The sequence below is a fragment of the Pseudomonas sp. Eth.TT006 genome (assembly GCF_054456575.1).
Genome location: NZ_JBTJEN010000015.1, coordinates 56185 through 111128, shown reverse-complemented (window position 1 = coordinate 111128; position 54944 = coordinate 56185). Strand labels below are relative to the sequence as shown.

Here is a 54944-nt window from a genome sequence, read left to right as displayed (position 1 = left end):
CCGCTCAAGGATGATCTGCCGATTCCGCCGGATTTGCGCCGGGATTCCTGATTGTGCTGACGCCTCAAAACAACGCCGCCCCGATTGCACGGGGCGGCGTTTTTGTTTGCCTGAAATCGGACTCCCTGTAGGAGCTGCCGAAGGCTGCGATCTTTTGATCTTGCTCTTCAAAAAACAAGATCAAAAGATCGCAGCCTGCGGCAGCTCCTACAGGGGGGTTATTGCTGCGGCAGTTCCAGATTATCCAGCACCCGATTCACCGCCAGCTCACCCAGCATGATCAGTTGCGCGATGCCCTGCAGGGACCGGCGCTGTGACGCGGGTATGAGGTGGGCGAAGTCGTTGGCGATGGTTCTGGCCGAGGCGAGTGTTTCGCAGGCGTTGGCCAGCAGTTCCTCGTTTTTGAAGTCGGCGGTCACGGCGTACATCCGCCGGGTTCGGCGTGGCGGTGGCGTGGAACCGGGCGGGCAGAGGTAATGGTCGAGCGCGCGGTCGGCGGCTTCGTGGAGCTTTTTTGAGTCAAGGGATTCGTAGGGGGAGACGGGGTCGGTTTCGGGTGGGTTTGGCGTAGGTTTTATCATTGGTAAAGCCTCTAGAGTAGTGAGGCCGGCACTGTTCGCTGCTAACGAAGGAGGTGGCGGCTGTACGCGGGTTAGCAGACCAGGACTCTAGAACCCGGCGCACCGAAGTGCCCCGCGCAAAGCCGCCATAACGGCAACGGACTTTGTGCGTCTAGAGAAAACCCGGGCTGCTAAACCCGATCACTGAACAATCAGCGACCGAACCACAATAGAACCCGCCCCCAAGGCGCACAAGCCGGCGGATTCTGGCGTAGCTGTAGGCAATGGCGCAAGGAGGTGTAGCCGGCAAGGCGTGTCTGGAGGTGTCTTTTAAACGCCAAAGTTTAAGAGGTGAAAAGTAGGGAGGTGGTCTGGATGAAAACAGGGTCTGTACTGAAGGAATTTTTAAGTAGGCCATTCGTCTGGTAATAGGCCTTACCTGTCAGGTTTTACAGGTGCGGGAAGAAAGTACTCGCGGTTTGATGGCTGAGTGACACCGCGCGCATTTTTCGCGCGGCTACTTCGAGCAAATCAAGGAACCTGACAATGAAAGGTATATTCAGTAGCTATGACCCGAAAACCGGTAAAGGCACCATTGCTCCAGATCCAGAACCAATAGGGCAAGGCTTCTCTTTTGGCGCGGCCGCGGGAGCCTTCCTGTCTACCAAGGATTACACGTTCAGCATTCCATCGACGCAGGTTGGGAGCGTGAAGATCAAAGTCGGCGGCGCGGTTGAATTCGACAAGCTGACAACGGCCGGAGACGAAGCCACAAACCTGCGCTATTAATTTTCCCGAAAGGTCAGACCATCGCAGCCTCGGAGATCTCCACCTGTCTTTGTAGGAGCTGCCGAAGGCTGCGATCTTTTGATCTTGCTCTTCAAAAAACAAGATCAAAAGATCGCAGCCTGCGGCAACTCCTACAGGGGGGTTATTGCTGCGGCAGTTCCAGATTATCCAGCACCCGATTCACCGCCAGCTCACCCAGCATGATCAGTTGCGCGATGCCCTGCAGGGACCGGCGCTGTGACGCGGGGATGAGGTGGGCGAAGTCGTTGGCGATGGTTCTGGCCGAGGCGAGTGTTTCGCAGGCATTGGCCAGCAGTTCTTCGTTTTTGAAGTCGGCGGTCACGGCGTACATCCGCCGGGTTCGGCGCGGCGGTGGCGTGGAACCGGGCGGGCAGAGGTAATGGTCGAGCGCGCGGTCGGCGGCTTCGTGGAGCTTTTTTGAGTCGAGAGATTCGTAGGGGGAGACGGGGTCGGTTTCGGGTGGGTTTGGCGTAGGTTTTATCATTGGTAAAGCTCCTTGAGAAATGGAGCCGTCAACCTTCGCTGCTAAACAAAGAGGTGACGGCTAGTACGCGGGTTAGCAGACCAGGCTCAAGGATCCCGGCGCACCGAAGTGCCCCACGCAAAGCCGCCATAACGTAATGGCAGGACTCGCGTACCTTGAAAATTGCCGGGCTGCTAAACCCGATCACTGAACAATCAGCGACCGAACCACAATAGAACCCGCCCCCAAGGCGCACAAGCCGGCGGATTCTGGCGTAGCTGTAGGCAAAGCCGCAAGGATGTGTAGCCGGCAAGGCGTGTCTGGAGGTGTCTTTTAAACATCTGCGTTTAAGAGGCGTTGCAATTTCTGATCTCCTGCGGTGTTGCTGATGGCCTCTTCGCGAGCAAGCCCGCTCCCACATTCGATCTTCAGCGAATGCAGAATGGGCATATCACACAGATCCCCTGTGGGAGCGGGCTTGCTCGCGAAGGGGCCATTCCAGTCAGCGAAAAAATCACGCCCAGCCCCTCTGTTTCCGCCATAGGCAAAAGTTGGAAGGCTTCTTGCAATAGCCGCCGTGCGCCCGCTGCGGGCGTCAAAAGTTTGCTTTAAAGGAACGGGGAAAACCGGTGGATCGCTCTCAGTTAATCAACAGCGCACGCTCGAACATTGCCGACCTCAGTCGGGGCAATCTGGGCGTGCCAATCCTGCTGTTGGTCATGCTGGCGATGATGATGCTGCCAGTGCCGCCGTTCCTGCTGGACGTGTTTTTCACCTTCAACATTGCCCTGTCGATCGTCGTGCTGCTGGTCTGCGTGTATGCCTTGCGGCCGCTGGATTTTGCGGTGTTCCCGACCATTCTGCTGGTGGCGACCCTGTTGCGGCTGGCGTTGAACGTGGCGTCGACGCGGGTGGTGATGCTCCACGGTCAGGACGGCCATGCCGCGGCCGGTAAGGTGATTCAGGCCTTCGGCGAAGTGGTGATCGGCGGTAACTACGTGGTCGGTATCGTGGTGTTCGCGATCCTGATGATCATCAACTTTGTCGTGGTGACCAAGGGTGCCGGGCGGATTTCCGAGGTGAGCGCGCGCTTCACCCTCGATGCCATGCCCGGCAAACAAATGGCGATCGACGCCGACCTCAACGCCGGTCTGATCGACCAGAACCAGGCCAAGGCCCGCCGTCAGGAGGTCGCCCAGGAGGCGGAGTTCTACGGTTCGATGGACGGTGCCAGCAAGTTCGTCCGCGGTGACGCCATTGCCGGCCTGCTGATTCTGTTCATCAACCTCATCGGCGGCATGGCCGTCGGTATCTTCCAGCACAACATGTCCTTCGCCGACGCGGGCAAGGTTTACGCCTTGCTGACCATCGGTGACGGTTTGGTGGCGCAATTGCCATCACTGTTGTTATCGACAGCTGCCGCGATCATGGTGACCCGTGCTTCCGGTTCGGAAGACATGGGCAAGCAGATCAACCGGCAGATGTTCGCTTCGCCAAAAGCGCTGGCGGTGGCCGCTGGCCTGATGGCGGTCATGGGCCTGGTGCCGGGCATGCCGCACTTCTCGTTCCTGACCATGGCGGCCCTGGCGGCCGGTGGCGCGTACCTGTTCTGGAAGAAGCAGAACGTCGCCAAGGTTCAGGCGCTGCAAGAGGTTCAGCGTCAGCAGGAGCTGCTGCCATCGCCGGCCCGCGCCATGGAAACCAAGGAGCTGGGCTGGGATGACGTGACGCCGATCGACATGATCGGCCTGGAAGTCGGCTATCGCCTGATCCCGCTGGTGGATCGCAATCAGGGTGGGCAACTGCTGGCGCGGATCAAGGGCGTACGCAAAAAGCTCTCGCAAGACCTGGGCTTCCTGATGCCCACCGTGCACATCCGCGACAACCTCGACCTTGCGCCAAGCGCCTATCGCCTGACCCTGATGGGCGTCATTCTGGCCGAAGCCGAGATCTACCCGGACCGCGAGCTGGCGATCAACCCGGGGCAGGTCTATGGTTCGCTCAACGGCATTACCGCCAAAGATCCGGCTTTCGGCCTGGAGGCGGTGTGGATCGAAGTCAGCCAGCGCGCTCAGGCGCAATCGCTCGGCTACACCGTGGTCGATGCCAGCACCGTGGTCGCGACGCACTTGAACCAGATTCTGTACAAGCACTCCAGCGAGCTGATCGGTCACGAAGAAGTGCAGCAACTCATGCAATTGCTGGCCAAAAGCTCGCCGAAACTGGCTGAAGAGCTGGTGCCGGGGGTGGTTTCGCTGTCGCAGTTGCTCAAAGTGCTGCAGGCGCTGCTGGCCGAACACGTGCCGGTGCGCGATATCCGCAGCATCGCCGAAGCCATCGCCAACAACGCCGCCAAGAGTCAAGATACCGCCGCGCTGGTGGCCGCAGTACGCGTCGGCGTATCCCGCGCCATCGTCCAAAGCATTGTAGGCACTGACTCCGAGCTGCCTGTGATCACCTTGGAACCAAGGTTGGAACAAATATTGCTCAATAGTCTGCAGAAGGCAGGACAAGGCTCGGAAGAGGGTGTTCTGCTGGAGCCAAGCATGGCCGAGAAGCTGCAGCGTTCGCTCATCGAAGCGGCGCAGCGCCAGGAAATGCAAGGTCAACCGGTGATCCTGTTGGTAGCAGGCCCGATACGCGCGATGCTCTCGCGCTTTGGCCGCCTCGCAGTCCCGGGACTGCACGTGCTGGCGTATCAGGAAGTTCCGGACAACAAGCAAGTGACCATCGTTGCGACAGTAGGGCCCAACGGCTGAGGTAGTGGTTTATGCAAGTTAAGCGTTTCTTTGCCGCCGATATGCGTCAGGCCATGAAGCTGGTTCGTGATGAGCTGGGCGCTGATGCCGCGATCATTGGCAACCGCCGTATTGCCGGCGGTGTCGAGCTGACGGCGGCACTGGATTACAAATTGTCGGCGCTGGCGCCTCGGGTTCCGAACATGGAACTCGAAGACGAGCTGCGCAAGACCCAGTCGCGCATCGTCACCGCCCAGGCCGAGCTGAGCCTGCGTGGCGAAGCCGATGGCAATACCAATCGCCAGTTGTTCGCCGGGCTGCCGATCGACGCCCGCCAGACGCTGACCGCCGGTTTGCCGCTGACCGCAGCCGAGCCGTTGAGCGAGCCGACTTACGCTGCTCCGGCACGTCCGGCGCCGGCGCCTGCCCAGGCATCTGCCGGTGTCGATCCGCGTGCACTGGACTCGATGCGTTTTGAATTGAACAGTCTGCGTGAGCTGATGGAAGTGCAGCTCGGCACCCTGGCCTGGAACCAGATGCAGGGCAGCCGTCCGGCGCAAGCCAATCTTTACCGCCGTCTGCAACGCATTGGTCTGTCCGGGCCGCTGTCGCGCGACCTGCTGGCGATGATCACCGATATCGAAGAACCACGTCAGGCCTGGCGCATGCTGCTCGCGCACCTGGCGCGGATGATTGCCGTGCCGGAAGTCGAGCCGCTGGAAGAGGGTGGAGTGATTGCCATGGTCGGCCCGGCCGGCATGGGCAAGACCACCACCCTGGCCAAGCTTGCCGCGCGCTACGTGCTCAAGTACGGCGCGCAGAACGTGGCGCTGGTCAGCATGGACAGCTTCCGCATCGGCGCGCAGGAACAACTCAAGACCCTGGGCCGCATTCTCAATGTCCCGGTGACTCACGTTGACCCGGGCCAGTCGCTGGTTCAGGCGCTGGACCCACTGCTGCGCAAACGCGTGGTGCTGATTGACACCGCCGGCCTGCAGGCCAGCGATCCGGCCCTGCGCATGCAGCTGGAAAGTCTGGCCGGGCGTGGCATCCGTTCAAAAAATTATCTGGTGCTGGCAACCACCAGCCAGAAACAGGTTCTAACCGCCGCTTATCACAGTTACAAGCGTTGCGGGCTCGCCGGGTGCATCCTGACTAAACTGGATGAAACGGCCAGTCTCGGCGAAGTGTTGAGCCTGGCAATCAGTCATGAATTGCCGGTCGCGTACCTGACCGATGGCCCACGGATTCCGGATGATCTGCATCTGCCGCGCCGTCATCAACTGGTCAGCCGCGCCGTCAGCGTGCAAATGCAGGAAGAACCCAGCGAAGAAGCCATGGCTGACATGTTCGCTGATATCTACCACAGCCCGACCAAGCAGGTTGGCTGAGGTAATGAACAGTTTTTGTACCTACATCGATGGCCTGCCACGCATTGTTCCGGTTGTGAACGCGCAGCCAGTAATGTGGCCTCCGTCTATGCAAGACAAGGTAAAGAAATAACATGGGCAGCATGCATCCCGTACAGGTGATCGCGGTGACCGGCGGCAAAGGTGGCGTCGGCAAGACTAACGTGTCAGTGAACTTGTCTCTGGCGCTGGCAGAGCTTGGCCGTCGGGTCATGCTGCTGGACGCCGACCTGGGACTGGCGAACGTTGACGTTCTGCTGGGGCTCACGCCAAAACGCACGCTGGCTGACGTGATCGAAGGTCGCTGCGAGCTGCGCGACGTGCTGTTGCAGGGGCCCGGCGGGATCCGCATCGTACCGGCCGCTTCCGGCACCCAGAGCATGGTTCACCTGAGCCCGGCACAACATGCCGGTCTGATTCAGGCCTTCAGCGACATCGGCGACAACCTCGACGTGCTGGTGATCGACACCGCTGCGGGCATTGGTGACTCGGTCGTCAGTTTCGTCCGTGCCGCGCAGGAAGTGTTGCTGGTGGTCTGCGACGAGCCGACGTCGATCACCGACGCCTACGCGCTGATCAAACTGCTTAACCGCGATTACGGCATGAACCGCTTCCGCGTCCTCGCCAACATGGCGCAGAGTCCGCAGGAAGGGCGCAACCTGTTCGCCAAGTTGACCAAGGTCACGGATCGCTTCCTCGACGTCGCCTTACAATATGTGGGTGCCGTGCCGTACGACGAAAGCGTGCGCAAGGCCGTGCAGAAGCAGCGCGCCGTCTACGAAGCCTTTCCGCGTTCCAAGTGCGCGCTGGCGTTCAAGGCGATCGCGCAGAAGGTCGATACCTGGCCGCTGCCTGCCAACCCGCGCGGTCACCTCGAGTTTTTCGTCGAACGCCTCGTGCAGCAAACGGCAGGGCCAGTGTTATGACTGCGAGCGGTATGAACTACTACAAGAAATCGGCACGTGACGCGCAGTACGAGTTGATCGAGCGTTACGCGCCACTGGTCAAACGCATTGCCTATCACTTGCTGGCGCGCTTGCCGGCGAGTGTGCAGGTCGAAGATCTGATTCAGGCGGGGATGATCGGCCTGCTCGAAGTCTCGACCAAATACGACGCCAGCAAAGGCGCCAGTTTCGAAACGTACGCGGGCATTCGCATCCGCGGCGCGATGCTCGACGAAGTACGCAAAGGCGACTGGGCACCACGCTCGGTTCACCGCAACACCCGGATGGTCAGCGATGCAATTCGCTCAATTGAAGCGAAAACCGGCCGTGACGCTAAAGATCACGAGGTTGCGGCCGAACTCCAATTGAGTCTCGACGATTACTACGGGATTTTGAATGACACCTTGGGCAGTCGCCTGTTCAGTTTCGACGACCTGTTGCAGGACGGCGAACATGAAGGGCTGCACGAGGATGGCGCCAGTGCTCATATGGAGCCGTCGCGCGATCTGGAAGATGAACGCTTCCAGGCGGCGCTGGCGGACGCGATTGCCAATTTGCCGGAGCGTGAGCGACTGGTGTTGGCGCTGTACTACGACGAAGAGCTGAACCTCAAGGAAATCGGTGAAGTCCTTGGCGTCAGTGAATCGCGGGTCAGCCAGTTACACAGCCAGTGCGCGGCCCGTTTGCGGGGGCGTTTGGGGGAGTGGCGAGCGCGCTGAAGGCAGTGTGGGGACACTGCGAACGAGGCTGGTGCGGTGGTGAACGGCACCGGTCTTGCTCTGTTGTGCTCCAGACAGTCTTTGAGTGTTACGCCGGATTGATTGAAATGGCGCGTCCAGGTGCTGGGCGCGTTTAAGACTGCTTGGAGGTCGAATTGAACAAAGACATGAAAATCCTCATCGTTGATGACTTCTCAACGATGCGGCGGATCATCAAGAACCTGTTGCGTGATCTCGGGTTCACCAACACTGTCGAGGCTGACGATGGCATCACTGCCATTCCGGTGCTCAACAGCGGCAGCATCGACTTTCTGGTAACGGACTGGAACATGCCCGGCATGACCGGTATCGACCTGCTGCGCCACGTGCGTGCCGATGAAAAGCTCAAGCACCTGCCGGTGCTGATGGTGACCGCTGAAGCCAAGCGCGAGCAGATCATCGAAGCGGCCCAGGCCGGTGTAAACGGCTATGTGGTCAAACCTTTCACGGCTCAGGCGTTGAAAGAAAAAATCGAGAAGATTTTCGAACGCATCGGCTGATGAACGCGCGGGGGAGCTATGGAGCATAACGAATCTTCACTGGGCGATTTCGAATCGACCCTGAAAAAACACGCGGTCGAACTGGTCGAGAGCCTTGAAAAAGGCAGGTTCGGCGACGCGGTGCAATTGATCCATGAGCTCAACCAGACCCGTGACCGCGGCCTGTACCAGGAAGTGGGCAAGCTCACACGTGAACTGCACAGTGCGATCGTCAACTTCCAGATCGACCCGCACATGCCGCAGGCCGAGGAAGTGTCGCAAATCACCGACGCCACCGAGCGCCTGGGCTACGTGGTCAAACTGACCGAAGCCGCGGCCAACCGCACCATGGATCTGGTGGAAAGCGCGACCCCTGTGGTCAATGGCCTGGCTGACGAAGCCCAGACCTTGAGCGCCGATTGGGGCCGCTTCATGCGCCGTGAGGTCGGGGCGGAAGAGTTCCGTGAACTGGCGCGCCGGGTCGACGGTTTTCTGACACGCAGCAGCACGGACAACCGTGCGGTGTCGAGCAATCTCAATGACATCCTGCTGGCCCAGGATTACCAGGACCTCACCGGTCAGGTGATCAAGCGCGTGACCCAACTGGTCACCGAAGTCGAAAGCAATTTGCTCAAACTCGTGCTCATGGCCAGTCAGGTCGACCGCTTTGCCGGCATCGAACATGACCGCGAAGCGATGCTTGCAGAAAAAGATCCACAAAAACATCTCTCGCAGGGTGAAGGTCCGCAGATTCATGCCGATAAACGAGAAGACGTTGTGTCCGGTCAGGACGATGTGGACGATTTGTTATCCAGCCTCGGGTTCTAGTGTTTTGGAATTTTAGGTTTTTTGGGTTTTTAGACCTGTAGGAGCACCCCATTAATGAGCTTCGGCGCCGATGAAGAGATCCTTCAGGATTTCCTGGTTGAGGCCGGCGAGATTCTTGAGCAACTGTCCGAACAACTGGTCGAGCTGGAAAGCCGCCCGGATGACGCAGATCTGCTCAACGCAATTTTTCGCGGTTTCCACACTGTAAAAGGGGGCGCCGGCTTCCTTCAGCTCAATGAGCTGGTGGAGTGCTGTCACATCGCCGAAAACGTGTTCGACATCCTGCGCAAGGGTGAGCGTCGCGTAGATGCAGAACTGATGGACGTGGTGCTTGAAGCACTGGACGCGGTGAACAGCATGTTCAGCGAAGTCCGTGAACGTGCACCGATCACCGCCGCGACCCCGGAACTGCTGGCCGCCCTGGCGCGTCTGGCCGAGCCGCAATCGGCCGACGAAGCTCCGGCATCGCCGGTGGCCGAGATGATCGAAGAGCTGGTCGTCGAGAGCGAGCCTGCCGATTCGGGCGACATCACCGATAACGAATTTGAACAGCTGCTGGATTCGCTGAGCGCCGCCAAGGCCGAAGCTGAAGCCCCGGCCGCTGCTGCCCCTGCGCCAGCTGCCGATGCGGCGGCCAGTGATGAAATCACCGACGCCGAATTCGAGTCGTTGCTCGATCAGTTGCACGGCAAAGGCCAGTTCGCGGCTGACGCGGTTGTACCGCCTGCGGCCAAGCCAGCGGCACCCGCTGCAGGCGACAGCTCGGACATCACCGACGACGAATTCGAAGCGCTGCTCGATCAGTTGCATGGCAAGGGCAACTTTGCCGTTGAAGCGCTGGAATCGGCCATCGCCTCGGCCCCGGCGGCACCTGCCGCGCCAGCGGCCGCCGCTGCCGGCAGCGACCTGATCACCGATCACGAATTCGAATCGCTGCTCGACGAATTGCACGGCAAGGGCAAATTCACCGAAGTCGGCACCGCTGCTGCGGGCAGCGCTTCGACCGTGGCCGCGCCTGCCGCCAAGGCTGCAGCCGCTCCGGCCGCTGCGCCGAAAGCCGCGCCCAAACCAGAGCCAAAAGCCGAAACGCCGAAACCGGCAGCCGCTGCTGCACCGGCTCCGGCCCGTGCCGCCGCTACGCCGCCACCGGAAAAACCGGCCAGCGAAGCCGAGACCACCGTGCGCGTCGATACCGCGCGTCTCGACGAAATCATGAACATGGTCGGCGAGCTGGTGCTGGTGCGTAACCGTCTGGTGCGCCTGGGTCTCAACAGCGGCGACGAAGCCATGTCCAAGGCCGTGTCGAACCTCGACGTGGTCACGGCTGACCTGCAGACCGCGGTGATGAAAACCCGGATGCAGCCGATCAAGAAGGTCTTCGGACGCTTCCCGCGTCTGGTTCGCGACCTCGCGCGTCAGCTCAAGAAAGAGATCAACCTGGAACTGGTGGGTGAAGAAACCGACCTCGACAAAAACCTCGTCGAGGCTCTGGCCGACCCGCTGGTCCACTTGGTGCGCAACGCGGTCGACCACGGCATCGAGTCGCCGGAAGAACGCGAAGCCTCGGGCAAGGCCCGTGGCGGCAAAGTGGTGCTGGCCGCCGAGCAGGAAGGCGACCACATCCTGCTGTCGATTTCCGATGACGGCAAAGGCATGGACCCGAACGTCCTGCGCGCCATCGCGGTAAAACGCGGGGTGATGGACAAGGACGCGGCCGATCGCCTGAGCGATACCGAGTGCTACAACCTGATTTTTGCTCCGGGCTTCTCGACCAAGACCGAGATCTCCGACGTGTCCGGTCGCGGTGTCGGCATGGACGTGGTGAAGACCAAGATTTCCCAGCTCAACGGTTCGATCAACATCTACTCGACCAAGGGCCAGGGTTCGAAGATCGTCATCAAGGTGCCGCTGACCCTGGCGATCATGCCGACCCTGATGGTGATGCTCGGCAATCAGGCGTTCGCCTTCCCGCTGGTCAACGTCAACGAAATCTTCCACCTCGACCTGTCGACCACCAACGTGGTGGACGGCCAGGAAGTGGTGATCGTGCGGGACAAGGCGCTGCCCTTGTTCTACCTCAAGCGCTGGCTGGTCAGCTCCGCCGCTCACGAAGAGCAGCGCGAGGGCCACGTGGTGATTCTTTCGGTAGGCACTCAGCGGATCGGCTTCGTCGTCGATCAACTGGTCGGCCAGGAAGAAGTGGTCATCAAGCCATTGGGCAAAATGCTGCAGGGCACTCCGGGCATGTCCGGCGCCACCATCACCGGTGACGGCCGCATCGCTCTGATCCTTGATGTTCCAAGCATGCTCAAGCGTTACGCCGCACGGCGTATTTGAATCCGGGGCGGCGGGGCGCTGACGTCCCGCTGCACCTATATGGAGTGTTTATGGCAGTCAAAGTCCTGGTGGTGGACGATTCGGGTTTTTTCCGCCGCCGCGTCTCGGAAATTCTTTCCGCGGATCCGAGCATCCAGGTGGTCGGCACCGCAACCAACGGTAAAGAGGCGATCGATCAGGCCCTGGCGCTGAAGCCGGACGTGATCACCATGGACTACGAGATGCCGATGATGGATGGCATCACGGCGGTGCGGCACATCATGCAGCGCTGCCCGACCCCGGTGTTGATGTTCTCCTCGCTGACCCACGAAGGCGCCCGGGTAACCCTGGATGCGCTGGACGCCGGCGCGGTGGATTTCCTGCCGAAGAATTTCGAAGACATCTCGCGCAATCCCGAGAAGGTCAAGCAACTGCTGTGCGAGAAGGTTCACAGCATCTCGCGCAGTAATCGTCGTTTCAGCGCTTACAGTGCTCCGGCTCCGGCCGCTGCACCGACGCCTGCGCCAGCTCCGGCTCCTTCGGCATCCAGCTTCAGCAGCCACGGCAGCAGCGCACCGGCCCGTCCGGCGCCTGCAGCGGCACCTGCGCGTGCACCGGCCGCCAGCGCTTCTTCGGCTGCGCCAAAACGCAAAGCCTACAAACTGGTGGCGATCGGTACCTCGACCGGCGGCCCGGTGGCGCTGCAACGGGTGCTGACGCAGTTGCCGGCGAACTTCCCGGCACCGATCGTGCTGATCCAGCACATGCCGGCGGCCTTCACCAAAGCGTTCGCCGAACGCCTCGACAAGCTATGCCGCATCAGCGTCAAGGAAGCCGAGGATGGTGACATCCTGCGTCCGGGCCTGGCGCTGCTGGCCCCGGGTGGCAAGCAGATGATGATCGACGGCCGTGGCGCGGTGAAAATCCTGCCGGGCGACGAGCGTCTGAATTACAAGCCGTGCGTGGACATCACCTTCGGTTCCGCAGCCAAATCCTACGCTGACAAAGTTCTGGCGGTGGTGTTGACCGGCATGGGCGCCGACGGCCGCGAAGGCGCGCGTCTGCTCAAGCAGGGCGGCAGCTCGGTGTGGGCGCAGGACGAAGCCAGTTGCGTGATCTACGGCATGCCGATGGCCATCGTCAAAGCCGATCTGGCTGACGCGATCTACAGCCTGGACGACATCGGCAAGCACATCGTCGAGGCGTGTATCTGATGGATGTTCTAAGCCTCATCGGGATCATCCTGGCGTTCGTCGCGATCATCGGCGGCAACTTCCTGGAAGGCGGTCACCTCGGCGCACTGGCCAACGGCCCGGCCGCGCTGATCGTGCTCGGTGGCACCATCGGCGCAGCGCTGCTGCAATCGCCGATGAGCGCCTTCAAGCGCGCCATGCAGATCCTTGCCTGGATCCTGTTCCCGCCACGGGTCGACCTCGCCGGCGGCATCGACCGCGTGGTCAACTGGAGCCTCACCGCGCGCAAGGAAGGCCTGCTCGGCCTCGAAGGCGTGGCCGATGCGGAACCGGACAACTACTCGCGCAAAGGCCTGCAACTGTTGGTCGATGGCGCCGAGCCGGAAGCCATTCGCAGCATCCTCGAGGTGGATTTCTACACCCAGGAAGCCCGCGACATCGAGGCCGCCAAAGTCTTCGAAAGCATGGGCGGCTACGCGCCGACCATCGGCATCATCGGGGCGGTGATGGGCCTGATTCATGTGATGGGCAATCTGGCTGATCCGTCGCAACTGGGCAGTGGTATCGCCGTGGCGTTCGTTGCGACCATCTACGGTGTCGCCAGCGCCAACCTGGTGTTGCTGCCGGTGGCGGCCAAGCTCAAGTCAATCGCGTTGCGGCAGTCGCGTTATCGCGAAATGTTGCTGGAAGGAATCTTGTCGATCGCCGAAGGTGAAAACCCTCGCTCTATCGAGCTGAAGCTTCAGGGCTTCATGGATTGATGGGGGTAATGGACTATGGCTCGCCGCAGGCATCAGGAAGAACACGTTAACCACGAGCGCTGGCTCGTGTCCTACGCGGATTTCATCACGCTGCTGTTCGCGTTCTTCGTGGTGATGTACTCGATTTCGTCGATCAACGAAGGCAAGTACAAGGTCATTTCCGAAGCGCTCATCGGGGTCTTCACCGACTCCGACCGCTCGCTCAAACCGATCCCGATCGGTGACGAGCGACCGAAGACCGTGACCCCGGCCAAGCCGCTGGTCAAGGATGCCGAACAGGTCGATGCCGGTATCGCCGGTGCCAGCGATCCGCTGAAAAGCATCGCCGATGACATCAGTGCGGCGTTCGGCGACCTGATCGCGTCCAATCAGATGACCGTGCGTGGCAACGAGTTGTGGGTCGAGATCGAACTCAATTCCAGCCTGTTGTTCGGCAGCGGCGACGCCATGCCGAGCAACATGGCCTTCAACATCATCGACAAGGTCGCAGCGATCCTCAAACCGTTCGACAACCCGATCCACGTCGAAGGCTTTACCGACGATCAGCCGATCCGCACCGCGCAGTACCCGACCAACTGGGAGCTGTCTTCGGCGCGGTCGGCGAGCATCGTGCGCATGCTGGCGATGCAGGGCGTCAACCCGGGCCGACTGGCCTCGGTGGGCTACGGCGAGTTCCAGCCGGTGGCCAACAACGCCACCGCTGAAGGCCGGGCGAAGAACCGGCGGGTGGTGCTGGTGGTGTCGCGCAATCTCGATGTCCGCCGCAGTCTGACCGGTACCGGCACCGCCAATGCGCAACCGGACGCGGCATTGAAGCGTGCTGGCACACAAACTGCACCGACCGCGGTCAAGACGCCGGGACGCGAGAGTGCCGTCAATTCTCCGTCGCCCGCATTAATACGCTGAACCATGTCTCGGTCGAGCATCTCGACCGGGAGGAACGAACTGAATGAGAGTCTGGGCAGTCGCCAATCAAAAGGGTGGTGTCGGTAAAACCACATCTTCCATCGCTTTAGCCGGATTGCTGGCGGAGGCGGGCAAGCGCGTGGTTGTGGTCGATCTCGACCCACACGGCTCGATGACCAGCTATTTCGGCTACGACCCCGACAGCCTGGAACACAGCAACTACGACCTGTTTCTGCACCGTGGCAGCGTGCCGCAAGGCTTGCCCGGCCAGTTGCTGCTGTCGACCAGCGACGAACGCATTTCCCTGCTGCCGTCGAGCACTGCACTGGCGACCCTCGAGCGGCAGTCGCCGGGGCAGAGTGGCCTGGGGCTGGTGATCGCCAAGAGTCTGGCGCAGCTGTGGCAGGACTTCGATTACGCGATCATCGACAGCCCGCCGTTGCTCGGGGTGCTGATGGTCAACGCTCTGGCTGCGAGCCAGCAACTGGTGATCCCGGTGCAGACCGAGCATCTGGCCGTTAAAGGCCTGGAGCGCATGGTCAACACCTTGGCGATGATCAATCGCTCGCGCAAGCAGGCGCTGCCGTTCAGCATCGTGCCGACCCTGTTCGACCGCCGTACCCAGGCGTCGCTGGGCACCTTGCGCGTACTGCGCGACAAATTCCCCGAAGAGATCTGGCAGGGTTATATCCCGGTCGACACGCGTCTGCGCGACGCCAGCCGGGCCGGTGTCACACCTTCGCAATTCGACGGCAAGAGCCGTGGCGTGCTGGCGTATCGCGCGCTGCTCAAGCATCTGTTGGCGCAACAACTTGTTCCGCAGGTGGCTTGAGATGAGGTTGATTTCTGTAGGAGCTGCCGCAGGCTGCGATCTTTTGATCCGGCCTTTTGCTGCTTCTGAAAAGATCAAAAGATCGCAGCCTGCGGCAGCTCCTACAGGGGGTTGCGTATGAATCGGCCAATCAAGTTGACGTCGAAGCCGCAGCTGGCGTTGCAGACTTATCTGGATAGCCTGCTGCAGGAGATTCCTGACGAGGTGCCGCCCGTCGAGGCGCCGCTCGAGGTCGTCGAAAGCAGCGAGGCGCTGGACGAGTTCCAGGCTGCGGTGCTGGAAGAGCAGGCGCGTGATGCGCAGCAAGCCACCAGACCCGCCGCGCCGCCGGCCGCGCCTGCCGCCGCGTCGGTAGCCAAAGCTCCCGTTGCATTGATCGACGAAGCGCAGCCGGTGCGCGCAACGGTGTCGACGCTCGCACCGCTGCTGCAGACCCAGTTACTGAAGACCGCGCCGGAACCGGCGGTGGTCGAACCCGCTCCAATCGCACCTGCACCTGCACCTGCACCTGCACCTGCACCTGCACCTGCACCTGCACCCGCACCCGCACCGGTCGAGCAGACGCGAGTGCCAGCGCTGGTGGAAGTGCATCTGCCACCGAACAACCCGCCGCCACCGGTGGAGACCGAAGGTCGGCCAGCGTGGGCTTCCGAGGCGTTTGAATGCCTGTTGTTCGATGTGGCCGGGCTGACCCTGGCGGTACCGCTGGTGTGCCTGGGATCGATTTATTCACTGGCCGGGCACGAGCTGACGCCGCTGTTCGGGCAGCCGGAATGGTTCCTCGGGATTCTGCCGAGCCAGGCCGGCAATCTGAAAGTATTGGATACCGCGCGTTGGGTCATGCCGGATCGCTATCGCGATGACTTCCGGCAGGGCCTGCAGTACGTGATTTCGGTGCAGGGTTACGAATGGGGCCTGGCGGTGCATCAGGTCAGCCGTTCGTTGCGCCTGGACCCGAATGAAATCAAATGGAGAAGTCACCGGGGTCAGCGGCCATGGCTCGCCGGCACGGTGATTGAGCACATGTGTGCATTGCTTGATGTATCCGCGCTGGCCGAGTTGATCGCCAGTGGCGGGGCAAAGCACTTGGGCGGTCACAAGCCGCTACATAAATCGACATAGCAGCCGACATAACAATCAGGCGAAGGCATTTTTCGATGCCTCCACACAGAACACACGCCGCTCAGTGCGGTTTTTTCGAGGGGTCAGGGTATGAGTAGTCAGGCGACGAATGCAAAAGGTTCTGAAGATCCGATCCTGCAATGGGTGACCTTCAAGCTGGACAACGAAACCTACGGCATCAACGTGATGCGCGTTCAGGAAGTGCTGCGTTACACCGAGATCGCGCCAGTGCCGGGTGCGCCAAGCTACGTGCTGGGCATCATCAACCTGCGCGGTAACGTGGTCACCGTGATCGACACCCGTCAGCGCTTCGGCCTGAACAGCGGCGAGATCAGCGACAACACCCGTATCGTCATCATCGAAGCCGACAAGCAAGTGGTCGGGATCATGGTCGACAGCGTGGCGGAAGTGGTTTACCTGCGTCAGTCGGAAATCGAGACCGCGCCAAACGTGGGTAACGAAGAGTCGGCCAAGTTCATCCAGGGCGTGTGCAACAAGAACAACGAGTTGCTGATCCTGGTCGAGCTGGACAAGATGATGAGCGAAGAAGAATGGTCGGAACTGGAGAGCATCTGATTTGATTCTCGAGGTTGCGGTCATTGTCCTGTTCCTCTTCTGGGCAGGCACGCTGGCGATGTTTCTGGCGTACATCAAGGCGCAGCGGTTGATCGCTGCGCAACAGGCCCAGGGCGATGCGCTGCGTGATCAGCGCATCAAGGAACTGGCCAAACGCGTCGACGACTACCAGAACGGCAACGTGCGCATGGGCGAAGCCCTGCATGAGCTGCGCTCGGTGGTCGGTCCGTTGCCGGACAAGATTGTCGCGCTGGAACAACGCGATCCATCGAGCCTGTCATTCGCCCAGGCGGCGAAACTGGTGGGGATGGGCGCGAGCGTCGATGAGCTGACCCAGTCCTGCGGGTTGACCCAGGCTGAGGCGGAGTTGATGCGCAAACTTCACAAGAACTGATTTTTGCGCTCAAGCTGATGGCCTATTCGCGAGCAAGCCCGCTCCCACATTAGATCGGTGTACGCCGAACCAATGTGGGAGCGGGCTTGCTCGCGAAGGCGTCTTCGAATTCTCAGTAATCATCCCCGCGCTCGGTGACGTCTTTCTCGACCATCGGCGCCTGCGGATCATGTCCCTCGGGGAATTTGCCTTTCAGGTTCCACGCGAACGCGATGATCTCGGCAATTGTGCGGTACAGCTCTTCGGGGATGCTGTCGCCCAGTTCCATCCTTGCCAACAACCGCACCAGTTCGGCGTTCTCATAGATCGGCACTTCACAGTCACGGGCGATGCGCAGGATTTCTTCGGCCAGTTCCTCGTCGCCCTTGGCGGTGAGGGTCGGAGCGTGACTGCCGTCGTATTTGAGGGCGATGGCCTGGCGTGGAGCGGTGGAATCGTTCATGCGGTTTCGTCGACCCAGCGGTGTTCGAGGCGGGTTTGGTTGCCTTGCGGCGGGGTGCCGAGGTGGCAGTCGAGGTCGCCGACGTTGAGCCCGCGATCGAGCAGGCGCTGGCGCAGGGCGAACAGATTGTTGCCGATCAGATCGGCGGTGTACGGGCGCTCGGCCCAGAGCTGACTCGACAGGCTACCGGCAATCAATTGCGCCTGAATCTGCATCGGCCCCAACGGTTCCATGTCGAACGCCAGATCAACACGCCACAGCTGTTGTTTGGGCTCGCGCTCATCACGGCGTTCATGGGGTTGCGGTTCTCGCTCTGGCGCTTCTTCGCGCTGGAACTTGACCTGCAACGGCACGATGTCCTGCAGATTACGCATGGGAATTTCCAGCTGCCAGGTGCTGAGCAGGCGGCCATCATCGGTCACGCCGGTCTGTTCCAGGCTCGACAACTGATGGCTTTGCAGGCGCGAAACGGCCGCTGCGGCGAGGCGCAGCAGGTGTTCCAGATCACCTTCGCCGTCCTGACTTTGCAGCAGCCGGTCGGGCAACGGGAAACTGCTCGGCACTGGCTTTGCGCTGACCTGGCCTAGAGTGCCGAGGGCGTTGCGCACGAAGCTCGGCAGCGCTTGCGCCAGGGTGTTGGCGGCGATGATCGCGTTGAAACTGGTGTTGCCTGGCAGGCCCGGGGTCAGTTGCGCGATCAGCTTGAGCAGATCGGCTTTCAGGTCGGGGGCCTGCGTCGGATTTTGGCCGGTCAGCAGTTTGGCTTCGAGGAAGGCGCCGCTGTTGGCCAGGGCCAGGGCCACGCCTTTGGCGGTGCTCATCTGCTGCACGTCGGGCAGGTTGCTGAGCAGGCGCACCACGGCGGCGCGCAGGTCCTGCGACGTCTGATCGTCATCGGTCGGCAGGTTCTGCAAGGCGTTGAGCAAGCCGTCCAGCGAGCCTTGGCGGCTTTGCTGGCCGAGCAGTTGCTGGCTCACCGCTAACTGATCCTGACGGCTGCTCAGCGGTACGAATTTGAGCGTCTGCGAGTCTTCGACCAGCGCCGAGAGCAGGGTGCCGATGCGCAGCGGTGTCGGGCTGTCGATATCCAGCGTGGCGCCGCTCTGTGCGGTGTTGAGCAGGCTCACCAGCGAGCGGTACACCGCCGGCTGCCCCGGCACTTGCGGCAGCACTTGCGAGGTCAGCACCTTGCCCTGCAACAGGGTACCGACCGGCAATTGCGCGGTGTCGATGCGGGTGAGGGTGGCGACGCTGCTGGCGATCGCTTGCTGCACGGTGATCGCCAGATTGCCCGCCGACGGTTGCGTGACCACCACATTGGTTCCGGTCGGCAGCGGCAGGTTGCTGCTGGCTTGCACGGTGGTCTGGCGACCGCCGTCGACGGTGACCTTGAGCAGCAGTTGAAAGGTCTGGTCCGCCTGCTTCAGCGACAGCACTTCGGCCTGGGCACTCTGCCCGGCGCCGATCAAGCCTTCGACCGGGGTCAGCAGCTTGAGCAACTCACCGCTCATCGCCAGCGGACGGGCGTTCGCCGGGGTGGTGGGCGGAAGCGGGAGGATGTTCATTTCGCCTGTCATACGCGGACACAACCTGAGGAAATTGCACGCTTGGGAGTAAGGCACGGCATGTATAATGCCGCGCGTCGTGCGCTTCGTTCAAAAAACATCGCAATTGTTTGATCCAGCTCTCTGGTTCGCACCGTCATTGCATTTATCCTGCATCTCTTTAACGGCCGCGCCAGAGCCGACTTGAACCGTATAAGGCCCGTGATCCCTTGACCAGCCCTGTCCTGCAAACCGTTGCCCTCGCCTGTGAGCGAGACCTGCGGCTGCTCTTCGAACATCTCGAATTGACGCTGGCCAGTGGCGACATGGTGCAGATCAGCGGCCCCAACGGTAGCGGCAAGACCAGTCTGCTGCGCCTGTTGTCCGGGCTAATGCAGCCCACCAGCGGTCAGGTACTGCTCAACGGCCAGCCCTTGACCGCGCAGCCCGCTGAACTGGCGCGCAATCTGCTGTGGATCGGCCACGCCGCCGGGATCAAGGAGCTGCTGACCCCGGAAGAAAACCTCTCCTGGCTCTGCGCCCTGCATCGGCCGGCCACTCGCGAGGCGATCTGGCAGGCACTGGCTGCTGTAGGATTGCGCGGTTTCGAAGATGTTCCTTGCCATAGCCTGTCCGCCGGTCAGCAGCGCCGCGTGGCACTGGCGCGGTTGTATCTGGACAGCCCGCCGCTGTGGATTCTCGACGAACCGTTCACCGCGCTCGACAAACAGGGCGTGGCGCAACTGGAAGAACACCTGGCCGGACACTGCGAACGCGGCGGTCTGGTGGTTCTGACCACGCACCACACGCTGAGCCGGATGCCGGCCGGTTATCGTGATCTCGATTTGGGGAACTGGGCAGTATGAGTGTCTTTGGCCTGCTGCTTGCCCGTGAGTCCCGCCTGCTGTTTCGTCGCCCGGCGGAACTGGCCAATCCGCTGATTTTCTTCGCCATCGTCATCGCGTTGTTCCCGCTGGCCGTCGGCCCGGAAACGCAAGTCTTGCAAAACCTGTCCCCGGGGTTAGTCTGGGTGGCCGCGTTGCTCTCGGTCCTGCTGTCGCTGGACGGCTTGTTCCGCAGTGATTTCGAAGACGGCTCGCTGGAACAGTGGGTCCTTTCGCCGCACCCGCTGCCGCTTCTGGTGCTGGCCAAGGTGCTGGCACACTGGCTGTTCTCGGGTCTGGCGCTGGTTTTACTGGCGCCCCTGCTGGCGTTGATGCTCGGTTTGCCGGTCGCCTGCCTGCCGGTGTTGCTGTTGTCATTGCTGCTGGGAACCCCGGTGCTGAGCCTGCTCGGCGCGGTGGGTGCGGCGCTGACAGTTGGTCTGAAGCGCGGCGGCCTGTTGCTGGCGCTGCTGATTCTGCCGTTGTACATCCCGGTGTTGATCCTGGGCAGCGGCGCCTTGCAGGCGGCATTGCAAGGCATGCCGGCGACCGGGTATCTGCTGTGGCTGGGTAGCCTGACTGCCCTGGCGATCACCCTGACACCGTTTGCAATAGCCGCTGGCCTGAAGATCAGCGTCGGCGAATAATGATGAGGTCTGATCAAAATTTGATCAGCAAAGACCCAGGCGTTTCACCGCGAAACGCAACCGTGATGGAAACAGTATGAACTGGACCTGGTTTCACAAGCTCGGCTCGCCCAAGTGGTTCTATGGCATCAGCAGCAAGTTTCTGCCATGGCTGAGCATTGCAGCGTTGCTGCTGATCAGCGTTGGCGTGGTCTGGGGCCTGGCCTTCGCGCCGCCGGATTATCAGCAGGGCAACAGCTTTCGCATCATCTACATCCACGTGCCTGCGGCAATGCTCGCGCAGTCGATCTACGTGATGCTGGCGGTGTGCGGCGTGGTCGGGCTGGTGTGGAAAATGAAACTGGCCGACGTCGCCCTGCAATGCGCCGCGCCGATCGGTGCTTGGATGACCGCTGTGGCGCTGGTCACCGGGGCCATTTGGGGCAAGCCAACCTGGGGCTCGTGGTGGGTCTGGGACGCGCGCCTGACCTCGATGCTGATTCTGCTGTTCCTGTATTTCGGGGTGATCGCGCTGGGCAATGCCATCAGCAACCGTGACAGCGCCGCCAAGGCCTGCGCGGTGCTGGCGATCGTCGGCGTGATCAACATTCCGATCATCAAGTACTCGGTGGAGTGGTGGAACACCCTGCACCAGGGCGCGACCTTCACCCTCACCGAAAAACCGGCGATGCCCGCAGAAATGTGGCTGCCGCTGCTGCTCACCGTGCTGGGTTTCTACTGCTTCTTCGGCTGCGTGCTGTTGCTGCGCATGCGCCTTGAAGTGCTCAAGCGCGAAGCCCGCGCCAGTTGGGTGAAGGAAGAAGTGCAGAACAGTCCGGAGGCCGCACGATGAGTTTTGCTTCATTCGGCGACTTCCTCGCCATGGGCCATCATGGCCTGTATGTCTGGTCGGCCTACGGCATCTGTCTGGCGGTGCTGATCCTCAACGTGGTGGCGCCGATCGCGGCCCGCAAGCGTTATCTGCAACAAGAGGCGCGTCGTCTGCGCCGGGAGAACGGCAAGTGAATCCGCTGCGCAAAAAACGTCTGATCATCATTCTGGCGATTCTGGTCGGGGTCGGCGCCGCCGTCGGCCTGGCCCTGAGCGCGCTGCAGGAAAACATCAACCTGTTTTACACGCCGACCCAGATCGCCAACGGCGAAGCACCGCACGACACGCGGATCCGTGCCGGCGGCATGGTCGAGAAAGGTTCGCTGCAACGTTCGCCGGACTCGCTGGACGTCAAATTCGTCGTTACCGATTTCAACAAAGCCGTGACCATTACCTATCGCGGCATCCTTCCGGATCTGTTCCGCGAAGGCCAGGGCATCGTCGCCCTGGGCAAACTCAACGCCGACGGCGTGGTGGTGGCCGATGAAGTGCTGGCCAAGCACGACGAGAAGTACATGCCGCCGGAAGTGACCAAGGCTCTGAAAGACAGTGGTCAATCCGCGCCGACCCCAGCGAAGGAGGGTTGATCGATGACGTCCGCACTGTTCATTCCCGAACTTGGCCATCTGGCAATGATTCTGGCGCTGTGTTTTTCCTTGGTGCAGGCCGTGGTGCCGTTGCTCGGCGCCTGGCGCGGCGAGCGTCTGTGGATGGGCCTGGCCCAACCGGCGGCGTGGGGCCAGTTTGCGTTCTTGCTGTTTGCCTTCGGTAGCCTGACCTACGCGTTCATGACCGACGATTTCTCGGTCGGCTACGTGGCGATGAACTCCAACAGCGCACTGCCGTGGTACTACAAGTTCAGCGCCGTGTGGGGCGCCCACGAAGGCTCGCTGCTGCTGTGGGCACTGATTCTCGGTGGCTGGACCTTTGCGGTGTCGGTGTTCTCCCGGCAGTTGCCGCAAGTCATGCTTGCCCGCGTGCTGGCGGTGATGGGCATGATCAGTACCGGTTTCCTGTTATTCCTGATCCTCACCTCCAACCCGTTCTCGCGGATCCTGCCGCAGATCCCCGCCGATGGGCGTGACCTCAACCCGCTGCTGCAGGACATCGGCCTGATCGTGCATCCGCCGATGCTGTACATGGGTTACGTCGGTTTCTCGGTGGCGTTTGCGTTCGCGATTGCCGCGTTGCTCGGTGGCCGTCTCGACGCCGCATGGGCACGCTGGTCGCGGCCGTGGACGATTGTCGCCTGGGCGTTTCTCGGCATCGGCATCACCCTCGGCTCGTGGTGGGCTTACTACGAACTCGGCTGGGGCGGCTGGTGGTTCTGGGACCCGGTGGAAAACGCCTCGTTCATGCCCTGGCTGGTCGGCACCGCGCTGATCCACTCGCTGGCGGTCACGGAAAAACGTGGCGTGTTCAAGAGCTGGACGGTGTTGCTGGCGATTGCCGCGTTCTCCCTCAGCCTGCTGGGGACGTTCCTTGTGCGCTCCGGGGTGTTGACCTCGGTGCACGCGTTTGCCTCGGACCCCGAGCGTGGTGTGTTCATCCTGATCTTCCTGCTGTTCGTGGTCGGTGGTTCGCTGACCCTGTTCGCCTTGCGCGCGCCGGTGGTCAAGAGCCAGGTCGGCTTCAACCTGTGGTCGCGGGAAACCCTGCTGCTGGGGAACAACCTGGTGCTGGTGGTGGCGGCGTCGATGATCTTGCTCGGCACCCTGTACCCGCTGATTCTCGATGCGATCAGCGGCGCCAAACTGTCGGTCGGCCCGCCGTACTTCAATGCGCTGTTCATCCCGCTGATGGCGTTGCTGATGCTGGTGATGGCGGTCGGTGTGATCGTGCGCTGGAAAGACACTCCGGTGAAATGGCTGGCGAACATGCTGACCCCGGTGCTGCTCGGCAGCGTCGCGTTGGCGGTGGTGGCCGGAGTCGCATACGGCGACTTCAACTGGGCGGTGATCGCGACGTTCCTGCTCGCCGCCTGGGTGTTGCTGGCCGGGGTGCGCGACATCTTCGACAAGACTCGCCACAAAGGTCTGATCAAAGGCCTGCCGAGCCTGACCCGCAGTTATTGGGGCATGCAGCTCGCTCACCTCGGCATCGCCGTGTGCGCCCTTGGCGTCGTGCTGTCGAGCCAGAACAGTGCCGAGCGCGACCTGCGTCTGGCCCCAGGCGAGTCGATGGACCTGGCCGGTTATCACTTCGTCTTCGAAGGTGCCAAACACTTCGAAGGGCCGAACTTCACTTCCGACAAGGGCACCGTCCGGGTGATCCGCGACGGCAAGGAAGTCAGCGTGCTGCACCCGGAAAAACGCCTGTACACGGTGCAGAGTTCGATGATGACCGAGGCCGGGATCGACGCCGGTTTCACCCGCGACCTGTACGTCGCACTGGGCGAACCGCTGGAGAACGGCGCCTGGGCGGTGCGGGTTCACGTCAAACCGTTCGTGCGCTGGATCTGGTTCGGCGGTCTGCTGACCGGTCTGGGTGGTTTGCTGGCGGCGCTGGATCGGCGTTATCGAGTCAAGGTCAAAGCCCGGGTGCGTGATGCCCTCGGCCTGCAGGGAGCGGCGGTATGAGACGTTGGTTGATGCTGGTGCCACTGGCGCTGTTCCTGCTGGTGGCGGTGTTTCTCTATCGCGGTCTGTACCTCGATCCGGCGGAGCTGCCGTCGGCGATGATCAACAAGCCATTCCCCGAATTCACCTTGCCGAGCGTGCAGGGCGACAAGACCCTGACCAAGGCTGACCTTATCGGCAAACCAGCGCTGGTCAACGTCTGGGGCACCTGGTGTATTTCCTGCCGGGTCGAACACCCGGTGCTGAACAAACTGGCCGAGCGTGGCGTGGTGATCTACGGCATCAACTACAAGGACACCAACGCCGATGCCTTGAAGTGGCTGGCCGAATTTCACAATCCCTATTTGCTGGATATCCGTGACGAAGAGGGCTCGCTGGGTCTCAACCTCGGCGTGTACGGCGCGCCGGAAACCTTCTTCATCGATGCCAAGGGCATCATTCGCGACAAGTACGTCGGTGTGATTGACGAGCAGGTCTGGCGCGAAAAACTTGCAGCCAAATATCAGGCGCTGGTGGATGAGGCCAAGCCATGAAGCGTTTTCTCGCTGCCGTGGTTTTGGGCCTGAGTCTGGCCGGTGTGGCTCACGCCGCGATCGACACTTACGAGTTCGCCAAAGAAGGCGATCGCGAGCGTTTTCGCGAACTGACCAAGGAACTGCGCTGCCCCAAGTGCCAGAACCAGGACATTGCCGACTCCAACGCGCCGATTGCCGCCGACCTGCGCAAAGAGATTTTTCGCATGCTCGGTGAGGGCAAGGACAATCAGCAGATCATCGACTTCATGGTCGACCGCTACGGTGATTTCGTCCGCTACAAACCGGCGCTCAACGCCAAGACTGCGTTGCTCTGGTTCGGCCCGGCCGGGCTGCTGCTGGGCGGCCTGGTGGTGATCGTGGTGATCGTGCGCCGCCGTCGTGGCCAGCGTGCCGAGACCTCGCAATCGCTGTCCATCGAAGAGCGTCAGCGCCTCGACCAACTGTTGGATAAAAACCAAGAATGATTGATTTCTGGCTTGCCGCAGGGCTGTTGCTTCTGGTCGCCCTGAGTTTTCTGCTGATCCCGGTTCTGCGTGGCCGTCGCGCCCAGCGCGAAGAGGATCGTACTGCCCTGAACGTCGCGCTGTATCAGGAGCGTGTGGCCGAGCTGCAATCGCAGCAGGCCGAAGGCGTACTCGATGCCGCGCAAATGGACAGCGGTCGTGCCGAAGCGGCGCGTGAACTGCTGGCCGATACCGAAGGCGTTGCCGCGCCGCGTGTGTCGACCTTGGGCAAACCGTTGCCACTGTTGGCCGCGGTGCTGGTGCCGCTGTTGGGTCTCGGTCTGTATCTGCATTTCGGTGCCGCCGACAAGGTCGAGCTGACCCGCGAATTCGCCCAGGCGCCGCAGTCGATGGAAGAGATGACCCAGCGTCTGGAACGTGCGGTAGCCGCGCAGCCGGATTCGGCAGAGGGGCTGTACTTCCTCGGTCGCACCTACATGGCCCAGGATCGTCCGGCGGACGCGGCGAAGATGTTCGAGCGCGCGGCCAACCTCGCCGGGCGCCAGCCGGAACTGCTTGGTCAGTGGGCGCAGGCGCAGTACTTCGCCGATGGCAAAAAGTGGTCGGACAAGATTCAGGCGCTGACCGACGAAGCGCTGAAGGCCGATCCGAAAGAAGTCACCAGCCTCGGCTTGCTCGGCATCGCCGCGTTCGAAGGCGAGCGTTATCAGCAAGCCATCGATTACTGGAACCGCCTGCTGGCGCAACTGCCGGCCGAGGACAACTCCCGCGCTGCGCTGCAAGGCGGCATCGAACGCGCCGCCGAACGCTTGAAGGCCAGCGGCGGCAAGGTCGCCGAAGCACCGGCGGCCAAGGTTGCGGCACTGCTCAAGGTCGATGTTGACCTGGCCAGTGAACTCCGGGGCAAGGTGCAGCCGGGCGACAGCGTGTTCATCTTCGCCCGCGCCGTGTCCGGCCCACCGGCACCGCTGGCGGCCAAGCGCCTGACCGTCGCCGACCTGCCGGTGACCGTCGAGCTGGGCGATGCCGACGCGATGATGCCGCAGTTGAAACTGTCGAACTTCCCCGAAGTCCAACTGGTTGCGCGCATCTCACGGGCCGGTCAGCCGACCGCCGGGGAGTGGGTGGGGCGTAGCGGCCCGTTGGCCAGCAGCACCACCGCGCCACAAAAACTGATCATCGACAGCCCGGACAAATAACCCCGGAATCCACAGGAAAGCACCGCCATGCACAGCCTCGCCCGCATCACCGTCATCTCCTTGGCCCTGAGCATGAGCGCCTGTGCGGTGCACCGACCGGAACCGACCACCAACCTGCCACCGATCCCGCCGTCGCAGCCGAGCCCGACCCCGTCGACTTCGCCGACACCGGGCAAAAGCATCCCGGCCAAGCCGTCGAAACCCGTGCCCCGCACCTCCGCCAGCTTTGCCCCGCCACCGGGCGGCAACAGCCACTGGGACCAGAAACTCGGGGTCTACGTCCTCGACGACCAACCCAACACCTTCTACCGCCAGCGCACCTACTTCCGCTGGAACAACGGCTGGACCCGCTCCGTCAGCCCCAACGGCCCATGGGAAGACACCGACATCCACGGCGTGCCACCGGGGTTGGGCAAGCAGTTCGGGCAGTGATGAAAAACGGCGATCTTTGGATCGCCGTTTTTTTATCCGGTTTTCACAAAGTGGGTTTTCAAAGCATCGCGCGATAGGCGCTCAGCGCCTTGACTGACTCAACCAGTCCCTGACGTCGCAGGAGATCCAGAAAAGGTTCGACGGCCATCGGCGGTAATTTCAGTTGTTGGCGTTGCCGTTGCGCGGCAGCGATGACGGCAGCCGGATCCAGATGTAGCAGGTTTTCGACAAACTCATCGGGGTGTTAAGCCTCGAGGCCGTAAGGTGCCAGATGTGAGTCGGGAAAATCCTTCAGATTGAAAGTCACGATGACCCCTGCGCCACAGCGTATGGCCGCTGCCAGTACATGGCGGTCGTTGCTGTCGGGAAGAGTGAGGCCAGCAATCAGGTCCTCAAAGTCATAGACGCAGGCATCCGGTATCGCACGATCCATAAGTTCGGATGTGCGATCCAGTTGTTCCAGCGTCAGATCCCTTCGGTTCTTCAATAAATTGCGTTTCCATTCGCCGTGAATCTCCTTGGTCCATCGGGCTCGAAACCGTCCTGAGAGCGCGAGCCACATCAAGAAGTCTCTGAGCGGGGCGGGGTACAAAACACATGCATCGTATACAGCGGTGAAAGAGGAATGCCTCACTCGTATCCTGTCCTTAACGCCTGTGCCTGCTCTGCGAGAAGCGCCATTGCCTGCTCGCTGGCGGTTTCGCGCCGGGTCTTATAGTCCATCAGATCGGCAAAGCGCACACGTCGGTGCTTGCCGGTTTTGTGGTAGGACAACTCGCCGCTTTCCAGCAGTTTTATCAGGTGCGGACGTGAGACATTGAGGAGATCGGCAGCTTCCTGCGTGGTCAGTTCGGCATGCACCGGCACGACTTTGACGGCGTTGCCTTCAGCCAGCTCCGCCAGAATATCCATCAGCAGCCGCAGCGCCGAGGTCGGCAGCTCGACCTGATGCGCCTGGTTCTGCTCATCGAAAATCTGGATGTGCTGGGTTTCGAATCGGGTGGCGAGGTAAGCAGTCAGCGCGCGTTTCCCTTCAATCGCGGCTTGGACTTCGCGTTCGACAGGGAGGTTGAGAGGAGGGTGAAGGACAATCGACATAGGAGCTTCCAGCATTCTGATTAGAGGATGCTGGCAAGTTATTCGAATTAAACGAAAATCGCAATAAACGAAAATCTGGGTGTTTCAGGTGGGGTGTCTGATCAGGTTTTCCATGTACTCCACAAACGCCCGCGCCTTGGCACTCGCCATTCTCCCCGTCGGAAACACTGCCCATAAATCCATGTCCGGCAGGGTCCAGTCAGCCATCACGGTCTTGACCGCGCCGCTGGTCAGCTCCGGGGCGAACATCCATTCGGAGGCGAGCGTCAGGCCTTGATCGGCCAGCACGGCTTCGCGCACGCCCTCAGCCGCGCTGACCCGCAGGCGGCCGCTGATGATCACCGATTGTTGTTCGGCGCCTTTGCTGAACTGCCAGGTACTACCGCCACCGAGCCGGTAGACGATCGCCTCATGCTTGCTCAAGTCGGCCGGGCAGTTCGGTTCGCCGTGTCTGGCGAAGTATGCCGGGGTGCCGAGTACCACGCGGCGGCAATCGGCGATCTTGCGTGCGGTCAGGCCGGAATCGGTGAGGGCGCCCATGCGCAGGGCGACGTCGATGCCTTCCTCGACGAGGTTGATGTTGCGATCATCGAGCAGCAGATCGATGTTGAGTTGCGGATGCTGATCGAGAAACGCCCCCAGGTGCGGGACGATGTGCAGGCGGCCGAAGGTCACCGCAGCGCTGATGCGCAAGTGGCCGCTCAAACCGCTGGCGCTGTCCCGGGCGGCGTTGTCGGCTTCGTTGGCTTCCTCGATGGCGCGTCTGGCCCGTTCGAAATAGGCCAGACCGGCCTCGGTCGGGGTCAGGCCGCGAGTCGAGCGCAGCAACAGGCTGACGGCCAAGCGTTTTTCCAGTTGGGCGATGGTCTTCGATACGGCCGGCTGGCCGATATTCAGGCGTCGTGCGGCGGCCGAAAACGAGCCGGTTTCGACAACGTAGACGAAGGTTTCCATGGCGGCGAGGCGATCCATTTCAGGTCCTTGCGCAATCTTGAAGGGTAATGACGAAACCTGTGGGAGCGAGCTTGCTCGCGAAAGCGGTCTTTCAGAAACATGGATTTGGCTGAAATATCGCCTTCGCGAGCAAGCTCGCTCCCACAGGGGAATCAGGTGTTGCTTAGAACGCGGCTTTGCCTACCGAGGCGCCGCCATCGACGAACAATGTCTGCCCGGTGATAAAACCGCTCTGTTCGGACAATAGAAAGGCAATCGCCGAGGCAATTTCCTCCGGTTGCCCCAGACGCCCCATCGGCACGCCGGCCAGATACCGCGCTTCACCCTCACTGCCCGGCGGATTGTTGGCGCGAAACAGTTCGGTCTCCGTCGGCCCCGGGGCCACGGCGTTCACGGTGATGCCGGTTTGCGCCAATTCCAGCGCCCACGAGCGGGTGAAGCTGACCAGCGCCGCTTTCGCCGCCGCATACGCGGTGCGTTGGGTGATGCCCAGCACGGTCAGGCTGGAGATGTTCACCACCCGACCCCAACCGCGCGTGCGCATCCCCGGCAGCACGGCTTGCGTGGCCTGCAACGCAGAGTGCAGATTCAGCCGCATCACCTCGTCGAATGCGTCCAGATCGATATCCCCCAGCGCCTGCGGCCGCACCAGACCGACGTTGTTGACCAGCCCGTCGAATTCATAAGTACGCGCCAGATCCGCCAGCACCTGACCGGTCAGCTCGCGATCACTCAGGTCCAGTGGAAACAGAATCCCGGGAAAGCTCAGGTCCGGCTGGCGGGCAATCCCCACCACCCGATGCCCGGCCCGATCGAGATGCTCGGCCAGCGCCCGGCCAATGCCTTTGCTGGCGCCGGTGATGAGGAAGGTACGTCGGGTCATGGCAACTCCTGGGCAAAACGGATCGGATCAGCCGCGCAATGCATCGAGCATCGCTTCAGGCTCGGGACGCTGAGTGTAATCCGGGTTGACCTCGGCGTAACGGATCACGCCGTCCTGACCGATCACATAACGCGCCGGCATCGGCAAGGTCCACGCCGGATCATCGTTGAAGGTCGGCAGATCGTTGCGCAGATTCTTGTACAGCTCGATCAGGTAATCCGGCAGCTCGAAGCGCAGGCCAAACGCGGCGGCGACGTCATTGTGCGGGTCGCTGAGGATCGGGAATTGCAGTTCGTTGATGCGTTGCGACTTGCGGCTGTTCGCGGCGATCTGCGGCGAGATGGCCAACAGGCTGGCCCTCGCGTCTTGTATCGACGGAAGAAAGGCCTGCAGCGCCTGCAGTTCCAGGTTGCAGTACGGGCACCAGACACCGCGATAGAACGTCAGCACCAGCGGCCCGCGCGCCAACAGATCGGCTGAGGATACGGGCTGGCCGTCGGGGTCTTTCAGGGTGAACAGCGGCGCTCTGTCGCCAACCTTCAACGCACGGTCGGCCGCGCCGGAGGCAATCAGCTCGGCAGTGGCGCGGGCCATCACCGGATGAATGTCGGCCGGCGCACTGTAAGGCGGCTTGCCGGCGGTGAAGTCGGCTTTGAACGCGTCGAGTTTTGCTTGCAGGGTCATGGTCGAAATTCCTTGAAGAGCGCCGTGGGTGGCGTGGTTCAAGGATGACTGCCTGGCACCGGCAGCGGAACGCAGGTGCCGGGCATAGCATTCATGCCGGGGGAGAATGGTTGGCGTGATCACATGCTGTAAAACAACCGAACGTCGTGCTGTCCGTTTCTGTGCTTGAGTAAAGATAACTCTAGAGTTATTTTTATTCGGCCGGAGCAAGGAGGCGGTAGGTGCAAAGCAGGCTATTGATCAAGGAGCTGGAGGAGGCAGGCTGGAAGCTGGATCGCGTCACTGGCAGTCATCACATCTTCACTCACCGTTACAACCCTTACACCATTCCCGTTCCCCACCCGAAAAAGGATTTGCCGCTGGGGACGGTCAAGAGCATCAGAAGGCGTGCCGGGTTGTACTGCCCGTCAGCCAGCTACAAGGGAGATCCATAATGCAATATCCGATCTGCATCGAATGGGGTGATGAAAACACCGCCATCGGGATTCAGATACCCGACATCCCCGGCGCAGTCACAGCGGGGGATACCTTCGAGGATGCCTACAATGCCGCCGTCGAAATCGCCCACATCATGCTGCAGGAGATAGCCGCGGACGGCGAGTCGATTCCCATGCCGACGTCGGCAGCGGCCCATCGCAATAATCCGGAGTTTGCCGGCATGGGCTGGGGCATGCTCGAGCTGGATATCTCGCCGTACATGGGCAAGACCGAGAAGGTCAATGTGACGTTGCCCGGTTACGTCATTCAACGTATCGATCGCTATGTGCGCGAGCACAACGTCAAAAGCCGCTCCTCCTTTCTGGCGGATGCGGCGATGGAAAAACTGGTTCGGTATTAAGCGTCATCGCTCCCCAGGTTCACTGAGTAACCTGTGGGAGCGAGCTTGCTCGCGAAGCTTTTGACGCCTTACGCCGTCGCCAATGAACCACGCTGCGAAACACTCAAAAACCGCAGCAGCGCCAACAGCGGGAAGGCGCTGCCGACAATCACGATCCACAACCAGCCGCCATGCTCATACACCGCACTGGCGACCGACGAGCCGAAGGCGCCGCCGATGAAGATGCTGGTCATGTACAGCGCATTCAGGCGACCGCGGCTTTTGGCGTCCAGCGAATACACCGCGCGCTGGCCGAGGACCATGTTCATCTGTACGCAGAAATCCAGTACCACGCCGGTCACGGCCAGGCCGATCACGCTGTAGGCCGGGTGGATGAACGCCGGCAGGAAACCCAGGCTGGCGAACAGCATTGCCAGCAGCGAGGCAATGCGGGTGTGACCGGCGTCAGCCAGGCGTCCGCTGATTGGCGCGGCGATGGCACCGATGGCGCCGACCAGGGCGAAGATCGCAATCTCGCTTTGCGACAGGCCATGGTTGCGCGCCAGTTCCAGCGGCACCGCTGTCCAGAACAGGCTGAAGGTGGCGAACATGCAGCCCTGATAAAACGCCCGCTGACGCAACACCGGTTGCTGGCGCAGCAGGGTCCACAACGAGCCGATCAGTTGGCCATAAGAGGCACTGTGATCCGGTTGACGCTTGGGCACGGTGAACGCCAGCACCACGCTGATCGCTGCCATCAACGCTGCCGCAATCATGAACATTGCGCGCCAGCCGAAATGGTCAGCCACGACGCTCGACACCGGCCGCGCCAGCAGGATGCCCAGCAGCAGGCCGCCCATGATCCCGCCGACCACCCGGCCACGGGACTCTTCCGGTGCCAGATGCGCGGCGAGGGGGATCAGGATCTGCACCGACACCGAACTGAAACCCACCAGCAACGAGATCAGCAGGAACACATTCGGCTGACTGGTGAACGCCGCACCCAGCAGACTGGCAATCGCCACCACGGTGGTGATGATCATCAACCGGCGGTTTTCCAGCAGGTCGCCCAGCGGCACCAGGAAAAACAGGCCCAGCGCGTAACCGATCTGGGTCAGCGAGACGATAAAGCTGGCCATGGTGTCGGACAGGCCGATGTCCGGGGCGATCAGGCCGATGATTGGCTGCGCGTAGTAGATGTTGGCGACGATCGCACCGCAGCAGAAGGCGAACAGCAGCACCATGCCTCGGGTCATTGCGTGAGTTGTGGCGTTCATAAGGTTTCTCGATCCAGCGAAAGGGAGTGCGGTGAGGCTAAGGGACGCACCGACGCGGCGGTAGCAGCCTTGTATCGATAGCAGTTATTCCGTTGCGGAATGACTGGCGTGCAGCAGCGTGACGTCCAGCGGCGAACCTTGCGTCCGGCCGGCGAATGTCGATGATACATTCACTTACATCTTCTTCGATAGCGTGCTTATGTTTACTGCCGCTGTTCAAATGTTCATCACCGGAGGACCGCCATGTTGCGTCAGTTGCTGCGTCACACCACCACGATTGCCCTGATCGGTCTGCTCGGCGCCAGCGCTGTGCAGGCAGCCGAGGCACCCGGGATGCGCATTGGCGTGCGCGGTGAGATCACCGGGGTCAGCGCCGACACGTTGAAGATGCACGTCAACAGCGGCGAAAACGTGGTGATCCGATTGACGGCGGACACCAAGGTTCGCGCCGTCACGCTGGCGAATATCGAAGACATCAAACCCGGCAGCTACATCGGCTCGGCCGCCATGCCCCAGGAAGATGGCACGCTCAAGGCCATGGAAGTGCACGTATTCCCGCCGGAACTGGCCGGCAGCGGCGATGGCCATCGGCCGTTCGACCTGGCCAAGGGCAGCAGCATGACCAATGGCAGCGTTGGCGATCTGGTGGTGAGCAACGGCCGCGTGCTGACCGTGAATTACAAGGGCGGGCAGCAGAAGATTCTGGTGCCGGAAGATGTGCCGATCGTCAACCTGACGCCGGCGGATCGCAGTTTGCTCAAGGTCGGGGTGAAGATCGTGACTTTCGTCACCCAGAGTGCGGACGGCACGCTGACCGCGCAGTCCATCTCTGCCGGCAAGGACGGTGTAACCCCACCGATGTAAAAGCCCCTCACCCTAACCCTCTCCCAGAGGGAGAGGGGACTGACCGAGGTGTCTGACGCTATACATCGACCTGAAAGACTCGCAGCGATTATGGATTCACAGTAGCAATTTCAGGTCGGCGAATCTTTTGAGCATCTCACGGTCGGCCCCCTCTCCCTCTGGGAGAGGGCTGGGGTGAGGGTATTGCGGCCGTAAAAAAGGCGACCACTTTGGATCGCCTTTTCCATTTCAGCTCAGGCCTTACTGCCCGGTGTAAATCTGATCAAACACCCCACCATCATTGAAGTGAGTCTTCTGCACCGAGCGCCAGTCACCGAAGGTTTTCTCCACCGAAAGGAAATCGACTTTCGGGAAACGGTCAGTGTATTTCGCCAACACCGCCGGATCACGTGGACGCAGGTAATTCGCCGCAGCAATTTCCTGACCTTCCGGCGACCACAGGTACTTCAAGTACTCATCCGCCGCCGCACGCGAACCCTTCTTGTCGACCACTTTGTCGACCACCGATACCGGCGGCTCGGCTTCAGCTGAAACACTTGGATAGATCACTTCGAACTGATCGCGACCAAACTCGCGAGCGATCATTTCCGCCTCGTTCTCGAAGGTCACCAGCACGTCGCCGATCTGGTTGGTCATGAACGTGGTGGTTGCGGCGCGGCCCCCGGTATCCAGGACCGGTGCCTGTTTGAACAGTTTTCCGACGAAGTCCTTGGCTTTGTTCTCGTCACCGCCGTTCTTCAGCACATAACCCCAGGCCGACAGGTAGGTGTAGCGGCCGTTACCCGAGGTTTTCGGGTTCGGCACGATCACCTGTACGCCGTCCTTGAGCAGATCCGGCCAGTCTTTCAGGGCTTTCGGGTTGCCTTTACGGACGATGAATACGGTGGCCGAGGTGAACGGCGCGCTGTTGTTCGGCAGGCGCGTGACCCAGTTTTCCGGGACCAGTTTGCCGTTGTCCGCGAGGGCGTTGATGTCGGTGGCCATGTTCATGGTGATGACGTCAGCCGGCAGGCCATCGATCACCGCACGCGCCTGCTTGCTGGAGCCGCCGAAGGACATCTGCACCGTGATGTTTTCGTTGTGCTCGGCCTGCCAGTGTTTCTGGAACGCCGTGTTGTAGTCCTTGTAGAAATCGCGCATCACGTCGTAGGAGACGTTGAGCAGGGTCGGTGCGGCGTGAGCCACGCTGCCAAAGGCGAGACCGGCGGCGAGAAGTGAGGCGCCAAAGAGTTTTTTCACTGCGCATTCCTTGTTTTTCAAATGTAGGAGCTGCCGGAGGCTGCGATCTTTTGATTTTGTTTTTAGAAGATCAAGATCAAAAGATCGCAGCCTGCGGCAGCTCCTACAGGGGGTGATGTTCAATTGCCACTGACTATAACGGGTGCCCGCATAGCCGTTTAAAGATTAAAAAGCTCTGTACTTATTCCATTTTCTTGAACAGCGCATTGCCGCAGCGCGAGCAGAACGCCGCGCCGTGTTCATGGCTGTTTTTCTTGCACACCGGGCAGTCGTGCTGCAGCTGTTCGCCGCGCATGGCGTTTGCCAGTTCGGCAGTGAAAATCCCGGTGGGCACAGCGATGATCGAGTAACCGGTGATCATCACCAGCGACGAAATCACCTGGCCCAGCGGGGTCTTGGGCACGATGTCGCCGAAGCCGACGGTAGTCAGGGTCACGATCGCCCAATAGATGCCTTTGGGGATGCTGGTGAAGCCGTGTTCCGGGCCTTCGATCACGTACATCAGGGTGCCGAAAACCGTCACCAGGGTGCAGACGCTGACCAGAAACACCACGATCTTCTGCTTGCTGCCGCGCAGCGCCGACATCAGGTAGTTGGCCTGCTTGAGGTACGGACTGAGCTTGAGCACGCGGAAGATCCGCAGCATGCGGATGATGCGGATGATCAGCAAGTACTGCGCATCGCTGTAATACAGCGCAAGAATCCCCGGCACGATCGCCAGCAAGTCCACCAGCCCGTAGAAGCTGAAGGCGTAGCGCAACGGTTTCGGTGAGCAGTACAGGCGCAGGATGTATTCACCGAGAAATATCACGGTGAAGCCCCACTCGATGTACGCCAGCATATCGGCGTAGTTCTGGTGAATGCTGTCGATACTGTCGAGCATCACGATCACCAGGCTGGCGAGGATGATCAACAGCAAAATGCCGTCGAAGCGCCGCCCGGCGAGGGTGTCACTCTGGAAAATCATCACGTAAAGCCGTTCACGCCAACTGTTGCTGCTGTCCATGGATAACGCCTGAATCGAAGATCAGCGCAGCCTAGGTTGATTGTCCCCTTGTGTGCAAGGCGTGCCGTCGACGGCTGCCTGGCCGAGCATCTGGATCCCGACGCGGATCAGCCAACCAGCGAGGATGAACGGCGCGGTCAGCGTTGCCAGGCCGATGGCGGCGAACAGTGGCGTGACCAGCAGCGCGAGGACGATACCCAGCAGCGGCAGCCACGGTTGCTGACGTTGTGTGCTGAAGGCGAGGGCGGCGAGCACTGCGTTGTAGCTGCCGAGACCGAGCAAGGCAGCGCTGCTTTCGTGCTGCAACAGGCTAGAGCCGAGGCCGATGGCCGACGCCAGCAGCGCCCAGCAGAACACCCGGCGATCGGCGATCAGCAAGCCGATGCCGATCAACGCGCCAGCCAGTGGATGATCGAGGAACATCACCTGACCCAATCCCCGCAGTTGCGCGGCGAGCAGGTTCAGCGTGGTCATCTCGATGTGTGCCGTCGGCGCGGACGGTTCGGCGAACAGCAGCAACACCCAACTGATGACCACGAACGGCGAGGTGTAGGCTGGTATCGAGCGGCTGCGGTACACGTGTTTGAGCCATTGCTGAGTGAGCATCGCGCTCAAGCCGCCGGCCGCGAGAATCAGCGGTGGCAGCAACGGTGACCAGGGCAAATACAGGCTCAGCAATAAACCGAGCAGCACGCCGTTATAGCTGAACAGTCCAGCCTGACGATCCGCCTTGGCGTAGTTGCGCCGTTGCGCGGTGAGCAGCCCGGCGACGCCACCGAGCAGCGCCCCGGCAAACAGCACCGGCGCGGTGAGCAGGATCGCCAGCAGACACAACAGGCCGCACAGCGGATGGCGCTGGAGGAATATCTGACTGAAACCGTTGAGCAAAGCCTCGGCCCAGTCGGGGCAGTGGGTGTTGAAATGATTGGCAGGCATGTTGAGAAAGTCTGGGCAGTTGGAACAGCAAAAGGTCTTGCAAATACTGTGGCGAGGGGATTTATCCCCGATGGGCTGCGAAGCAGCCCCAAAATCGGTCGATGCGGTTTTTCTGTGAAAACCGTCATGTCCTAAAAGCGACGACTGCTGCGCAGTCAATCGGGGATGAATCCCCTCGCCACAGGTTTGGTGCTCACATCAGGAATGTGGGTTAAATCAGCGTTTCAATGCGCAGCGAATTGGTCGATCCCGGCTGGCCGAACGGCACGCCGGCGGTGATCAGCAAGGTGTCGCCACGTTCGGCCATGCCTTGCGCCTGGGCGATTTCCAGTGCGGTGGAACACACCTCGTCGACCTGACGCAGACGGTCGTTGACCACCGAGTGAATGCCCCACGCCACGCTCAGGCGGCGTGCGGTCTGCAGGTTCGGCGTCAGGTTGAGGATTGGCGCTTTCGGCCGCTCCCGCGCCGCCCGCAGGCTTGAGGTGCCCGATTCGCTGTAGTTGACCAGCACTGCCACCGGCAGCACGTTGCTGATGCGCCGGATCGCGCAACTGATCGCATCGGACACGGTGGCTTCGGCTTTCGGTCGGCTGACGTCGAGCTGGGTCTGGTAGTCCGGACCGTTTTCCACCTGGCGGATGATTTTGCTCATCATCTGCACCGCTTCCAGCGGGTATTCGCCGGACGCGGTTTCCGCCGAGAGCATCACCGCATCGGCGCCTTCAGCCACGGCGTTGGCGACGTCGGTGACTTCGGCGCGGGTCGGGGCCGGGGAGAAGCGCATCGACTCGAGCATCTGCGTCGCCACCACCACCGGTTTACCCAGTTCACGGCAGGTGCTGATGATGTTCTTCTGGATCTGCGGCACGCTTTCCGCCGGTACTTCGACGCCAAGGTCACCGCGAGCCACCATGATTGCGTCGCTCAGTTCGGCGATTTCCCGCAGTTGCTCAACCGCCGACGGCTTCTCGATTTTCGCCATCAGAAAGGCCTTGTCGCCGATCAGTTCGCGGGCTTCGAGAATGTCCTGTGGGCGTTGCACGAACGACAGCGCCACCCAGTCCACACCCAGCTCCAGGCCGAAGCTGAGGTCGCGACGATCCTTGGCGGTCAGTGGGCTCAGGTCGAGCACCGCTTGCGGCACGTTGACGCCTTTGCGGTCCGACAGTTCGCCGCCGGCGAGCACGGTGGTGTCGATGGCGTCGGTGTATTTGCTGACCACGCGCAGACGCAGTTTGCCGTCGTCCAGCAGCAGGTCCATGCCGGCTTCCAGCGCAGCAATGATCTCCGGGTGCGGCAGATTCACTCGGCGTTCATCGCCGGGCGTGGCGTCCAGATCGAGGCGAAACGCCTGACCGCGATGCAACTGCACCTTGCCCTCGGCGAACTTGCCGACGCGCAGTTTCGGCCCTTGCAGATCCATCAGAATGCCCAACGGGTAGTTGAGCTGGCGCTCGACTTCGCGGATCCACTGATAGCGCTTGGCGTGATCGGCGTGATCGCCGTGGCTGAAATTGAGGCGGAAGATATTGACCCCGGCCTCGACCAGTTCACGGATGTCGTCGATGCCATCGACAGCGGGCCCGAGGGTGGCGAGGATTTTGACCTTTTTATCAGGCGTCATGATTTAGAGCTCTCGAGGATCAGGATGGCGCGGAAGTCGTTGACGTTGGTGCGGGTCGGTTCGGTGACGATCAGCGCGTCGAGCGCGGCGAAGTAGCCGTAACCGTTGTTGTTATCCAGCTCGTCGCTGGTGCTCAGACCAAGGGCGGCGGCGCGCGCGTAGCTGTCCGGGGTCATGATGGCGCCGGCGTTGTCTTCCGAGCCGTCGATACCGTCGGTGTCACCGGCCAGCGCGTAGACCCCGGGCTGGCCCTTGAGGCTGTCGGTGAGGCTGAGGAGAAATTCGGCGTTGCGTCCGCCACGGCCATTGCCGCGCACGGTCACCGTGGTTTCGCCGCCGGAGAGAATCACGCACGGCGCTGCCAGTGGCTGGCCATGGTTGATGATCTGGCGAGCGATGCCGGCGTGGACCTTCGCCACTTCGCGGGATTCACCTTCAAGGTCGCCGAGGATCAGCGTGCTGAAACCGGCCTGACGGCATTTCACTGCGGCGGCATCCAGCGATTGCTGCGGGCGGGCGATCAACTGGAAGTGGCTGCGCGCGAGACTCGGATCACCGGGTTTGACCGTTTCCGATTCCGCGCTTTGCAACCAGTTGCGCACCGAGGTCGGGACTTCAATGTTGTAGCGTTTGAGGATCGCCAGCGCTTCGGCCGAGGTGCTCGGGTCGGCCACGGTCGGGCCGGAGGCGATGACCGTGGCGAGGTCGCCCGGCACATCGGAAATCGCGTAGGTGTAGACAGTGGCAGGCCAGCAGGCTTTGCCGAGGCGGCCGCCCTTGATCGCCGAGAGGTGCTTGCGCACGCAGTTCATCTCGCCGATGGTCGCGCCGGATTTGAGCAGGGCCTTGTTGATCGACTGCTTGTCGGCGAGGGAGATGCCTTCGGCCGGCAGCGCGAGCAGGGCGGAGCCGCCACCGGACAACAGGAAGATTACCCGGTCGTCTTCGCTCAGGTTGCTGACCAGTTCCAGCACGCGTTTGGCCACGGCCAGACCCGCTGCGTCCGGTACCGGATGCGCGGCTTCGACCACTTCGATTTTTTCGCACGGCGCGCCATGCCCGTAACGGGTCACCACCAGGCCGGAGACTTCGCCCTGCCAGCAGCGCTCGACCACCTGCGCCATGGCGGCGGCGGCTTTACCGGCGCCGATGACAATGACTCGGCCGGTGCGGTCAGCGGGCAGATGAGCTTCGAGGACCTGATTCGGATGGGCCGCGTCGATGGCTGTGGCAAACAGTTCGCGCAGCAGGTGTTGCGGATCGACCGACATGGCGGGCTCCCGGAATTCTTGTTATTCGAAAGGGCAACACAGATCCATTGTGGGAGCGGGCTTGCTCGCGAATGCGGTGGGTCAGTCAATCTCCATGTCGACTGACACGCCCTCTTCGCGAGCAAGCCCGCTTCCACATGGAAAGCGGGGCAGGGCTATTTCTTGTCGCGAATCGAGAAGTTGGCCATGTGTTCCAGACCCTTGATCAGCGCCGAGTGGTCCCAGTTGCTGCCACCGATGGCCGCGCAGGTGCTGAACACTTGCTGGGCGTTGGCGGTGTTCGGCAGGTTGATGTTCAGTTCCCTGGCGCCTTGCAGGGCCAGGTTCAGGTCCTTCTGGTGCAGGCTGATGCGGAAGCCCGGATCGAAGGTGCCTTTGATCATGCGCTCGCCGTGCACTTCGAGGATCTTCGACGAAGCGAAGCCACCCATCAGCGCCTCACGGACCTTGGCCGGGTCGGCACCGTTTTTTGAGGCGAACAGCAGGGCTTCTGCCACTGCCTGGATGTTCAGCGCGACGATGATCTGATTCGCCACCTTGGCGGTCTGACCGTCGCCGTTGCCACCGACCAGGGTGATGTTCTTGCCCATCGCCTGGAACAGCGGCAGCGCGCGTTCGAAGGCATCGGCATCGCCACCGACCATGATGCTCAGGGTTGCAGCCTTGGCGCCGACTTCACCACCGGATACCGGGGCGTCGAGGTATTGCGCGCCTTTCTCGTTGATTTTGGCAGCGAAGGCCTTGGTCGCGGTCGGCGAGATCGAACTCATGTCGATCACCACTTTGCCTTTGCCGATACCGGCAGCCACGCCGTCAGCGCGGAACAGCACGTCGTCGACCTGCGGGGTATCCGGGACCATGACGATGATGAATTCAGCTTCCTGCGCGACTTCGCGCGGGTTGGCCAGGGCCACGGCGCCTGCGGCGACCAGGTCGGCAGGGGCGGCGTCGTGATGCGCCGACAGGAACAGGCTGTGACCGGCTTTCTGCAGGTTCGCCGCCATTGGGTGGCCCATGATGCCGGTGCCGATAAATCCGATTTTAGCCATGAGAAAATCCTCTTGTTTTTGTATGTCTCCCTGTAGGAGCTGCCGCAGGCTGCGATCTTTTGTTCTTGATCTTGATCTGCAAAAGCAAGATCAAAAGATCGCAGCCTGCGGCAGCTCCTACAGGGTCATGTGTTTGTCAGATTGCGTTGTGGGTTTTCAGCCAGCCGAGGCCCGCTTCCGTGGTAGTCAGCGGCTTGTACTCGCAACCCACCCAGCCCTGATAACCGATGCGGTCCAGGTGTTCGAACAGGAAGCGGTAGTTGATCTCGCCGGTGCCCGGCTCGTTGCGCCCCGGGTTGTCCGCGAGCTGCACGTGGTTGATCTCGCCCAGGTGCGATTGCAGGGTGCGGGCCAGATCGCCTTCCATGATTTGCATGTGGTAGATGTCGTATTGCAGGAACAGATTGGCGCTGCCGACCTGCTCGCGAATCGACAGGGCCTGCGCCGTGTTGTTCAGGTAGAAGCCGGGGATGTCGCGGGTGTTGATCGCTTCCATCACCAGTTTGATACCCGCCGCCTGCAGCTTGTCGGCCGCGTACTTGAGGTTGGCGACGAAGGTTTTTTCCACGGTGGCATCGTCCACGCCTTGCGGACGGATACCGGCCAGGCAGTTGACCTGGGTGTTGCCCAGCACTTGCGCGTAGGCAATCGCCAGATCGACCCCGGCGCGGAACTCTTCAACCCGGTCCGGCAGGCACGCGATGCCGCGCTCGCCCTTGGCCCAGTCACCGGCCGGCAGGTTGAACAGCACTTGAGTCAGACCGTTGGCATCGAGTTTTGCCTTGATTTCGGCGGAGCTGAAATCGTACGGGAACAGGTATTCGACGCCGCTGAAACCGGCCTTGGCGGCGGCGTCGAAACGGGCAAGGAAATCCTGTTCGGTGAACAGCATGGACAGGTTGGCTGCGAAGCGCGGCATGGTGGTCTCCCGTAAGTCTTGTGAGGTTCCCCTTGTGGGAGCGGGCTTGCTCGCGAAAGCGGTAGATCAGCCAACACCAGTGTCGGATGTGAAATTGCTTTCGCGAGCAAGCCCGCTCCCACAGGGAGAGCGGTCAGCAGTTAATCAAGCAGCGAAATCGCTGTTGGTGCGTCGTTGCCAACCAGCGCCAGGTCTTCGAATTCGTTGACGGCGTTGATCTCGGTCCCCATGGAGATGTTGGTCACACGCTCCAGGATGATTTCGACGATCACCGGCACCTTGAACTCTTCGATCAGCTGTTCGGCCTTGCGCAGGGCAGGGGCGATTTCCGCTGGTTCGAACACTCGCAGTGCCTTGCAGCCGAGGCCTTCGGCGACTGCCACGTGGTCAACCCCGTAACCGTTGAGTTCCGGCGCGTTCAGGTTATCGAAGGACAGCTGCACGCAGTAGTCCATTTCGAAGCCGCGCTGGGCCTGACGGATCAGCCCCAGGTACGAGTTGTTCACCACGACGTGGATGTAAGGCAGTTTGAACTGAGCGCCGACCGCCAGCTCCTCGATCATGAACTGGAAGTCATAGTCCCCCGACAGGGCCACGACTTTGCGGTTCGGATCGGCCTTGACCACGCCCAGCGCTGCCGGAATGGTCCAGCCCAACGGGCCGGCCTGGCCGCAGTTGATCCAGTGACGCGGCTTGTAGACGTGCAGGAACTGCGCGCCGGCAATCTGCGACAGACCAATGGTGCTGACGTAGCAGGTGTCTTTGCCGAACACCTGGTTCATCTCTTCGTAAACGCGCTGCGGCTTGACCGGCACGTTGTCGAAGTGCGTCTTACGCTGCAGGCTGGCCTTGCGCTGCTGGCAATCCTGCAACCAGGCACTGCGGTTTTTCAGCTTGCCGGCGGCTTGCCATTCACGGGCGACTTCGATGAACACGGTCAGCGCGGCTGCGGCGTCGGAAACGATGCCCAGATCCGGGGTGAACACGCGGCCGATCTGCGTGCCTTCGATGTCGACGTGAATGAATTTGCGGCCTTCGGTGTAGACATCGACCGAACCGGTGTGACGGTTGGCCCAACGGTTACCAATGCCCAGCACCACGTCGGATTTCAACATGGTGGCGTTGCCGTAACGGTGCGAGGTCTGCAGACCGACCATGCCGACCATCAACGGGTGATCGTCTGGAATGGTGCCCCAGCCCATCAGCGTTGGAACCACCGGGATACCGGTCAGCTCGGCGAACTCCACCAGCAGGTCGCTGGCATCGGCGTTGATGATGCCGCCACCGGCCACCAGCAATGGACGCTCGGCCTGATCGAGCAGCGCCAGCGCCTTCTCGACCTGAACCCGGGAGGCGGTTGGCTTGGCCAGCGGCAGTGGCTGGTAGGCGTCGATGTCGAATTCGATTTCGGCCATCTGTACGTCGAACGGCAGGTCGATCAGTACCGGGCCCGGACGGCCGGAGCGCATTTCGTAGAAAGCCTTCTGGAACGCGTAAGGCACCTGGCCCGGCTCCAGAACCGTGGTCGCCCACTTGGTGACGGGCTTGACGATGCTGGTGATATCGACTGCCTGGAAATCTTCCTTATGCATACGGGCGCGGGGTGCCTGGCCGGTGATGCAGAGGATGGGAATCGAGTCGGCCGAGGCGCTGTAGAGCCCGGTGACCATGTCGGTACCGGCCGGGCCGGACGTACCGATGCACACGCCGATGTTGCCGGCCTTGGTGCGGGTATAACCCTCGGCCATGTGCGACGCGCCTTCGACGTGGCGAGCAAGGACGTGATCGATGCCACCGACTTTCTTCAGTGCGGAGTACAGCGGGTTGATCGCAGCACCCGGAATGCCAAAAGCGGTATCAACCCCTTCACGGCGCATCACCAGAACGGCGGCTTCGATTGCTCTCATTTTGCTCATGGTTTTGTGCCTCTTTACGTTTTGTAATTGTATACAAGTGGCTTTGCGCAGAGTGTATTCACGGCGGACGGCGCAGGTCAATCCATTTTCTCAAGCGTCTGTTTCATTCGTCGGAAGCCGGTTTCTGCTGTGGCTTTTCGTCGCATGGGGCGCTTTTCGAGAATTATTGTATACAAAAAAATAATTCATTGTGTTCTATTTGTGCCATCGAGCTGCGGCACAACCGCGCAGCTCCACGACTTTCCCAATAACAAAATGAGGACGGCACCATGAGCGCTTTAACCTTGAAAGTCGCAGTCAACCTGGTCAACCAGGCCATCAGCGCCGGGCGCGGCATCAACGCTGCACCGCTGACCATCGCGGTACTCGATACCGGCGGCCACCTGATCACCCTGCAACGCGAAGACGGCGCCAGCCTGCTGCGCCCGAACATCGCCATCGGCAAAGCCTGGGGCGCCATTGCCCTGGGCAAGGGCTCACGTTTGCTGGCGCTCGACGCGCAACAACGCCCGGCCTTCATCGCCGCGCTCAACAGCCTCGGCCAAGGCAGCGTCGTCCCGGCGCCCGGCGGGGTTTTGATCCGCGATCAGGCGGGGAATGTGCTGGGTGCGATCGGCATCAGCGGCGATCTGTCGGATATTGACGAGCAGGTGGCGATCAAAGCGGTGGAGGCGCTGGCGTTGACGGCGGATGCGGGGGTGGCGGCTTGAGTCTGTCTCGTCTGAAGTAAAGCAATCGCTGGCAAGCCAGCTCCCACAAGGTTTCGCGTGGTTCGAAGATTAGAGCTCCGCCCAACCTGTGGGAGCTGGCTTGCCAGCGATGGCGGTGTGACTGACATATCAAGATAAAAGACTGCTGAGCCAGATGGGGCGCTGCGGTCTAGCCTTTTGATGAACTCATCATCAAGGGGCAATGGATTGCCTGATCTTCCGGCTTCACATCGTCTGCGAACCGGCCGCTATGCCGAGCCCAATCGAATCTATCTACTGACAACCAGCACACTTGATCGGGAGCCGATCTTTGCCGATTTTGCTTTAGGCAGGTTGGTGGTTCATCAATTTCGCCGGGCACAGGAGCTTGGACTGGCAAAGTCGCTGGCGTGGGTAGTGATGCCGGATCATTTTCATTGGCTCGTTGAGCTGGAAAATTGTTCGCTCAGAAGGCTGATGGGGGAAACCAAGTCGCTGGTTACCCGAGCAGTAAATTCATCCAGCGGTCGAAACGGGCCGCTTTGGCAGCAGGGTTTTCATGACCGGGCATTGAGGCGCGAAGATGATCTGGTGAAGATGGCGCGCTATGTAGTCGCCAATCCATTGCGGGCAGGATTGGTGGAAAGGCTGGGTGATTATCCGCTGTGGGATGCCATCTGGGTCTGATCTGATAACGAGTTGCCGCCGTCGCTGGCAAGCCAGCTCCCACAGGGATTTGTGTTGTTCGCAAAATCTGTGTTCAACACAAGCACCTGTGGGAGCTGGCTTGCCAGCGATGAGGGTACCGCGGTCTCACTGATCCGGCTCACACCCCTTCAACACCAACCGGATAATCGTCTGCGCCGCCGCTTCATAATCCGCTTCGTCCAGCTTGTCCTTGCCGGTGATTGCGGAAATCTGCCAGTCGAAGTCGGCGTAGGTCTGGGTCGCGGCCCAGATGCTGAACATCAGGTGATTGGGGTCGACCGGGGCGATCTGGCCGCGGTCGATCCAGCTCTGGATGCAGTCGATGTTGTGCCTGGCCTGGCTGTTGAGTTGCTCGACCAGATCGGCGTTCAAGTGCGGGGCGCCGTGCATGATTTCGCTGGCGAACACCTTGGACGCGTGGGGCAGGTCGCGGGAGATGCGGATCTTCGAGCGGATGTAGCCGCTGAGCACTTCGCTCGGCACGCCGTCCGGGTTGAACGGAGTGGAGGCCTGCAGGATCGGGCCGATGATGCTTTCCAGCACCTCGCGGTAGAGGTTTTCCTTGGACTTGAAGTAGTAGTAGACGTTGGGCTTGGGCAATCCCGCCTTGGCGGCGATGTCGCTGGTTTTGGTCGCAGCGAAGCCCTTGTCGGCAAACTCCTCGCTGGCGGCACGCAGGATCAGTTCTTTGTTGCGCTCGCGGATTGTGCTCATAAACCCGGTGGTTCCTTGCCTGTTCTGGCGGTTGCGCATGGTAGCACCGGCCTCGCGCGTGGCTCAAGAATGCCCCGTGTGGCCCGCCGTCGCGGTATGCTGCACGGCATTATTCACATAAGGAAACAAGATTCATGGCAGGAAGCAGTTTGCTGGTGCTGATCGACGATATCGCCACGGTTCTGGATGACGTGGCGTTGATGAGCAAAATGGCCGCGAAGAAGACCGCCGGGGTGCTTGGCGACGATCTGGCGCTCAATGCCCAGCAGGTCTCCGGGGTGCGCGCCGAACGGGAAATTCCCGTGGTCTGGGCGGTCGCCAAGGGCTCGTTCCTGAATAAGTTGATCCTGGTGCCGTCGGCGCTGGCGATCAGTGCGTTTGTGCCGTGGCTGGTGACGCCGCTGCTGATGGTCGGCGGCGCCTATCTGTGTTTTGAAGGCTTCGAGAAGCTCGCGCACAAGTTTCTGCACAGCAAAGCCGAAGATGACGCCGATCACGCACAACTGAGCGCGGCAGTGGCCGAACCGACCACCGATCTGGTGGCCTACGAGAAGGACAAGATCAAAGGCGCGATCCGCACCGACTTCATTCTTTCGGCGGAGATCATCGCCATCACCCTCGGCACCGTGGCCGATGCGTCGCTGACCCAGCAAGTGATCGTGATGTCCGGCATCGCGATTGTCATGACCGTTGGCGTCTATGGTCTGGTGGCCGGCATCGTCAAGCTCGACGACCTGGGCCTGTGGCTGACACAGAAATCCGCCCCGGCAGCGAAAAACATCGGCAACGCGATCCTGCGCGCGGCGCCGTACATGATGAAAGGCCTGTCTGTGATCGGCACGGCGGCGATGTTTCTGGTTGGCGGCGGCATCCTGACCCACGGTATTGCGCCGGTGCATCACTGGATTGAAGGTGTGGGTGCGGCGGCGGGCAACGCCGGGTTTGCGGTGCCGGTATTGCTCAATGGTGTGGCGGGGATTATTGCCGGTGCGGTGGTGCTGGCGGTGGTGTCCGTGGTTGGCAAGATCTGGAAAGCCGTGAAAGGCTAAACGCCCGACACATAACAACTGTGGGAGCGGGCTTGCTCGCGAATGCTGTAGTCCAGTCAATATTTACGTCGACTGTTACTGCGCTTTCGCGAGCAAGCTCGCTCCCACATTGTTTTGTGTCAGCCGTTTTTACTCGGCAATCTGCAACTTGCGCGACTCGGTGTAGACGTAACGCACTTTCTCGTACTCGAACGGCGAGTTCATCTGGCCGTAGCGGAAGTGGGTCTGGTAGCGCTTGTCGACGGCGCGCAGGGCCCAGATTTCCGGGTGATTTTCGCTGACTTTCGACACGTTCAGGTAGTTGATCGCCGATTCGGCGCTGTAGTCCACGGCCAGGCCGGCGGTGTCGCGAATGTTCGACGGGCCGAGGATCGGCAGCACGAAATAGGCGCCGCCCGGTACCCCGTAGAAGCCCAGGGTCTGGCCGAAGTCTTCGCTCTGGCGCGGCAGGCCCATGGCGGTGGCCGGGTCCCACAGACCGGCGATGCCGATGGTGGTGTTAAGCAGCAGCCGCGCGGTGGTTTCCATCGAACGCTTGCCCTTGAACTGCAGCAGGCTGTTGACCAGGTTCGGCACGTCGCCAAGGTTGTTGAAGAAGTTGCTCACCCCGGTGCGCAGAAAGCTTGGCGTCACGTAGCGATAACCGTCGACCACCGGCAGGAACACCCATTGGTCGAAGCGGTAGTTGAAGTGGTAGACGCGGCGGTTCCACGACTCCAGCGGGTCATAGACATTGAGCGCGTTGAGGGTCGAACGCTCGAATTCGCGCTGGTCCAGTCCCGGGTTGAACTTGAGTTTGGACAGCGGCTCCTTGAAGCCGTCGCTGTCGACCACCACTGGCGCGTTGGCTTTGCTGTTGTCGGCCTGGGCCACGCCTGCACTGAGGAGCGCTGCAATCAGCAGGAGATATTTAGCCACGGAAGAACTCCAGCATGGCGTCGCTGTTGACGCGGTAGTTAAGGTTGCCGCAGTGGCCACCCAGTGGATAAACGGTCAGGCGATCACCGAAGGTCTTGCGCAGGAAACCCAGGTCGCCCGGGCCGAGGATCACGTCGTCGGCGTTGTGCATCACGGCGATTTTCGGGCTGTCATGCAGGTAATCCTTGAGTGCGTACAGGCTGACCTGATCGACCAGTTGCAGCAGGCTGCCGCCATCGGTGCGGGCGCGCCACATCGGGATCACCTGATTGGTCAGGTAGCAGTCAAAGTCGCATTGCAGCGCACGCTTGAGGAACGGCGTGAGGCTGGTGCCTTCGGTGATCGGGAATTTCGGCGGGGTGATCAGGCCGCGACGGTTGATCAGGTCCGAAGTAAAGGCGATGTCGGCCGCCGAGAAACGGAACGAGGTGCCGATCAGCATCGCCATCTGCTCGTTGGTCAGGTGCTGTTTTGACTGCTGGAAGTCATAGAGCAGGGCGTCGTTGAGGTCGATGTAGCCTTTCTGCTGGAAGTAGCGGGTCAGCTTGCCCAGCACCAGTTCATAGAAGGTGGTGCTGTTGTTGATGCCTTTCACCTCGGTCTGCACCAGCTTGTCGAGGTTGGTGATCGAGGTGTAGAGGTTGACCGGCGGGTTGAGCAGCAAGACTTTCTTGAAGTTGAAGCTGCGCCGGGTTTCGTCCAGGTGCGCGACGAACGCGGCATCCAGGGCGCCGAGGCTGTAACCGCTGAGGTAATACTCGGTGACCGGCAGTTTCGGATGCTGCGCGCGCACGGCCTGCATCACCCGGTACATGTCTTCGGCGTCTTCCTTGGTGATGCCGGGTGTGGCAAAGCGTGAGGCCGCGCTGATGAAGTCGAAGCTGGTCGGCGACGACAGTTGCACGACGTTATAGCCGGCCTTGTAGTAGAGCTTCTTCAGGTATTCGTTGAGCGTGCTGTCATAGCGCGCGCCGGTGCCGGCGATCAGGAAGATCAGCGGCGCCGGTTTGTCTTGTGTGGCGATGCGGTAGGTGAGTTTCTTCACCGCCCAGAAATTGTCCGGGAGGATGAAGGCCCGTTCCGGGCGCAGGGTGATGCTGTGGTCGGACTGGTTGATGTCCTCGTCCGCCGGCAATTCCGGGCGCAGGTCTGGCGGCGTCGTGGCGATGGTCGCCTCGAACGGATTGGTCAGGGGATAGCCATAACTGGCGGCATCGATATCCACCGCCAGTGCGGACGCACTCAGAATAAGGCCGCTGAACAGCGCGGCGAAGCGCAAGGAACGGAGCATGACTGGATCCCTTAAAGGAAGGTGCCGAATGAAGTTCGCAGGCTATGACCACCGGGTTTGCGCCAAAGTGCCATGCCTCGGCACCAAACAGGCAGAATTCGGAGTAATAGTAGCTGGACGATACACTTTGCATGGCGCGGATGACCAGTTAACAGTTGTTAGTGCTTGCCAACGGTAGAAGTCCGATTAAGCTGGCCGCCGATTTCCGAAGATTGGAGTGCTTCATGTCCCGCCGCTTGCCCGTGATTCTGTTGCTCGTTCTGCTGCCGCTGTGGCTGGCGGCCAGTTATGGCGCGCGTTATGGTTTCATGGAGGACGGACAATGGGTCGGTATCTGCGTCGATGAGGCGAGCCGTTGGGAATGCGCGGTGCGCTCCAATCTCGGGCTGCTGATTCACTTCAAGGTATTGGGCTGGACGGCACTGGGTGCGGCGCTGCTCGGGTTTGTCGTGCCTGGGCGCGCAGGATGGTGGCTGGCGGTGCTGGGGTTGGTGTTCGGGTTGCCGGCGCTGGCGTTGTACAACACTACTTTGGCGGTGTTTGCGCTGGTGATTGCCGGGTTGCGGTTGGTCCGCGAGTCCCGTAGCGCCTGATGGGAAAAGATCGCAGCCTGCGGCAGCTCCTACAGATGTCACGCTTTATGTAGGAGCTGCCGAAGGCTGCGATCTTTTGACCTTGCTGTTTTGATCAGTGACGGCGAACCCGCAGACAGCGCCATAACGCTGCCACCATCAAACCACTGACCAGCGCCCAGCCCCAGGCCTGCTGATTCTGCAAGCCTTCCTCGAACAGCTGCGGCGCAATACCTGCACCGATGATGAAAGTCAGCAAAGCGATTTCCCGCCGCGGCACGCTCACCGGGCGGCACAGGTACACCAGCGCCGGCAGAATGAACGCCATGCTGGCGAAGCTGCGATAACGCGCGTCGAACACCATCTCCAGCATCATCACCGCCGCCGCGAAACCGGCCGCTGCCACCAGCCAGCCGGCGCGACGCTGCAGCAGATTGAACGCGCGTTCACGCCAGCCTTCACGGGCACTCAGGCTCAACGCGGCATGCGCCAACACCAGCAGATTCAGCACGGTCAACAAACCGACCCACAGCCATTCGCCGGCAAATCGCGTGGTCACTCGCGCCAGATCGCCCCAGGCACCGATCGAGCAGGCAGCCAGCGCGCCAAGCAATGGCAGGAGCAACGCCGATCGCGCGCTGCGCACCCGGCCACCGAGCAGCAGCGTGCCGAGGAAGATCAGCCCGCCAACGCCTAGCCATTCCTTCCAGTACGGCACGTTGGTCACTGGCCCGGCGAGAATCCCCTTGTCCTGACGATCCGCGTCGAACAGGCCCCAGTAGCCGCCGACCGCACCTTCGCTGCCGCGTTTCCATGGCTGGTCGAACGCTTCGATCAGGTTGTAATGCCAGCCTTCCTTCTCGGCCATCGCGACAAAACCGCGAACGAATTTGGCCTCATTGACCCGGCTCGGCAGGGCGGTCTCGCGCTGGCGGCCTTCGCTGGGCCAGCCGGTTTCGCCGATCATCACGTCCTTGGGCGCGAACTTGTTGCCGAACACCTGACGCACATCCGCCACATGTTGCAGGGCGACATCGATGTTCGACGGATCATCTTCCCAGTACGGCAGCAAGTGAATGGTCAGGAAATCCACCGCTGGCGCGACTTCCGGGTGCTTGAGCCAGAACTCCCAGACATCGGCATAAGTGACTGGCTGCTTGACCTGGCTCTTGACCTTGTTGATCAGCCGGGCCAGTTGCGCGCCGGTGACTTCCTTGCGCAGCAGGGCTTCGTTGCCGACGATCACCGCGCTGACCACGTCCGGGTTGGCGTTGGCCGAGGCGATCAGCAGGTCGACTTCCTTCTCGGTGTCCACCGGGTTGCTGTTGACCCAGGCGCCGATCATCAATTTCAAACCGTGCTTGCGCGCCAGAGCCGGCAGGGCTTCGAGGCCGGTCATGGAGTAGGTGCGGATGCATTCGAAGCGGGTCGCCAGCAGCGCGAGGTCGGCGTCCATGCGCTCCGGGCGTAGTTTGAACGGCACGTCGAACGGCGACTGATCCTTGTCGAACGGCGTGTAGGACGCGCATTGCAACTTGTGCGTCGGGGTCGCGGCGTCCGGCAGGATCACCGGTTTGCCGAGGCCGTACCAGAAGCCGCCCAAGGCCAACAGGCCGAGCAGGCAAGCGAAGAGATAGGGGAGGAGCGGGAAGCGGGACGTCGCGGACATGGTCAGGCCGAGTGGCTGCAAAGCGACGCATGTTACCTGCATTTATCTGCCGGTTGGTGGCCGGCATGCTTTGCCATGCAAAGTTCGGGCGGATTGGCTGGCGTCATTTATTGCGCTGCGATTAATGGCTTTCTGATGTCGTTTCTCGTTGTCTTGAGGTCGCTGCCAGAGAAGGTCGCTGTTGGCGTCAGGCCGATGATCGAAAGCGTCAGTACTCCACTGACAGTCGGGCAGGTTTGCGGTCGGGCGTGATGGAGGCGCCGTGCACCATAACAATACGTTGACGATGTCCGGCATCCGCCGGGCGCAGCATTTCGGGGAAGTAACGATGAAGATGCGACGACTTTTAGGCGCAGGTGCCGCTCTGGTACTTGCGATGAGTTCCACATTCGCCAGCGCTGAAAAACAGACCCTGAACATCGGTTACGTTGACGGCTGGTCCGACAGCGTCGCGACCACCCACGTGGCGGCCGAAGTGATCAAACAGAAACTCGGCTATGACGTGAAGCTGCAAGCCGTCGCCACCGGGATCATGTGGCAGGGCGTGGCCACCGGCAAACTCGACGCGATGCTCTCGGCCTGGCTGCCGGTCACCCACGGCGAATACTGGACGAAGAACAAGGATCAGGTCGTCGATTACGGCCCGAACTTCAAGGATGCAAAAATCGGCCTGATCGTGCCGGAGTACGTCAAAGCGAAATCGATCGAAGACCTGAAAACCGACGACAGCTTCAAAAACCGTATCGTCGGCATCGACGCCGGGTCAGGCGTGATGCTCAAGACCGATCAGGCGATCAAGGATTACGGCCTCGACAAATACACCCTCAAGGCCAGTTCCGGCGCCGGCATGATTGCCGAGCTGACCCGTGCCGAGAAGAAGAACGAATCGATTGCGGTCACTGGTTGGGTGCCGCATTGGATGTTCGCCAAGTGGAAACTGCGCTTCCTCGACGACCCGAAAGGCGTGTACGGCGCGGCTGAAACCGTGAACAGCATCGGCAGCAAAGAGCTGGCGACCAAAGCGCCGGAAGTGGCCAAGTTCCTGAAAAACTTCCAGTGGGCGTCGAAAGACGAGATTGGCGAAGTCATGCTGGCGATTCAAGACGGCGCCAAGCCTGACGCCGCGGCCAAGGATTGGGTGGCCAAACACCCGGATCGTGTGGCTGACTGGACTAAATAAAAGTCCAATCAACGCCGGACACTGTGGGAGCGGGCTTGCTCGCGAAAGCGCTGTAACAGTTGACAGAATGTTGCCTGATACGGCGCCTTCGCGAGCAAGCCCGCTCCCACAGTTTTTTTTGTGTACTGAAAATTGGCGAAAACGTCATGTCGTTCTAATACTAAGGTCGTCTGGAAGCCGTTCCGCAGCCGCATACAGTGGATACGTTCCAACAATAATCTGTGCTGCGAGGATAAAAACAATGAACGACAGCATTTACCTCTCGATTCAAAACAGCCCGCGCTTCAAGGAGCTGGTGCGAAAAAGAGAACGATTCGCCTGGATACTCTCGGCGGTCATGCTCGGGCTGTACTCCGGATTCATCCTGCTGATCGCCTACGGGCCGCAAGTGCTCGGGGCCAAACTCAGTCCCGGGTCTTCGATTACCTGGGGCATTCCGATCGGTGTCGGGCTGATTGTCTCGGCCTTTATCTTGACCGGCATCTACGTGCGACGCGCCAACGGCGAGTTCGACGACCTGAACAATGCGATTCTCAAGGAGGCTCAGCAATGATCCGGCGTCTACTGGCTCTTTTGAGCATCGCAGCGTTCGCGCCCGCCGTCTGGGCCGCTGACGCTCTGACCGGCGAAGTGCACAAACAACCGCTCAACGTTGCCGCGATCGCCATGTTCGTGGTGTTCGTCGGTGCGACGCTGTGCATCACCTACTGGGCGTCCAAGCGCAACAAATCCGCTGCCGACTACTATGCGGCGGGCGGCAAGATCACCGGTTTCCAGAACGGTCTGGCGATTGCCGGTGACTATATGTCGGCGGCGTCCTTCCTGGGCATTTCCGCGCTGGTGTTCACCTCCGGCTACGACGGCCTGATCTACTCGATCGGCTTCCTGGTCGGCTGGCCGATCATTCTGTTCCTGATCGCCGAGCGCCTGCGTAACCTGGGCAAATACACCTTTGCCGACGTGGCGTCCTACCGCCTCGGGCAAACCCAGATCCGCACTCTGTCTGCCTGCGGTTCGCTGGTGGTGGTGGCGTTCTACCTGATCGCGCAAATGGTCGGTGCCGGCAAGCTGATCCAGCTGCTGTTCGGTCTCGACTACTACGTCGCGGTGATTCTGGTGGGGATCCTGATGTGCCTGTACGTGCTGTTCGGCGGCATGCTGGCGACCACCTGGGTACAGATCATCAAGGCGGTGCTGCTGCTGTCCGGTGCTTCGTTCATGGCGCTGATGGTAATGAAACACGTCAACTTCGACTTCAACATGCTGTTCTCCGAGGCGGTCAAGGTTCACCCGAAAGGTGAAGCGATCATGAGCCCGGGCGGCCTGGTGAAAGACCCGATTTCGGCGTTCTCCCTTGGCCTGGCGCTGATGTTCGGTACCGCTGGCCTGCCGCACATTCTGATGCGCTTCTTCACTGTGAGCGATGCCAAGGAAGCGCGTAAGAGCGTGCTGTATGCCACCGGCTTCATTGGTTACTTCTACATCCTGACCTTCATCATCGGCTTCGGCGCGATCCTGCTGGTCAGCACCAATCCGGCGTTCAAGGACGCGGCGGGCGCTCTGCTCGGCGGCAACAACATGGCGGCGGTGCATCTGGCTGACGCGGTGGGCGGCAGTATCTTCCTGGGCTTCATCTCGGCGGTGGCGTTCGCGACCATTCTGGCGGTGGTTGCCGGTCTGACCCTGGCCGGTGCGTCGGCGGTGTCGCACGACCTGTATGCCAGCGTGATCAAGAAAGGCAAGGCCAACGACAAGGATGAGATTCGCGTATCGAAGATCACCACCATCGCGCTGGGCGTGCTGGCCATCGGCCTGGGCATCCTGTTCGAAAGCCAGAACATTGCGTTCATGGTCGGCCTGGCGTTCTCCATCGCGGCGAGCTGCAACTTCCCGGTGCTGCTGCTTTCGATGTACTGGAAGAAGTTGACTACCCGAGGGGCGATGATTGGTGGCTGGCTGGGGCTGGTGAGTGCGGTGGGGCTGATGATTCTTGGCCCGACCATCTGGGTGCAGATTCTGCATCACGAGAAGGCGATCTTCCCTTACGAGTATCCGGCGCTGTTCTCGATGATCATTGCGTTTATCGGGATCTGGTTCTTCTCGATCACCGACAAGTCGGCGGCGGCCGAGAACGAGCGGGCGCTGTTCTTCCCGCAGTTTGTGCGGTCGCAGACGGGGCTGGGGGCGAGTGGGGCTGTGTCTCACTGATTGCTTGATGGTTGTTTGAATGCCCTGATTGAGAGATCGGGGCATTTTTTGTGGGCGGTTATCGGAGTGGAATTGTGGGCATATCCGTTGCTGCGGTAACGGCGGCTTAGGGTTTCGCCCTTACGGCGACTCACTTTTTTTACAAACGGCGCCTAAAAAAAGTAAGCAAAAAAACGCTTGCTCCTACGTCCGGCCCGCTCGCTAACGCTCGGGGTTCCTTCGCTGCGGGATTGATCCGGGCGCAGCGCCTACGGTTTGCTTCGCTGCACCTCCTCTCGCTGTGTTTGGCTTCGCCAAACGGTCGCTGCGCTCCCACCCCCGGATCAACCCCTCCACTCAGCCTCCCGACGTCGCCTGCAGATCAAAAGCTGCAGCCGAGCTAACGCTCATCCTGTTGAGTGGTGAGAAGCGGATGCGGTCTGCCTTGGCTTTTCTGTAGGAGCGAGCCTGCTCGCGATGGCGGCCTGACAGCCGACCTGATTCTTCAGGTTGAACACATCCCCTGTAGGAGCTGCCGAAGGCTGCGATCTTTTGATCTGCTTTGGCTTTGGCTTTTGATCTAGCTCTTGCTCTGGCTTTTGACTTTCCGCCCCTTCGGCAGGCCGAGCGTAGGTGTTCATCAGGGGGTAGGCGCGCAGCGCCATGCGGCGAAGCCGCATACATCGAGAGGAGGTGCAGCGAAGCAAACCGTAGGCGATGCCCCCTGATGGACACCGTAGC

Annotated in this window: 57 protein-coding genes and 1 pseudogene (1 of these 58 running past the window's edge); 36 read left to right on the top strand and 22 right to left on the bottom strand. The window is 61.1% G+C overall.

The features are described 5' to 3' along the window. On the top strand, positions 1-51 hold the end of the coding sequence (gene flhB, locus ACXR0M_RS22055; RefSeq protein ID WP_458833841.1) for a flagellar biosynthesis protein FlhB. It extends 1089 nt beyond the left edge of the window; only the last 51 of its 1140 coding nucleotides appear in the window; its start codon lies off the left edge, out of view; it ends in the stop codon at positions 49-51. A 167-nt stretch (positions 52-218) separates the two neighbouring features. Here flhB and ACXR0M_RS22050 read toward each other — a convergent pair whose 3' ends face one another. Then, positions 219-581, bottom strand: coding sequence for a DUF6124 family protein (locus ACXR0M_RS22050; RefSeq protein ID WP_458833839.1), 363 nt, complete (start codon positions 579-581; stop codon positions 219-221). A gap of 525 nt (positions 582-1106) precedes the next feature. Here ACXR0M_RS22050 and ACXR0M_RS22045 point away from each other — a divergent pair. Next, positions 1107-1349 carry a hypothetical protein gene (locus tag ACXR0M_RS22045; RefSeq protein WP_458833840.1) on the top strand — a complete coding sequence of 81 codons (243 nt, stop codon included), beginning with the start codon at positions 1107-1109 and terminating at the stop codon, positions 1347-1349. 142 nt (positions 1350-1491) lie between these two features. Here the strand turns inward: ACXR0M_RS22045 and ACXR0M_RS22040 are convergent, their stop codons facing one another. After that, complete coding sequence (locus tag ACXR0M_RS22040) at positions 1492-1854, bottom strand: DUF6124 family protein (RefSeq protein ID WP_458833839.1); 363 nt, start codon at positions 1852-1854, stop codon at positions 1492-1494. Positions 1855-2462: 608 nt separating this feature from the next. On the opposite strand from ACXR0M_RS22040, the gene flhA reads away from it, so the two are divergent. The 14 genes from flhA to ACXR0M_RS21970 all read left to right on the top strand — a co-directional run bounded on the left by flhA (position 2463) and on the right by ACXR0M_RS21970 (position 17089). Next, positions 2463-4592: a flagellar biosynthesis protein FlhA gene (gene flhA, locus ACXR0M_RS22035; RefSeq protein WP_458833838.1), complete on the top strand. Its 2130-nt coding sequence runs from the start codon at positions 2463-2465 to the stop codon at positions 4590-4592. Positions 4593-4603: 11 nt separating this feature from the next. After that, on the top strand, positions 4604-5962 hold the full coding sequence (gene flhF / locus ACXR0M_RS22030; RefSeq protein WP_458833837.1) for a flagellar biosynthesis protein FlhF: 1359 nt from the start codon (positions 4604-4606) through the stop codon (positions 5960-5962). Positions 5963-6075: 113 nt separating this feature from the next. Beyond that, the gene (fleN, locus tag ACXR0M_RS22025) at positions 6076-6906 is read left to right on the top strand and encodes a flagellar synthesis regulator FleN (protein ID WP_003222917.1); all 831 of its coding nucleotides are present in this window, start codon (positions 6076-6078) and stop codon (positions 6904-6906) included. Then, the gene (gene fliA, locus ACXR0M_RS22020) at positions 6903-7643 is read left to right on the top strand and encodes an RNA polymerase sigma factor FliA (RefSeq protein WP_093439777.1); all 741 of its coding nucleotides are present in this window, start codon (positions 6903-6905) and stop codon (positions 7641-7643) included. The genes fleN and fliA overlap by 4 nt, the downstream gene beginning before the upstream one ends. Positions 7644-7810: 167 nt before the next feature. Next, a complete protein-coding gene (locus tag ACXR0M_RS22015) occupies positions 7811-8182 on the top strand; it encodes a chemotaxis response regulator CheY (protein ID WP_008006721.1) in 372 nt (123 codons plus the stop codon). Positions 8183-8200: 18 nt separating this feature from the next. Then, a complete protein-coding gene (locus tag ACXR0M_RS22010; RefSeq protein WP_458833836.1) occupies positions 8201-8989 on the top strand; it encodes a protein phosphatase CheZ in 789 nt (262 codons plus the stop codon). 54 nt (positions 8990-9043) lie between these two features. Further along, complete coding sequence (locus ACXR0M_RS22005; RefSeq protein ID WP_458833835.1) at positions 9044-11326, top strand: chemotaxis protein CheA; 2283 nt, start codon at positions 9044-9046, stop codon at positions 11324-11326. Between the two features lie 50 nt (positions 11327-11376). Next, on the top strand, positions 11377-12519 hold the full coding sequence (locus ACXR0M_RS22000) for a protein-glutamate methylesterase/protein-glutamine glutaminase (protein WP_458833834.1): 1143 nt from the start codon (positions 11377-11379) through the stop codon (positions 12517-12519). Continuing rightward, positions 12519-13259: a flagellar motor protein gene (locus tag ACXR0M_RS21995; RefSeq protein WP_458833833.1), complete on the top strand. Its 741-nt coding sequence runs from the start codon at positions 12519-12521 to the stop codon at positions 13257-13259. The genes ACXR0M_RS22000 and ACXR0M_RS21995 overlap by 1 nt, the downstream gene beginning before the upstream one ends. A gap of 15 nt (positions 13260-13274) precedes the next feature. Then, entirely contained in the window at positions 13275-14165 is an 891-nt protein-coding gene (gene motD, locus ACXR0M_RS21990) for a flagellar motor protein MotD (protein ID WP_458833832.1), read from the top strand. Between the two features lie 43 nt (positions 14166-14208). Beyond that, positions 14209-14997 carry a ParA family protein gene (locus tag ACXR0M_RS21985; protein WP_336841271.1) on the top strand — a complete coding sequence of 263 codons (789 nt, stop codon included), beginning with the start codon at positions 14209-14211 and terminating at the stop codon, positions 14995-14997. A gap of 117 nt (positions 14998-15114) precedes the next feature. Continuing rightward, on the top strand, positions 15115-16119 hold the full coding sequence (locus tag ACXR0M_RS21980) for a CheW domain-containing protein (protein WP_458833831.1): 1005 nt from the start codon (positions 15115-15117) through the stop codon (positions 16117-16119). A 90-nt stretch (positions 16120-16209) separates the two neighbouring features. After that, positions 16210-16695, top strand: a complete 486-nt coding sequence (locus ACXR0M_RS21975; RefSeq protein WP_003222936.1) for a chemotaxis protein CheW — start codon at positions 16210-16212, stop codon at positions 16693-16695. Position 16696: 1 nt separating this feature from the next. Beyond that, a complete protein-coding gene (locus ACXR0M_RS21970; protein ID WP_458833830.1) occupies positions 16697-17089 on the top strand; it encodes a DUF2802 domain-containing protein in 393 nt (130 codons plus the stop codon). 112 nt (positions 17090-17201) lie between these two features. Here ACXR0M_RS21970 and ACXR0M_RS21965 read toward each other — a convergent pair whose 3' ends face one another. Together ACXR0M_RS21965 and fliK are read right to left on the bottom strand one after the other, a co-directional pair. Further along, positions 17202-17531, bottom strand: coding sequence for an EscU/YscU/HrcU family type III secretion system export apparatus switch protein (locus tag ACXR0M_RS21965; protein WP_458833829.1), 330 nt, complete (start codon positions 17529-17531; stop codon positions 17202-17204). Further along, positions 17528-19108, bottom strand: a complete 1581-nt coding sequence (gene fliK / locus ACXR0M_RS21960; RefSeq protein WP_458833828.1) for a flagellar hook-length control protein FliK — start codon at positions 19106-19108, stop codon at positions 17528-17530. Before fliK ends, ACXR0M_RS21965 begins: the two co-directional genes overlap by 4 nt. A gap of 197 nt (positions 19109-19305) precedes the next feature. On the opposite strand from fliK, the gene ccmA reads away from it, so the two are divergent. From ccmA to ACXR0M_RS21910, 10 genes are all read left to right on the top strand, one after another. After that, complete coding sequence (gene ccmA / locus ACXR0M_RS21955) at positions 19306-19941, top strand: cytochrome c biogenesis heme-transporting ATPase CcmA (protein ID WP_458833827.1); 636 nt, start codon at positions 19306-19308, stop codon at positions 19939-19941. After that, the gene (ccmB, locus tag ACXR0M_RS21950) at positions 19938-20606 is read left to right on the top strand and encodes a heme exporter protein CcmB (RefSeq protein WP_458833826.1); all 669 of its coding nucleotides are present in this window, start codon (positions 19938-19940) and stop codon (positions 20604-20606) included. Before ccmA ends, ccmB begins: the two co-directional genes overlap by 4 nt. A 76-nt stretch (positions 20607-20682) precedes the next feature. Further along, on the top strand, positions 20683-21438 hold the full coding sequence (locus ACXR0M_RS21945) for a heme ABC transporter permease (protein WP_458833825.1): 756 nt from the start codon (positions 20683-20685) through the stop codon (positions 21436-21438). Beyond that, complete coding sequence (ccmD, locus tag ACXR0M_RS21940) at positions 21435-21611, top strand: heme exporter protein CcmD (RefSeq protein WP_003222944.1); 177 nt, start codon at positions 21435-21437, stop codon at positions 21609-21611. The genes ACXR0M_RS21945 and ccmD overlap by 4 nt, the downstream gene beginning before the upstream one ends. Continuing rightward, positions 21608-22063, top strand: coding sequence for a cytochrome c maturation protein CcmE (ccmE, locus tag ACXR0M_RS21935; RefSeq protein ID WP_064586605.1), 456 nt, complete (start codon positions 21608-21610; stop codon positions 22061-22063). Before ccmD ends, ccmE begins: the two co-directional genes overlap by 4 nt. Before the next feature lie 3 nt (positions 22064-22066). After that, positions 22067-24055 (top strand): heme lyase CcmF/NrfE family subunit, encoded by a 1989-nt coding sequence (locus tag ACXR0M_RS21930; RefSeq protein ID WP_458833824.1) that lies wholly within the window; start codon positions 22067-22069, stop codon positions 24053-24055. Then, positions 24052-24588: a DsbE family thiol:disulfide interchange protein gene (locus ACXR0M_RS21925; RefSeq protein ID WP_458833823.1), complete on the top strand. Its 537-nt coding sequence runs from the start codon at positions 24052-24054 to the stop codon at positions 24586-24588. The genes ACXR0M_RS21930 and ACXR0M_RS21925 overlap by 4 nt, the downstream gene beginning before the upstream one ends. Further along, entirely contained in the window at positions 24585-25055 is a 471-nt protein-coding gene (locus ACXR0M_RS21920; protein WP_458833822.1) for a cytochrome c-type biogenesis protein, read from the top strand. The genes ACXR0M_RS21925 and ACXR0M_RS21920 overlap by 4 nt, the downstream gene beginning before the upstream one ends. Continuing rightward, entirely contained in the window at positions 25052-26254 is a 1203-nt protein-coding gene (gene ccmI / locus ACXR0M_RS21915; protein WP_458833821.1) for a c-type cytochrome biogenesis protein CcmI, read from the top strand. The genes ACXR0M_RS21920 and ccmI overlap by 4 nt, the downstream gene beginning before the upstream one ends. Before the next feature lie 27 nt (positions 26255-26281). Next, the gene (locus ACXR0M_RS21910; RefSeq protein WP_458833820.1) at positions 26282-26686 is read left to right on the top strand and encodes a hypothetical protein; all 405 of its coding nucleotides are present in this window, start codon (positions 26282-26284) and stop codon (positions 26684-26686) included. 58 nt (positions 26687-26744) lie between these two features. Here ACXR0M_RS21910 and ACXR0M_RS21905 read toward each other — a convergent pair. From ACXR0M_RS21905 to ACXR0M_RS21885, 5 genes and pseudogenes are all read right to left on the bottom strand, one after another. Next, positions 26745-27320 (bottom strand): annotated as a pseudogene (locus ACXR0M_RS21905) (PIN domain-containing protein). Continuing rightward, positions 27317-27784: a helix-turn-helix domain-containing protein gene (locus tag ACXR0M_RS21900; protein ID WP_458833881.1), complete on the bottom strand. Its 468-nt coding sequence runs from the start codon at positions 27782-27784 to the stop codon at positions 27317-27319. Before ACXR0M_RS21900 ends, ACXR0M_RS21905 begins: the two are co-directional and overlap by 4 nt. 84 nt (positions 27785-27868) lie before the next feature. Next, entirely contained in the window at positions 27869-28756 is an 888-nt protein-coding gene (locus tag ACXR0M_RS21895; protein WP_458833819.1) for a LysR family transcriptional regulator, read from the bottom strand. Between the two features lie 145 nt (positions 28757-28901). Then, positions 28902-29621, bottom strand: a complete 720-nt coding sequence (locus ACXR0M_RS21890) for an SDR family oxidoreductase (protein WP_458833818.1) — start codon at positions 29619-29621, stop codon at positions 28902-28904. Positions 29622-29648: 27 nt separating this feature from the next. Continuing rightward, positions 29649-30305 carry a peroxiredoxin-like family protein gene (locus tag ACXR0M_RS21885; protein WP_458833817.1) on the bottom strand — a complete coding sequence of 219 codons (657 nt, stop codon included), beginning with the start codon at positions 30303-30305 and terminating at the stop codon, positions 29649-29651. Between the two features lie 221 nt (positions 30306-30526). Here ACXR0M_RS21885 and ACXR0M_RS21880 point away from each other — a divergent pair, with 221 nt between their 5' ends. After that, complete coding sequence (locus tag ACXR0M_RS21880; protein ID WP_458833816.1) at positions 30527-30739, top strand: type II toxin-antitoxin system HicA family toxin; 213 nt, start codon at positions 30527-30529, stop codon at positions 30737-30739. Then, positions 30739-31143, top strand: coding sequence for a type II toxin-antitoxin system HicB family antitoxin (locus tag ACXR0M_RS21875; protein ID WP_458833815.1), 405 nt, complete (start codon positions 30739-30741; stop codon positions 31141-31143). Before ACXR0M_RS21880 ends, ACXR0M_RS21875 begins: the two co-directional genes overlap by 1 nt. A 68-nt stretch (positions 31144-31211) precedes the next feature. Here ACXR0M_RS21875 and ACXR0M_RS21870 read toward each other — a convergent pair whose 3' ends face one another. Next, positions 31212-32399, bottom strand: coding sequence for an MFS transporter (locus ACXR0M_RS21870; protein ID WP_458833814.1), 1188 nt, complete (start codon positions 32397-32399; stop codon positions 31212-31214). 243 nt (positions 32400-32642) lie between these two features. On the opposite strand from ACXR0M_RS21870, the gene ACXR0M_RS21865 reads away from it, so the two are divergent. Then, entirely contained in the window at positions 32643-33263 is a 621-nt protein-coding gene (locus ACXR0M_RS21865) for a hypothetical protein (RefSeq protein WP_458833813.1), read from the top strand. A gap of 240 nt (positions 33264-33503) precedes the next feature. On the opposite strand, the gene ACXR0M_RS21860 is transcribed toward ACXR0M_RS21865, so the two are convergent. From ACXR0M_RS21860 to gcl, 8 genes are all read right to left on the bottom strand, one after another. After that, positions 33504-34502, bottom strand: a complete 999-nt coding sequence (locus ACXR0M_RS21860) for a sulfate ABC transporter substrate-binding protein (protein WP_458833812.1) — start codon at positions 34500-34502, stop codon at positions 33504-33506. A gap of 181 nt (positions 34503-34683) precedes the next feature. Continuing rightward, entirely contained in the window at positions 34684-35508 is an 825-nt protein-coding gene (locus ACXR0M_RS21855; RefSeq protein WP_458833811.1) for an ion transporter, read from the bottom strand. A 21-nt stretch (positions 35509-35529) separates the two neighbouring features. Then, a complete protein-coding gene (locus ACXR0M_RS21850; RefSeq protein WP_458833810.1) occupies positions 35530-36444 on the bottom strand; it encodes an urea transporter in 915 nt (304 codons plus the stop codon). 211 nt (positions 36445-36655) lie between these two features. Then, positions 36656-38071 carry a pyruvate kinase gene (pyk, locus tag ACXR0M_RS21845; RefSeq protein WP_458833809.1) on the bottom strand — a complete coding sequence of 472 codons (1416 nt, stop codon included), beginning with the start codon at positions 38069-38071 and terminating at the stop codon, positions 36656-36658. Further along, complete coding sequence (locus tag ACXR0M_RS21840) at positions 38068-39342, bottom strand: glycerate kinase type-2 family protein (RefSeq protein ID WP_458833808.1); 1275 nt, start codon at positions 39340-39342, stop codon at positions 38068-38070. Before ACXR0M_RS21840 ends, pyk begins: the two co-directional genes overlap by 4 nt. Before the next feature lie 155 nt (positions 39343-39497). Further along, positions 39498-40391, bottom strand: a complete 894-nt coding sequence (locus tag ACXR0M_RS21835; protein WP_458833807.1) for a 2-hydroxy-3-oxopropionate reductase — start codon at positions 40389-40391, stop codon at positions 39498-39500. Positions 40392-40527: 136 nt separating this feature from the next. Next, positions 40528-41310, bottom strand: a complete 783-nt coding sequence (gene hyi / locus ACXR0M_RS21830; protein ID WP_025111893.1) for a hydroxypyruvate isomerase — start codon at positions 41308-41310, stop codon at positions 40528-40530. Positions 41311-41450: 140 nt separating this feature from the next. Further along, on the bottom strand, positions 41451-43226 hold the full coding sequence (gene gcl / locus ACXR0M_RS21825; RefSeq protein ID WP_458833806.1) for a glyoxylate carboligase: 1776 nt from the start codon (positions 43224-43226) through the stop codon (positions 41451-41453). A gap of 269 nt (positions 43227-43495) precedes the next feature. Here gcl and ACXR0M_RS21820 point away from each other — a divergent pair, with 269 nt between their 5' ends. Both ACXR0M_RS21820 and ACXR0M_RS21815 read left to right on the top strand, forming a co-directional pair. Further along, positions 43496-43936, top strand: a complete 441-nt coding sequence (locus ACXR0M_RS21820; RefSeq protein ID WP_458833805.1) for a GlcG/HbpS family heme-binding protein — start codon at positions 43496-43498, stop codon at positions 43934-43936. Positions 43937-44143: 207 nt separating this feature from the next. Then, positions 44144-44602, top strand: coding sequence for an REP-associated tyrosine transposase (locus ACXR0M_RS21815; protein WP_458833804.1), 459 nt, complete (start codon positions 44144-44146; stop codon positions 44600-44602). A 126-nt stretch (positions 44603-44728) separates the two neighbouring features. Here ACXR0M_RS21815 and ACXR0M_RS21810 read toward each other — a convergent pair whose 3' ends face one another. After that, a complete protein-coding gene (locus ACXR0M_RS21810) occupies positions 44729-45337 on the bottom strand; it encodes a TetR/AcrR family transcriptional regulator (RefSeq protein WP_458833803.1) in 609 nt (202 codons plus the stop codon). A 134-nt stretch (positions 45338-45471) separates the two neighbouring features. Here ACXR0M_RS21810 and ACXR0M_RS21805 point away from each other — a divergent pair, with 134 nt between their 5' ends. Continuing rightward, complete coding sequence (locus tag ACXR0M_RS21805) at positions 45472-46386, top strand: DUF808 domain-containing protein (RefSeq protein WP_458833802.1); 915 nt, start codon at positions 45472-45474, stop codon at positions 46384-46386. 129 nt (positions 46387-46515) lie between these two features. Here the strand turns inward: ACXR0M_RS21805 and ACXR0M_RS21800 are convergent, their stop codons facing one another. Next, positions 46516-47304, bottom strand: a complete 789-nt coding sequence (locus tag ACXR0M_RS21800) for an MlaA family lipoprotein (RefSeq protein ID WP_458833801.1) — start codon at positions 47302-47304, stop codon at positions 46516-46518. Beyond that, a complete protein-coding gene (locus ACXR0M_RS21795) occupies positions 47297-48595 on the bottom strand; it encodes a serine/threonine protein kinase (protein WP_458833800.1) in 1299 nt (432 codons plus the stop codon). The genes ACXR0M_RS21800 and ACXR0M_RS21795 overlap by 8 nt, the downstream gene beginning before the upstream one ends. Positions 48596-48819: 224 nt before the next feature. Between ACXR0M_RS21795 and ACXR0M_RS21790 the strand changes: the two genes are divergently transcribed. Then, positions 48820-49188, top strand: coding sequence for a hypothetical protein (locus ACXR0M_RS21790; RefSeq protein WP_458833799.1), 369 nt, complete (start codon positions 48820-48822; stop codon positions 49186-49188). Positions 49189-49282: 94 nt separating this feature from the next. Here ACXR0M_RS21790 and ACXR0M_RS21785 read toward each other — a convergent pair whose 3' ends face one another. Next, positions 49283-50878 carry a glycoside hydrolase family 17 protein gene (locus ACXR0M_RS21785; protein ID WP_458833798.1) on the bottom strand — a complete coding sequence of 532 codons (1596 nt, stop codon included), beginning with the start codon at positions 50876-50878 and terminating at the stop codon, positions 49283-49285. A gap of 286 nt (positions 50879-51164) precedes the next feature. On the opposite strand from ACXR0M_RS21785, the gene ACXR0M_RS21780 reads away from it, so the two are divergent. From ACXR0M_RS21780 to ACXR0M_RS21770, 3 genes are all read left to right on the top strand, one after another. Then, positions 51165-52016 (top strand): glycine betaine ABC transporter substrate-binding protein, encoded by an 852-nt coding sequence (locus ACXR0M_RS21780; RefSeq protein WP_458833880.1) that lies wholly within the window; start codon positions 51165-51167, stop codon positions 52014-52016. Positions 52017-52257: 241 nt separating this feature from the next. Then, entirely contained in the window at positions 52258-52569 is a 312-nt protein-coding gene (locus ACXR0M_RS21775) for a DUF485 domain-containing protein (protein WP_458833797.1), read from the top strand. Then, a complete protein-coding gene (locus ACXR0M_RS21770) occupies positions 52566-54224 on the top strand; it encodes a cation acetate symporter (protein WP_458833796.1) in 1659 nt (552 codons plus the stop codon). Before ACXR0M_RS21775 ends, ACXR0M_RS21770 begins: the two co-directional genes overlap by 4 nt. Positions 54225-54944 lie beyond the last annotated feature (720 nt).

What these genes read in the sequence shown, in the direction of transcription:
- ACXR0M_RS22050 (WP_458833839.1), bottom strand. Translation starts at nt 581, where the DNA reads ATGATAAAACCTACGCCAAACCCACCCGAAACCGACCCCGTCTCCCCC.
- ACXR0M_RS22045 (WP_458833840.1), top strand. Translation starts at nt 1,107, where the DNA reads ATGAAAGGTATATTCAGTAGCTATGACCCGAAAACCGGTAAAGGCACC.
- ACXR0M_RS22040 (WP_458833839.1), bottom strand. Translation starts at nt 1,854, where the DNA reads ATGATAAAACCTACGCCAAACCCACCCGAAACCGACCCCGTCTCCCCC.
- flhF (WP_458833837.1), top strand. Translation starts at nt 4,604, where the DNA reads ATGCAAGTTAAGCGTTTCTTTGCCGCCGATATGCGTCAGGCCATGAAG.
- fleN (WP_003222917.1), top strand. Translation starts at nt 6,076, where the DNA reads ATGGGCAGCATGCATCCCGTACAGGTGATCGCGGTGACCGGCGGCAAA.
- fliA (WP_093439777.1), top strand. Translation starts at nt 6,903, where the DNA reads ATGACTGCGAGCGGTATGAACTACTACAAGAAATCGGCACGTGACGCG.
- ACXR0M_RS22015 (WP_008006721.1), top strand. Translation starts at nt 7,811, where the DNA reads ATGAAAATCCTCATCGTTGATGACTTCTCAACGATGCGGCGGATCATC.
- ACXR0M_RS22010 (WP_458833836.1), top strand. Translation starts at nt 8,201, where the DNA reads ATGGAGCATAACGAATCTTCACTGGGCGATTTCGAATCGACCCTGAAA.
- ACXR0M_RS22005 (WP_458833835.1), top strand. Translation starts at nt 9,044, where the DNA reads ATGAGCTTCGGCGCCGATGAAGAGATCCTTCAGGATTTCCTGGTTGAG.
- ACXR0M_RS22000 (WP_458833834.1), top strand. Translation starts at nt 11,377, where the DNA reads ATGGCAGTCAAAGTCCTGGTGGTGGACGATTCGGGTTTTTTCCGCCGC.
- ACXR0M_RS21995 (WP_458833833.1), top strand. Translation starts at nt 12,519, where the DNA reads ATGGATGTTCTAAGCCTCATCGGGATCATCCTGGCGTTCGTCGCGATC.
- motD (WP_458833832.1), top strand. Translation starts at nt 13,275, where the DNA reads ATGGCTCGCCGCAGGCATCAGGAAGAACACGTTAACCACGAGCGCTGG.
- ACXR0M_RS21985 (WP_336841271.1), top strand. Translation starts at nt 14,209, where the DNA reads ATGAGAGTCTGGGCAGTCGCCAATCAAAAGGGTGGTGTCGGTAAAACC.
- ACXR0M_RS21980 (WP_458833831.1), top strand. Translation starts at nt 15,115, where the DNA reads ATGAATCGGCCAATCAAGTTGACGTCGAAGCCGCAGCTGGCGTTGCAG.
- ACXR0M_RS21975 (WP_003222936.1), top strand. Translation starts at nt 16,210, where the DNA reads ATGAGTAGTCAGGCGACGAATGCAAAAGGTTCTGAAGATCCGATCCTG.
- ACXR0M_RS21965 (WP_458833829.1), bottom strand. Translation starts at nt 17,531, where the DNA reads ATGAACGATTCCACCGCTCCACGCCAGGCCATCGCCCTCAAATACGAC.
- fliK (WP_458833828.1), bottom strand. Translation starts at nt 19,108, where the DNA reads ATGACAGGCGAAATGAACATCCTCCCGCTTCCGCCCACCACCCCGGCG.
- ccmB (WP_458833826.1), top strand. Translation starts at nt 19,938, where the DNA reads ATGAGTGTCTTTGGCCTGCTGCTTGCCCGTGAGTCCCGCCTGCTGTTT.
- ACXR0M_RS21945 (WP_458833825.1), top strand. Translation starts at nt 20,683, where the DNA reads ATGAACTGGACCTGGTTTCACAAGCTCGGCTCGCCCAAGTGGTTCTAT.
- ccmD (WP_003222944.1), top strand. Translation starts at nt 21,435, where the DNA reads ATGAGTTTTGCTTCATTCGGCGACTTCCTCGCCATGGGCCATCATGGC.
- ACXR0M_RS21930 (WP_458833824.1), top strand. Translation starts at nt 22,067, where the DNA reads ATGACGTCCGCACTGTTCATTCCCGAACTTGGCCATCTGGCAATGATT.
- ACXR0M_RS21925 (WP_458833823.1), top strand. Translation starts at nt 24,052, where the DNA reads ATGAGACGTTGGTTGATGCTGGTGCCACTGGCGCTGTTCCTGCTGGTG.
- ACXR0M_RS21920 (WP_458833822.1), top strand. Translation starts at nt 24,585, where the DNA reads ATGAAGCGTTTTCTCGCTGCCGTGGTTTTGGGCCTGAGTCTGGCCGGT.
- ccmI (WP_458833821.1), top strand. Translation starts at nt 25,052, where the DNA reads ATGATTGATTTCTGGCTTGCCGCAGGGCTGTTGCTTCTGGTCGCCCTG.
- ACXR0M_RS21910 (WP_458833820.1), top strand. Translation starts at nt 26,282, where the DNA reads ATGCACAGCCTCGCCCGCATCACCGTCATCTCCTTGGCCCTGAGCATG.
- ACXR0M_RS21900 (WP_458833881.1), bottom strand. Translation starts at nt 27,784, where the DNA reads ATGTCGATTGTCCTTCACCCTCCTCTCAACCTCCCTGTCGAACGCGAA.
- ACXR0M_RS21895 (WP_458833819.1), bottom strand. Translation starts at nt 28,756, where the DNA reads ATGGATCGCCTCGCCGCCATGGAAACCTTCGTCTACGTTGTCGAAACC.
- ACXR0M_RS21890 (WP_458833818.1), bottom strand. Translation starts at nt 29,621, where the DNA reads ATGACCCGACGTACCTTCCTCATCACCGGCGCCAGCAAAGGCATTGGC.
- ACXR0M_RS21885 (WP_458833817.1), bottom strand. Translation starts at nt 30,305, where the DNA reads ATGACCCTGCAAGCAAAACTCGACGCGTTCAAAGCCGACTTCACCGCC.
- ACXR0M_RS21875 (WP_458833815.1), top strand. Translation starts at nt 30,739, where the DNA reads ATGCAATATCCGATCTGCATCGAATGGGGTGATGAAAACACCGCCATC.
- ACXR0M_RS21870 (WP_458833814.1), bottom strand. Translation starts at nt 32,399, where the DNA reads ATGAACGCCACAACTCACGCAATGACCCGAGGCATGGTGCTGCTGTTC.
- ACXR0M_RS21865 (WP_458833813.1), top strand. Translation starts at nt 32,643, where the DNA reads ATGTTGCGTCAGTTGCTGCGTCACACCACCACGATTGCCCTGATCGGT.
- ACXR0M_RS21855 (WP_458833811.1), bottom strand. Translation starts at nt 35,508, where the DNA reads ATGGACAGCAGCAACAGTTGGCGTGAACGGCTTTACGTGATGATTTTC.
- ACXR0M_RS21850 (WP_458833810.1), bottom strand. Translation starts at nt 36,444, where the DNA reads ATGCCTGCCAATCATTTCAACACCCACTGCCCCGACTGGGCCGAGGCT.
- pyk (WP_458833809.1), bottom strand. Translation starts at nt 38,071, where the DNA reads ATGACGCCTGATAAAAAGGTCAAAATCCTCGCCACCCTCGGGCCCGCT.
- ACXR0M_RS21840 (WP_458833808.1), bottom strand. Translation starts at nt 39,342, where the DNA reads ATGTCGGTCGATCCGCAACACCTGCTGCGCGAACTGTTTGCCACAGCC.
- ACXR0M_RS21835 (WP_458833807.1), bottom strand. Translation starts at nt 40,391, where the DNA reads ATGGCTAAAATCGGATTTATCGGCACCGGCATCATGGGCCACCCAATG.
- hyi (WP_025111893.1), bottom strand. Translation starts at nt 41,310, where the DNA reads ATGCCGCGCTTCGCAGCCAACCTGTCCATGCTGTTCACCGAACAGGAT.
- gcl (WP_458833806.1), bottom strand. Translation starts at nt 43,226, where the DNA reads ATGAGCAAAATGAGAGCAATCGAAGCCGCCGTTCTGGTGATGCGCCGT.
- ACXR0M_RS21820 (WP_458833805.1), top strand. Translation starts at nt 43,496, where the DNA reads ATGAGCGCTTTAACCTTGAAAGTCGCAGTCAACCTGGTCAACCAGGCC.
- ACXR0M_RS21810 (WP_458833803.1), bottom strand. Translation starts at nt 45,337, where the DNA reads ATGAGCACAATCCGCGAGCGCAACAAAGAACTGATCCTGCGTGCCGCC.
- ACXR0M_RS21805 (WP_458833802.1), top strand. Translation starts at nt 45,472, where the DNA reads ATGGCAGGAAGCAGTTTGCTGGTGCTGATCGACGATATCGCCACGGTT.
- ACXR0M_RS21795 (WP_458833800.1), bottom strand. Translation starts at nt 48,595, where the DNA reads ATGCTCCGTTCCTTGCGCTTCGCCGCGCTGTTCAGCGGCCTTATTCTG.
- ACXR0M_RS21790 (WP_458833799.1), top strand. Translation starts at nt 48,820, where the DNA reads ATGTCCCGCCGCTTGCCCGTGATTCTGTTGCTCGTTCTGCTGCCGCTG.
- ACXR0M_RS21785 (WP_458833798.1), bottom strand. Translation starts at nt 50,878, where the DNA reads ATGCAGGTAACATGCGTCGCTTTGCAGCCACTCGGCCTGACCATGTCC.
- ACXR0M_RS21780 (WP_458833880.1), top strand. Translation starts at nt 51,165, where the DNA reads ATGAAGATGCGACGACTTTTAGGCGCAGGTGCCGCTCTGGTACTTGCG.
- ACXR0M_RS21775 (WP_458833797.1), top strand. Translation starts at nt 52,258, where the DNA reads ATGAACGACAGCATTTACCTCTCGATTCAAAACAGCCCGCGCTTCAAG.
- ACXR0M_RS21770 (WP_458833796.1), top strand. Translation starts at nt 52,566, where the DNA reads ATGATCCGGCGTCTACTGGCTCTTTTGAGCATCGCAGCGTTCGCGCCC.